The organism is Burkholderia sp. MR1-5-21, assembly GCF_053427715.1.
Genome location: NZ_JBSAXD010000025.1, coordinates 57,129 through 114,457, shown reverse-complemented (window position 1 = coordinate 114,457; position 57,329 = coordinate 57,129). Strand labels below are relative to the sequence as shown.

General features: G+C 66.6%; 53 protein-coding genes and 1 pseudogene (2 of these 54 cut by a window edge). 23 read left to right on the top strand and 31 right to left on the bottom strand.

Translation table 11 applies throughout. The annotated features are described in order from the left end of the window. From ACV229_RS29075 to ACV229_RS29045, 7 genes are all read right to left on the bottom strand, one after another. Positions 1–35, bottom strand: the 5' portion of a protein-coding gene (locus tag ACV229_RS29075; protein ID WP_448086526.1) for an ABC transporter substrate-binding protein. Its footprint begins 739 nt before the window's first position; the window shows 35 of its 774 coding nt (coding positions 1–35); the start codon lies at positions 33–35; its stop codon lies off the left edge, out of view. Between the two features lie 309 nt (positions 36–344). Further along, positions 345–1,118: a response regulator gene (locus ACV229_RS29070; protein WP_448086525.1), complete on the bottom strand. Its 774-nt coding sequence runs from the start codon at positions 1,116–1,118 to the stop codon at positions 345–347. Continuing rightward, the gene (locus tag ACV229_RS29065; protein ID WP_448086524.1) at positions 1,115–2,806 is read right to left on the bottom strand and encodes a DUF4118 domain-containing protein; all 1,692 of its coding nucleotides are present in this window, start codon (positions 2,804–2,806) and stop codon (positions 1,115–1,117) included. The genes ACV229_RS29070 and ACV229_RS29065 overlap by 4 nt, the downstream gene beginning before the upstream one ends. A gap of 79 nt (positions 2,807–2,885) precedes the next feature. Further along, positions 2,886–4,910, bottom strand: coding sequence for a potassium-transporting ATPase subunit KdpB (gene kdpB / locus ACV229_RS29060; RefSeq protein WP_448086543.1), 2,025 nt, complete (start codon positions 4,908–4,910; stop codon positions 2,886–2,888). A gap of 82 nt (positions 4,911–4,992) precedes the next feature. Next, on the bottom strand, positions 4,993–5,697 hold the full coding sequence (kdpC, locus tag ACV229_RS29055) for a potassium-transporting ATPase subunit KdpC (RefSeq protein WP_448086523.1): 705 nt from the start codon (positions 5,695–5,697) through the stop codon (positions 4,993–4,995). 10 nt (positions 5,698–5,707) lie between these two features. Next, positions 5,708–7,411, bottom strand: a complete 1,704-nt coding sequence (gene kdpA / locus ACV229_RS29050; RefSeq protein WP_448086522.1) for a potassium-transporting ATPase subunit KdpA — start codon at positions 7,409–7,411, stop codon at positions 5,708–5,710. Between the two features lie 137 nt (positions 7,412–7,548). Further along, positions 7,549–7,599, bottom strand: a complete 51-nt coding sequence (locus ACV229_RS29045) for a potassium-transporting ATPase subunit F (protein ID WP_448086542.1) — start codon at positions 7,597–7,599, stop codon at positions 7,549–7,551. Between ACV229_RS29045 and ACV229_RS29040 the strand changes: the two genes are divergently transcribed. The 4 genes from ACV229_RS29040 (at position 7,589) to hutC (ending at position 10,788) form a co-directional block, all read left to right on the top strand. Continuing rightward, positions 7,589–7,843, top strand: a complete 255-nt coding sequence (locus ACV229_RS29040) for a hypothetical protein (RefSeq protein ID WP_448086545.1) — start codon at positions 7,589–7,591, stop codon at positions 7,841–7,843. The genes ACV229_RS29045 and ACV229_RS29040 overlap by 11 nt on opposite strands. 342 nt (positions 7,844–8,185) lie before the next feature. Then, on the top strand, positions 8,186–8,536 hold the full coding sequence (locus ACV229_RS29035) for a hypothetical protein (protein ID WP_448086521.1): 351 nt from the start codon (positions 8,186–8,188) through the stop codon (positions 8,534–8,536). A gap of 221 nt (positions 8,537–8,757) precedes the next feature. Then, positions 8,758–9,882 (top strand): porin, encoded by a 1,125-nt coding sequence (locus tag ACV229_RS29030; RefSeq protein WP_448086520.1) that lies wholly within the window; start codon positions 8,758–8,760, stop codon positions 9,880–9,882. Positions 9,883–10,092: 210 nt separating this feature from the next. Then, positions 10,093–10,788 carry a histidine utilization repressor gene (gene hutC / locus ACV229_RS29025; protein WP_448086519.1) on the top strand — a complete coding sequence of 232 codons (696 nt, stop codon included), beginning with the start codon at positions 10,093–10,095 and terminating at the stop codon, positions 10,786–10,788. Positions 10,789–10,845: 57 nt separating this feature from the next. On the opposite strand, the gene ACV229_RS29020 is transcribed toward hutC, so the two are convergent. Beyond that, complete coding sequence (locus tag ACV229_RS29020) at positions 10,846–12,090, bottom strand: glycosyltransferase (RefSeq protein ID WP_448086518.1); 1,245 nt, start codon at positions 12,088–12,090, stop codon at positions 10,846–10,848. Between the two features lie 93 nt (positions 12,091–12,183). On the opposite strand from ACV229_RS29020, the gene ACV229_RS29015 reads away from it, so the two are divergent. Beyond that, positions 12,184–12,840 (top strand): TetR/AcrR family transcriptional regulator, encoded by a 657-nt coding sequence (locus ACV229_RS29015; RefSeq protein ID WP_448086517.1) that lies wholly within the window; start codon positions 12,184–12,186, stop codon positions 12,838–12,840. A 203-nt stretch (positions 12,841–13,043) separates the two neighbouring features. Next, positions 13,044–13,391: a hypothetical protein gene (locus ACV229_RS29010; RefSeq protein ID WP_448086516.1), complete on the top strand. Its 348-nt coding sequence runs from the start codon at positions 13,044–13,046 to the stop codon at positions 13,389–13,391. A gap of 30 nt (positions 13,392–13,421) precedes the next feature. Here ACV229_RS29010 and ACV229_RS29005 read toward each other — a convergent pair whose 3' ends face one another. Both ACV229_RS29005 and ACV229_RS29000 read right to left on the bottom strand, forming a co-directional pair. After that, the gene (locus ACV229_RS29005) at positions 13,422–14,222 is read right to left on the bottom strand and encodes an alpha/beta fold hydrolase (RefSeq protein WP_448086515.1); all 801 of its coding nucleotides are present in this window, start codon (positions 14,220–14,222) and stop codon (positions 13,422–13,424) included. A gap of 197 nt (positions 14,223–14,419) precedes the next feature. Then, complete coding sequence (locus ACV229_RS29000; RefSeq protein WP_448086514.1) at positions 14,420–15,337, bottom strand: LysR family transcriptional regulator; 918 nt, start codon at positions 15,335–15,337, stop codon at positions 14,420–14,422. A 202-nt stretch (positions 15,338–15,539) separates the two neighbouring features. Between ACV229_RS29000 and catA the strand changes: the two genes are divergently transcribed. From catA to ACV229_RS28975, 5 genes are all read left to right on the top strand, one after another. Next, a complete protein-coding gene (catA, locus tag ACV229_RS28995; protein ID WP_448086513.1) occupies positions 15,540–16,460 on the top strand; it encodes a catechol 1,2-dioxygenase in 921 nt (306 codons plus the stop codon). 215 nt (positions 16,461–16,675) lie between these two features. After that, entirely contained in the window at positions 16,676–18,043 is a 1,368-nt protein-coding gene (gene benA / locus ACV229_RS28990; protein WP_448086512.1) for a benzoate 1,2-dioxygenase large subunit, read from the top strand. Beyond that, positions 18,040–18,531, top strand: coding sequence for a benzoate 1,2-dioxygenase small subunit (gene benB, locus ACV229_RS28985; protein ID WP_448086511.1), 492 nt, complete (start codon positions 18,040–18,042; stop codon positions 18,529–18,531). Before benA ends, benB begins: the two co-directional genes overlap by 4 nt. Before the next feature lie 37 nt (positions 18,532–18,568). Further along, a complete protein-coding gene (gene benC, locus ACV229_RS28980) occupies positions 18,569–19,603 on the top strand; it encodes a benzoate 1,2-dioxygenase electron transfer component BenC (RefSeq protein ID WP_448086510.1) in 1,035 nt (344 codons plus the stop codon). Then, positions 19,600–20,391 carry a 1,6-dihydroxycyclohexa-2,4-diene-1-carboxylate dehydrogenase gene (locus tag ACV229_RS28975; protein WP_448086509.1) on the top strand — a complete coding sequence of 264 codons (792 nt, stop codon included), beginning with the start codon at positions 19,600–19,602 and terminating at the stop codon, positions 20,389–20,391. Before benC ends, ACV229_RS28975 begins: the two co-directional genes overlap by 4 nt. Before the next feature lie 125 nt (positions 20,392–20,516). Here ACV229_RS28975 and ACV229_RS28970 read toward each other — a convergent pair whose 3' ends face one another. The 4 genes from ACV229_RS28970 to ACV229_RS28955 form a co-directional block, all read right to left on the bottom strand. Then, positions 20,517–20,993 (bottom strand): DUF2846 domain-containing protein, encoded by a 477-nt coding sequence (locus ACV229_RS28970; RefSeq protein WP_448086508.1) that lies wholly within the window; start codon positions 20,991–20,993, stop codon positions 20,517–20,519. Continuing rightward, entirely contained in the window at positions 20,990–21,406 is a 417-nt protein-coding gene (locus ACV229_RS28965; RefSeq protein WP_448086507.1) for a hypothetical protein, read from the bottom strand. Before ACV229_RS28965 ends, ACV229_RS28970 begins: the two co-directional genes overlap by 4 nt. A gap of 144 nt (positions 21,407–21,550) precedes the next feature. Then, a complete protein-coding gene (locus ACV229_RS28960; protein WP_448086506.1) occupies positions 21,551–21,796 on the bottom strand; it encodes a DUF3717 domain-containing protein in 246 nt (81 codons plus the stop codon). A 276-nt stretch (positions 21,797–22,072) separates the two neighbouring features. Continuing rightward, positions 22,073–23,620 (bottom strand): amino acid permease, encoded by a 1,548-nt coding sequence (locus ACV229_RS28955; RefSeq protein WP_448086505.1) that lies wholly within the window; start codon positions 23,618–23,620, stop codon positions 22,073–22,075. A gap of 621 nt (positions 23,621–24,241) precedes the next feature. On the opposite strand from ACV229_RS28955, the gene ACV229_RS28950 reads away from it, so the two are divergent. The 3 genes from ACV229_RS28950 to argG all read left to right on the top strand — a co-directional run bounded on the left by ACV229_RS28950 (position 24,242) and on the right by argG (position 28,862). Next, positions 24,242–25,777 (top strand): sensor domain-containing diguanylate cyclase, encoded by a 1,536-nt coding sequence (locus ACV229_RS28950; RefSeq protein ID WP_448086504.1) that lies wholly within the window; start codon positions 24,242–24,244, stop codon positions 25,775–25,777. Positions 25,778–26,105: 328 nt separating this feature from the next. Further along, the gene (locus ACV229_RS28945) at positions 26,106–27,176 is read left to right on the top strand and encodes an FUSC family protein (protein WP_448086503.1); all 1,071 of its coding nucleotides are present in this window, start codon (positions 26,106–26,108) and stop codon (positions 27,174–27,176) included. Between the two features lie 348 nt (positions 27,177–27,524). Next, a complete protein-coding gene (gene argG / locus ACV229_RS28940) occupies positions 27,525–28,862 on the top strand; it encodes an argininosuccinate synthase (protein ID WP_448086502.1) in 1,338 nt (445 codons plus the stop codon). Between the two features lie 373 nt (positions 28,863–29,235). Here argG and ACV229_RS28935 read toward each other — a convergent pair whose 3' ends face one another. From ACV229_RS28935 to ACV229_RS28920, 4 genes are all read right to left on the bottom strand, one after another. Continuing rightward, positions 29,236–29,496: a PAAR domain-containing protein gene (locus ACV229_RS28935; protein WP_448086501.1), complete on the bottom strand. Its 261-nt coding sequence runs from the start codon at positions 29,494–29,496 to the stop codon at positions 29,236–29,238. Beyond that, the gene (locus ACV229_RS28930) at positions 29,493–30,413 is read right to left on the bottom strand and encodes a hypothetical protein (RefSeq protein ID WP_448086500.1); all 921 of its coding nucleotides are present in this window, start codon (positions 30,411–30,413) and stop codon (positions 29,493–29,495) included. Before ACV229_RS28930 ends, ACV229_RS28935 begins: the two co-directional genes overlap by 4 nt. Positions 30,414–30,456: 43 nt before the next feature. Next, positions 30,457–31,545, bottom strand: coding sequence for a DUF6708 domain-containing protein (locus tag ACV229_RS28925; protein WP_448086499.1), 1,089 nt, complete (start codon positions 31,543–31,545; stop codon positions 30,457–30,459). A 275-nt stretch (positions 31,546–31,820) separates the two neighbouring features. Continuing rightward, a complete protein-coding gene (locus ACV229_RS28920) occupies positions 31,821–32,186 on the bottom strand; it encodes a nuclear transport factor 2 family protein (RefSeq protein WP_448086498.1) in 366 nt (121 codons plus the stop codon). 213 nt (positions 32,187–32,399) lie between these two features. Between ACV229_RS28920 and ACV229_RS28915 the strand changes: the two genes are divergently transcribed. After that, positions 32,400–32,930, top strand: coding sequence for an N-acetyltransferase family protein (locus tag ACV229_RS28915; RefSeq protein WP_448086497.1), 531 nt, complete (start codon positions 32,400–32,402; stop codon positions 32,928–32,930). A 50-nt stretch (positions 32,931–32,980) separates the two neighbouring features. On the opposite strand, the gene ACV229_RS28910 is transcribed toward ACV229_RS28915, so the two are convergent. After that, entirely contained in the window at positions 32,981–33,607 is a 627-nt protein-coding gene (locus tag ACV229_RS28910) for a TetR/AcrR family transcriptional regulator (protein WP_448086496.1), read from the bottom strand. 127 nt (positions 33,608–33,734) lie between these two features. On the opposite strand from ACV229_RS28910, the gene ACV229_RS28905 reads away from it, so the two are divergent. Next, positions 33,735–34,127 carry a nuclear transport factor 2 family protein gene (locus tag ACV229_RS28905; protein WP_448086495.1) on the top strand — a complete coding sequence of 131 codons (393 nt, stop codon included), beginning with the start codon at positions 33,735–33,737 and terminating at the stop codon, positions 34,125–34,127. A gap of 103 nt (positions 34,128–34,230) precedes the next feature. On the opposite strand, the gene ACV229_RS28900 is transcribed toward ACV229_RS28905, so the two are convergent. Together ACV229_RS28900 and ACV229_RS28895 are read right to left on the bottom strand one after the other, a co-directional pair. Then, positions 34,231–35,541 (bottom strand): MFS transporter, encoded by a 1,311-nt coding sequence (locus tag ACV229_RS28900; RefSeq protein ID WP_448086494.1) that lies wholly within the window; start codon positions 35,539–35,541, stop codon positions 34,231–34,233. A gap of 188 nt (positions 35,542–35,729) precedes the next feature. Beyond that, positions 35,730–36,812: a tartrate dehydrogenase gene (locus ACV229_RS28895; protein ID WP_448086493.1), complete on the bottom strand. Its 1,083-nt coding sequence runs from the start codon at positions 36,810–36,812 to the stop codon at positions 35,730–35,732. 110 nt (positions 36,813–36,922) lie between these two features. Here ACV229_RS28895 and ACV229_RS28890 point away from each other — a divergent pair, with 110 nt between their 5' ends. From ACV229_RS28890 to ACV229_RS28875, 4 genes and pseudogenes are all read left to right on the top strand, one after another. Next, entirely contained in the window at positions 36,923–37,843 is a 921-nt protein-coding gene (locus ACV229_RS28890; RefSeq protein WP_448086492.1) for a LysR substrate-binding domain-containing protein, read from the top strand. Positions 37,844–38,002: 159 nt separating this feature from the next. Next, positions 38,003–38,629 (top strand): LysE family translocator, encoded by a 627-nt coding sequence (locus ACV229_RS28885; protein WP_448086491.1) that lies wholly within the window; start codon positions 38,003–38,005, stop codon positions 38,627–38,629. Between the two features lie 541 nt (positions 38,630–39,170). After that, positions 39,171–39,338, top strand: a pseudogene (locus tag ACV229_RS28880) (slipin family protein); the annotation flags it as partial. Positions 39,339–39,395: 57 nt separating this feature from the next. Continuing rightward, complete coding sequence (locus tag ACV229_RS28875) at positions 39,396–40,619, top strand: RtcB family protein (RefSeq protein WP_448086490.1); 1,224 nt, start codon at positions 39,396–39,398, stop codon at positions 40,617–40,619. 49 nt (positions 40,620–40,668) lie between these two features. Here the strand turns inward: ACV229_RS28875 and ACV229_RS28870 are convergent, their stop codons facing one another. Next, positions 40,669–41,337: an O-methyltransferase gene (locus tag ACV229_RS28870; protein ID WP_448086489.1), complete on the bottom strand. Its 669-nt coding sequence runs from the start codon at positions 41,335–41,337 to the stop codon at positions 40,669–40,671. 154 nt (positions 41,338–41,491) lie between these two features. Here ACV229_RS28870 and ACV229_RS28865 point away from each other — a divergent pair, with 154 nt between their 5' ends. Next, on the top strand, positions 41,492–42,787 hold the full coding sequence (locus tag ACV229_RS28865; protein WP_448086488.1) for an O-acetylhomoserine aminocarboxypropyltransferase/cysteine synthase family protein: 1,296 nt from the start codon (positions 41,492–41,494) through the stop codon (positions 42,785–42,787). 33 nt (positions 42,788–42,820) lie between these two features. On the opposite strand, the gene ACV229_RS28860 is transcribed toward ACV229_RS28865, so the two are convergent. From ACV229_RS28860 to peaA, 9 genes are all read right to left on the bottom strand, one after another. After that, positions 42,821–43,801, bottom strand: coding sequence for a sulfurtransferase (locus tag ACV229_RS28860; protein WP_448086487.1), 981 nt, complete (start codon positions 43,799–43,801; stop codon positions 42,821–42,823). Continuing rightward, positions 43,798–45,006 (bottom strand): phosphotransferase enzyme family protein, encoded by a 1,209-nt coding sequence (locus ACV229_RS28855; RefSeq protein WP_448086486.1) that lies wholly within the window; start codon positions 45,004–45,006, stop codon positions 43,798–43,800. The genes ACV229_RS28860 and ACV229_RS28855 overlap by 4 nt, the downstream gene beginning before the upstream one ends. A gap of 25 nt (positions 45,007–45,031) precedes the next feature. Further along, entirely contained in the window at positions 45,032–45,676 is a 645-nt protein-coding gene (pnuC, locus tag ACV229_RS28850; protein WP_448086485.1) for a nicotinamide riboside transporter PnuC, read from the bottom strand. A gap of 50 nt (positions 45,677–45,726) precedes the next feature. Next, the gene (locus tag ACV229_RS28845) at positions 45,727–47,973 is read right to left on the bottom strand and encodes a TonB-dependent siderophore receptor (protein ID WP_448086484.1); all 2,247 of its coding nucleotides are present in this window, start codon (positions 47,971–47,973) and stop codon (positions 45,727–45,729) included. A gap of 690 nt (positions 47,974–48,663) precedes the next feature. Next, positions 48,664–50,382 carry an AMP-binding protein gene (locus tag ACV229_RS28840; RefSeq protein ID WP_448086483.1) on the bottom strand — a complete coding sequence of 573 codons (1,719 nt, stop codon included), beginning with the start codon at positions 50,380–50,382 and terminating at the stop codon, positions 48,664–48,666. Between the two features lie 14 nt (positions 50,383–50,396). Continuing rightward, the gene (peaD, locus tag ACV229_RS28835; RefSeq protein WP_448086482.1) at positions 50,397–51,518 is read right to left on the bottom strand and encodes a quinohemoprotein amine dehydrogenase subunit beta; all 1,122 of its coding nucleotides are present in this window, start codon (positions 51,516–51,518) and stop codon (positions 50,397–50,399) included. Positions 51,519–51,546: 28 nt separating this feature from the next. Then, on the bottom strand, positions 51,547–51,870 hold the full coding sequence (qhpC, locus tag ACV229_RS28830) for a quinohemoprotein amine dehydrogenase subunit gamma (RefSeq protein ID WP_448086481.1): 324 nt from the start codon (positions 51,868–51,870) through the stop codon (positions 51,547–51,549). Position 51,871: 1 nt separating this feature from the next. Next, positions 51,872–53,302, bottom strand: coding sequence for a quinohemoprotein amine dehydrogenase maturation protein (gene peaB / locus ACV229_RS28825; protein ID WP_448086480.1), 1,431 nt, complete (start codon positions 53,300–53,302; stop codon positions 51,872–51,874). A gap of 73 nt (positions 53,303–53,375) precedes the next feature. Then, a complete protein-coding gene (peaA, locus tag ACV229_RS28820) occupies positions 53,376–54,986 on the bottom strand; it encodes a quinohemoprotein amine dehydrogenase subunit alpha (protein WP_448086479.1) in 1,611 nt (536 codons plus the stop codon). A 457-nt stretch (positions 54,987–55,443) separates the two neighbouring features. Between peaA and ACV229_RS28815 the strand changes: the two genes are divergently transcribed. Together ACV229_RS28815 and ACV229_RS28810 are read left to right on the top strand one after the other, a co-directional pair. After that, entirely contained in the window at positions 55,444–56,937 is a 1,494-nt protein-coding gene (locus ACV229_RS28815; protein ID WP_448086478.1) for an aldehyde dehydrogenase family protein, read from the top strand. Positions 56,938–57,255: 318 nt separating this feature from the next. Further along, positions 57,256–57,329, top strand: the 5' end (the start) of a protein-coding gene (locus ACV229_RS28810; RefSeq protein ID WP_448086477.1) for a sigma-54-dependent Fis family transcriptional regulator. Its footprint extends 1,864 nt past the window's final position; only the first 74 of its 1,938 coding nucleotides appear in the window; it begins with the start codon at positions 57,256–57,258; its stop codon lies beyond the right edge, outside the window.

Below are 57,329 nucleotides of genomic sequence, written 5' to 3'. Positions count from 1 at the left end.
CATGCGAGGGCAATACCGAGCGCGAGTTTCTTCATGGCGTTCCTGTCAATGGCAATCTGGGCGCCGGGTTCGCCGCCGGGCGGGCGACGCCCGCGTGGCCGGAGCGGCGTCATGCCGCCGCGAACCCGTCCAACCGGCGTACCTTCATATGAAATGGACGCCTAAGTTGTACATACAACTTTGCCGTTTACCAGGCTGCGCCAGCAATCCGTGTTTATCTCTATGTCACCGAATTGTTTTCCTGAACGAAATTTCCTTATCTTTCAATTAACTAAGATTACATTCGGCTGAAAACGGACGTTCCGGCGCCGCGCCATCCCCGGCGGCGGCGGCATCGAAGTTGTCTAGACGTTATGAACCGACCCCGATTCCGCCAGGGTTTCAGTGCCCCCTCCGTCGTCGCCGCGCGCCGCGCCGACCGCCTCCAGCCCGACCAGCCGATAGCCGAACTGCAATTCGGTGAGCAGGTACCGGGGCGTTGTCGGCACCTGCTCGAGCTTCTGCCGCAGGTTCGTCATGTACACGCGGACGTAGTGCGCGCGGTCCGCGTCGTGGATGCCCCATACCTCGGCCAGCAACTGCCGCGCAGCGATCACGCCGCCGCGTCCGCGAATCAGCGCCGCGAGCAGGCGGAATTCGAGCCGGGTCAGGTGCACCGGCGCGCCGTCCCGGAAGACTTCGTGCTTGCCCATATCGACCACCACGCCGCCGAACCGGACGAGCGACGACGCCTGCCCGTCGGTCGACACGAACGCCGCGCGCCGCAATTGCGCGCGCGCGCGCGCGAGCAGCTCGGGCACGCCGAACGGCTTCGCGAGGTAATCGTCCGCGCCCGCATCGAGCGCCGCGACCTTTTCCACTTCCTGCTGCCGGGCGGACAGCACGATCACGGGCACGGTCGACCATTCGCGCAGTTCGCGGATGAACGCCTTGCCGTCGTCGTCGGGCAAGCCCAGATCGACGATCACGAGATCGGGCTTGCTGCTCGCCGCGTACATCCGGGCCTCCTTCGCCGTCGACGCCTCGCACGCATCCATCCCCTCCTGTTCCAGCGCCATCCTGACGAAACGCCGGATGTCCGATTCGTCCTCGACGATAAGCACGCGCGACCTGATCATGATTGACTCTCGTGTTCGATGTCGGGCGGCGCGCCCGACGGTAGGCGAATTTCGAACCGCGCGCCGTGCGGTTCGAGCGGCACCGCGCGGATCGAGCCGCCGTGCGCATTGACGATGCTGCGGCACAGCGCGAGCCCGAGCCCGACGCCGGTGATCGACGATTCCTTGCGTCCGCGCTCGAACGGCTCGAACAGCGGCTCGGTATCGCGCGCGACGAAGCCGGGCCCGTCGTCCTCGACGAACACGTAGACCGTCTCGCCGAACACGCGTGCACGCACCGACACCGACGCGTCCGCGCCCGCATACTTCGCGGCGTTGTCGAGCAGGTTGATCAGCACGCGCTCGATCAGCAGCGCATCGACGTCGATCAGCGGCAGGTCGGCCGGCAGGTCGGCCTTCACGTCGCGGCCGGCGAGCACGCCGGCGGAATGCGCGAGCGCGCTGCCGACGATCTCGTCGAGCACATGCCACTCGCGGTTCAGCCGCACGCCTTCGCTCTGCATCCGCGCCAGATCGAGCAGGTTCACGACGAGCCGATGCAGTTCCTCGGCCTGGTTGCGGATCCCGCGCGCCAGCCCGGCCGGTTGCCCGGGCGCGAGCCGCTCAGGCCGCTCGAGCGTCTCCGCCAAGCCGCGGATCGCGGTCAGCGGCGTCTTCAGGTCGTGCGACACCGCGGCCAGCAGCGCGTTTCTCAGCCGCTCGCCTTCCATCCTGACGTGCGTCTCCTGTGCGACGCCGACGTAATGCACGCGCTCCAGCGCCATCGCGACCGACGAGCACAGCGCATCGAGCAAACGCCGGTCGTCCGGATCGGTCGGCACCGGCTGCGTATCGGGGAGCAGCACGAGCACGCCGCGCACGCGCATCGGCGCCTTCAGCGGCAGGTACTGCGCGACCGAGCGGTCGAACGCCGGCGTGCTGCGGCCGGCCGGCTGCGCGTGGTCGAATGCCCATTGCGCCGCCGCCGGATCGACGAACCACGCGTCGCGTGTGGCGCGCAGCCGGTCGCGCGCATCGGGCAGCAGGAGCGCGACGTGCACGCCCAGCAACTGCGCGATCGTGCCGGTGCAGATCAGCGCGATCTGCTCGGTCTCGATCGCGGCCGACAGATCGTGCGCGACCCGCGCGAGCGCCGCCGAGCGCCTCTCGTTCGCGCGCGCGGCGCGCGCCTCCGCGCGCAGGCGCGCCGCGAGCTGGCCGATCGCGAGCGCCACCGCGAGCATCAGCGCGAACGTGAACACGTACTGCGTGTCGGACACCGCGAACGACCATCTCGGCTCGACGAAGAAGAAGTCGAAGCAGCCGACGCACACGAACGCCGCCCACGCGCCCGCGAGACGGCCGAGCCGCAGCGCAATGAGCACGACCGTCATCAGGAACAGCATCACGACGTTCGACAGGTCGAACACGCGCAGCAGCGCGCTCGCGGCAATCGTCGCCACCGCGCAGATGAACGTGGCCCACATGAGCGGCACGACGTAGTCCGACAGCCATACGCGCGGTCGCAAGCGGGCGTCGCCGGCAAGCGGGACCGGCCGGATGTCCGGATCCGTCCCGGCGATGCGCGTGGCGATGCCGGCGCACGTACGGAGGATTCTCTTCAATCGTCCGCGTCCGTCGCGGGCCGCATGTTGGACGACGACCTCACGCAGGTCGTCGAGGCGTTGCCGCACTTCGTGTTCGTTCATGGCAATCCCGGCAGGTCAAACGCGTGCGGCCCCGCGCACGCCGGGAAAGGCGTGGCGCGGGGCCGGGGACGCGCGTTGGTCAGACTAATGGCGTCAGCAGCATGTCGATGAGCTTGATCCCGATGAAGGGCGCGACGATGCCCCCCACGCCGTAGATCATCAGGTTGCGCCACAGCAGCTTCTCCGCAGGCTCGGCCCGGTACTTCACGCCCTTCAGCGCGAGCGGGATCAGCGCGACGATGATCAGCGCGTTGAAGATCACGGCCGACAGGATCGCCGACGTCGGGCTGTGCAGCCGCATCACGTTCAGCGCGCCGAGCGCGGGGTACGTCGCGACGAACGCCGCGGGAATGATCGCGAAATACTTCGCGAGATCATTCGCCACGCTGAACGTCGTCAATGCGCCGCGCGTCATGATCATCTGCTTGCCGACCTCGACGACCTGCATCAGCTTCGTCGGGCTGCTGTCCAGGTCGACCATGTTGGCCGCTTCCTTGGCCGCCTGCGTGCCGCTGTGCATCGCGACCGCCACGTCGGCCTGCGCGAGCGCCGGCGCATCGTTGGTCCCGTCGCCCGTCATCGCGACCAGATGGCCCTTCGCCTGATGCTCGCGGATGAGGCGCAGCTTGTCTTCCGGCGTCGCCTCTGCGAGATAGTCGTCGACGCCCGCCTCCGCCGCGATCGCCGCCGCGGTCAGCCGGTTGTCGCCGGTGATCATCACGGTCTTCACGCCGACCTTGCGCAGCTCCGCGAAGCGCGCCTTGATCCCGTGCTTGACGATGTCCTTCAGTTCGATCGTGCCGAGCACCTTGCCGTTGTCGGCGACCACGAGCGGCGTGCCGCCGCGGCGCGCGATGTCGTTGACGGCCGATTCGACGTCACCCGGAAACGTGCCGCCGAGCGCCGCGACGTGCGCGCGAATCGCGGACGCCGCGCCCTTGCGCACCAGACGCTCGCCGATATCGAGCCCGCTCATCCGGGTCCGCGCGCTGAACGGCACGGCGACGCGCCCTTCGGCATCCGGCAGCTGCAGCGCGAAACGCTGCTTCGCGAGCGCGACGATCGAGCGCCCTTCGGGCGTCTCGTCCGCCAGCGACGACAGCAGCGCGGCTTCCGCGAGCGTGCGCTCGTCGACGCCGGGCGCCGGCCGGAACTGCACCGCTTCGCGGTTGCCGAGCGTGATCGTGCCGGTCTTGTCGAGCAGCAGCACGTCGACGTCGCCTGCCGCCTCGATCGCGCGGCCCGACGTCGCGAGCACGTTCGCGCGCATCATGCGGCTCATCCCCGCGATGCCGATCGCCGACAGCAGCGCGCCGATCGTCGTCGGGATCAGGCACACGAGCAGCGCGATCAGCACGGTCAGGCTCACGGCCGAGCCGGACGCATTGAGCAGCACGCTGAAACTGGAGAACGGCAGCAGCGTCACGCACACGAGCAGGAAAATGATCGTCAGCGCGACCAGCAGGATCGACAGCGCGATTTCGTTCGGCGTCTTGCCGCGCTTCGCGCCCTCCACCATCGCGATCATCCGGTCGAGGAACGCCTCGCCGGGGTTCGCGGTGACCTTCACGACGATCCAGTCGGACAGCACGCGCGTGCCGCCCGTCACCGACGAGAAGTCGCCGCCGGACTCGCGAATCACCGGCGCGGATTCGCCGGTCACCGCCGATTCGTCGACCGACGCGACGCCGTCGATCACTTCGCCGTCGGCCGGAATCGTGTCGCCGGCCTCGACGAGCACGATGCTGCCCGCGGCCAGCTCGTCGCTCGGCACGCGATGGCTCGTGCTGTCATGGCGCTTCGGTTCGTCGAGCACTTTCGCGTACACGCGCTTGCGTGCCGCGCGCAAGGCTTCGGCCTGCGCCTTGCCGCGTCCTTCGGCGAGCGCCTCCGCCGCATTCGCGAACAGCACCGTGAACCACAGCCAGCATGCAACGGCGAAGATGAAGCCGGCCGGCGCATCGCCGGCGCCCGTCAGCGCCTGCAGCCAGAGCACCGTCGTGACGATGCTGCCGAGGTAGACCACGAACATCACCGGGTTCTTCAGCTGGACCTGCGGCGCGAGTTTCCTGAATGCTTCGCGCAGGACCGCCGTCCAGCGCATGCGCGGCACGCCGCCGATCGGGGCGACGGCCGGGTTGATCGAGGTTTCGATATGGGACATGAAAGGACTCCTTTGCGTTCTCTTACCGCGCGCCAGCCGCCTTGCCCAGCGCGCGGTCGAGCGCGAGGTTCAGCGCGAGCACGGGCACGCGGGGCTCGCCGAGCACCGCGAGCTGGCGCGGCGCCGCGACCTGGTCGACGAGCGCCAGCACCTGATCGACCGTCGCGCCGCGCGCGTGCGCGATTCGCGCCGCCTGTAGCCGCGCGTTCGCGAGCGAGATGTCCGGATCCAGCCCGGACGCGGACGCCGTCACCGCATCGACGGGAACGGGCGCGCCTTGGGCGAGCCCGTTCCGCTGCCGATAGACGCGCACGCGTTCCGCGATATCCGCGAGCAGCTTCTTGCTGGTCGCGCCCTGGTTGCTTGCGCCGCTGCCGGCCGCGTTGTACGGCTGGTCGACGGTCTTCGCGGGATCGGCGGGATCGGTGCCGACCGTCGCACTCGGACGCGGATGGAAATACTCGGGGCGGGCGAAGTGCTGCCCGATCACCGCCGAGCCGACCGTGACGCCGTCGCGCACGACGAGACTGCCGCGTGCCTGCGACGGGAACAGCACGTTCGCGACGCCCGTCGTGAGCAGCGGGTACGCGAGGCCCGTGACGAGCATGAACAACACCGACGAGGCGACCACGGGGCGCACGAGGCCGCGCGTCGCGTCGACGAACGACGAACCGGATGCCGGCGTGGCGGCCACTGCCGCCGCCACGTGGCGATTGATTTGAGCCATGGTGGTTTCCTCAGAACAGTTGGCCGCTCGTCATCATCAGATGCTCGACGACCGGGCCCAGCGCGAGCGCGGGCAGGAACGTGAGGCCGCCGACGACGAGGATCACGAAGATCAGCAGGCCGGCGAACAGGCCCGTCGACGTGGACAGCGTGCCGGCGCTTTCCGGAATGCTCTTTTTCGCGGCAAGGCAGCCGGCGACGGCGAGCATCGGCAGCAGCGTCAGATAGCGGCCGATCAGCATCGCGAATCCGATCGTCGTATTGAAGAACGGCGTGTTCGCGTTCAGGCCCGCGAATGCGGAGCCGTTGTTGGCGGTGCCCGACGTGTACGCGTACAGCACCTCGCTGAAGCCGTGCGGCCCGAGGTTTGCGAGACTGTCCATCGTCGAGTGCGTCATCGCGGCGAGTGCCGTGAAGCCGAGAATGCTGAACGGATGCGCGAGCACCGCGAGCATCACCAGTTTCATCTCCCGCGCCTCGATCTTCTTGCCGAGAAACTCCGGCGTGCGCCCGATCATCATCCCGACGAGAAACACCGTCAGGATCGCGAACGTGAACAGGTTGATCAGCCCGACGCCGTCGCCGCCGAACACGTTGTTGAGCATCATCTGCGCGATCGGCACGAGGCCGCCGAGCGGCGTCAGCGAGTCGTGCATCGCATCGACCGAACCCGTGGTCGCGGCCGTCGTGACGGTCGTGAACAGGCTCGTCTGCGCGATGCCGAAGCGCATTTCCTTGCCTTCCATGTTGCCGCCCGGCTGTCCGGCGCGCATCTGCTGGTCGACGCCGAGCCCCGCGAGCAGCGGATTGCCGTGCTGCTCGGCCTGGTAGATCACCGCGAGGAAGCCGACGAACATCACGACGAACGCGCCGAGGATCACCCAGCCCTGACGGCGGCGCCCGATCATGGTGCCGAGCGCGTAGGTCAGCGCCGACGGAATCAGCAGCATGCCCAGCATGTGCAGCGTGTTGGTGAGCGGCGTCGGGTTCTCGAACGGATGCGCGGCGTTCATGCCGAAGAAACCGCCGCCGTTGGTGCCGATGTGCTTGATCGACTCGAGGCTCGCGACCGGACCCATCACGATCTGCTGACGCGCGCCTTCGAGCGTGGTCGCCCATGCGTCCGACGCGAGCGTCTGCGGCATGCCCTGCCACACGTAGACGAGCGCCATCGCGAAGCAGAGCGGCAGCAGCACGCGGTAGGTCACGCGCGTGAAATCCACCCAGTAATTGCCGATGTCCGCCGCGCTCTTGCGGCTCAGGCCGCGGATGAATCCGCCCGCGGCGGCGACGCCGGTGGCCGCGCTGACCGTCATCAGGAACGTGATGACCGCCATCTGCGAGAAGTTCGACAGGCTGCTTTCGCCGGAATAGGCCTGCCAGTTCGTGTTCGTGATGAACGACGCGGCCGTGTTGAACGCGAGGTCGGGGCTTTGCGCCGCGCGCTGCAGCGAATCGAACGGCAGCACGTCCTGCACGCGCAGCAGCAGATACCCGAGCAGCATCATGCCTGCGTTGCTGAGCAGCAGCACCATCCCGTAGCGCTTCCACGACATCGTTTCGGCGGGATCGACGCCCAGCAGCGCGTAGGTCCGGCGTTCGACCCACGCATGGCGCGGGCTCGTGAATGCATGCGCGAGCCATTTCCCGACGACGGGAACCAGCGCGAGCATGATCGCGAGAACGATCGCGAATTGAATGTAGTTAATGAACATGTCGACGCTCGCTCACATCCTGTCCAGGCCGTTGATGAAACCGGCTGTCAACGCGAAGAACGCCAGCGTGACCAGCACGAAAACCAGATCGCTCATAAGGTTCACCGATATGCTTTATTCCTTTTGGATCGTGCGAATCAATACCGCTCGGGCTTGATCAACGCGTGGAAGAGATAGATGAACAGCACGGCCGAAATGACCCCCGAAATCCACAGCATCGTTTTCCCTCTTTTATTTCGTTTGCACGGACAATCCGCGGCATCGTCAACGTCTCCGGCAGGCGCGGCTGCGGCGCTCGAGACCGGACGACGACCACCCCGCGTTCGGCTGGAACACGGGATGCGACAGTGTAGAAAGCCGCGCATCAAAGCGGTGTTCAATTTCTTCGCGCAGAATAAAAAACGTATAAACGCGCGTTCGAAGAATTTCTGATTTTTCCGGCGCGAATCAAATCAATCGATTATTTCGACCCTTGCGTGCGAATGCGGCGCGACCCGGTGGCGGAATTTCGCTTTGAATGGTGACGGCAATACGGTGGCTTCGCGACATGATCGACGTGTTGCCGAAATGCATCGCGGATCGTCTGCGATGTGTGCGTCGGCATGAAACGCGCGCACGTTGCCGCACGCAGCGCGCGTTTATGTGATTTTTTCAAACAGCCCGGAAGTCTATACACCGTATCGTCACGGCGATTCCTAGAATGCTCGCCATGTTCAAGACGGAATCCCCGCGACGCAACGTGTCCCACGTGTGATGCGGCGCGGGGATCAATGCATGAAATCGCTGAGAATCGAATCGACCTCGATCCACCTGCCGCCCGTTCGCCGATCGCGTGCGGCGGTTTCCGGAAAGTGCGCATCGCTGCGGCCGCGCACGCGCGACACGAACCATCTGGTGCTGCTGTCGATCGAGGTCGAGTCGCGCAATCTGGCCGCGGCACGCCGCGCGCTGCATCAGGCCGCCGGCCCCGTGCTGGGCATCTATACGGCCGAGATCGACAACCGGACCGGGCGCGCATGTCTGCAGCTCGAGCTCGCGCGGTCGCACCTGTCGCGGGCCATGTCGTCGATCATGCAATTGCTGCCCACAGCCGAGTTCGGCGCGATTCGCCGCTCGCGGCGCTAGACGACACCCGAACGCCCACATCGCGCACGCCGATCGCCGGCCGCTGCGCGTTCGCGCCGACCACGCGCGACACGTCTGGCGCAGGCGCTTCATCGACCCATTCAGACGCACGACGTCCGCGTGACGCGGAGCGATCCGGCATCGACCGGCGCTCCGCCGCCGATCGTGTGCGTCATTTGCCGCTTTTCCCGTAGAAACGGGTATCACCAGGAAGTCCAACAATGAAAAAAGAAGTCGTCGGCACGCTTTGCGTTGCCATGTTCAGCGTCGCCGCACACGCGCAAAGCAGTGTCACGCTCTACGGCCTGCTGGATGCCGGTATCGCGTATACGAACAACCAGTCGGGCGGGCACGTCTGGCAGCAAGGCAGCGGCTTGCTGTCGAACACGGTCTTCGGCCTGAACGGCGCGGAGGATCTCGGTGGCGGCCTGCATGCGATCTTCCGGCTCGAAAGCGGTTTCAACCTGAACAACGGCACGCAGTCGTACCGGAACACGATGTTCGGTCGCCGCGCGTACGTCGGCCTGCAGAGCGACCCGTACGGCACGCTGACGCTCGGCCGGCAATACGATGCCGTCGTCGATTACCTCGGCCCGCTCGCGATGGCCGGCAACGGCGACGGCAACAACCTCGCCGCGCATCCGTTCGACAACGACAACATCGACGATTCGTTCTACATCAACAACGCGGTGAAGTACACGAGCCCGACGATCGCCGGTTTCCAGTTCGGCGGCGTGTACGGTTTCAGCAACCAGCCCGGCTTCTCGGACAACCGCGCATACAGCGCCGGCGTGTCGTACGCGAACGGCCCGATCAGTCTCGGTGCCGCGTACCTGCAGCTCAATGGCGGCGGCTTGACGGGCGGCGGCGCGCTGTCGACCAACGACAATGCGAACTTTCCGGCGGCGCGCCAGCGCGTGATGGGCGCAGGCGGCAGCTACGCGTTCGATCGGCTGACGGTCGGCGCACTGTGGACCCACTCGATGTTCGACGACACGGCCGCGTCGTCGCTGCCGGGCGCACTGAATTCGCTGCGCTTCGACAACTACGAGATCAACGCCCGCTACGCGCTCGATTCGGCGGTGTCGTTCGCCGGCGCCTATACGTTCACCGACGGCCGCTTTGACGACGCGGCCGGCAGCCATCGGCCGAAGTGGCATCAGGTCTCGCTGATGGCCGATTACGCGCTGAGCAAGCGCACCGACGTGTACGCGGAGGCCGTGTACCAGCACCAGACCGGCGTGTCGTCGGGCGAGACGCTCGGGTTCGCGAACGTCAACGGGCTCGCGGCCTCGTCGACGAACACGCAGGTCGTTGGGACGGTCGGCATGCGGCATCGGTTCTGACCGCCCCGCCCGGATGCCGCTCGCGCATCCGGGGACCCCGCCTGGCCGGCGCGCGGCTCTGTGCAATCCCGCATGGACGCGCGCCGCATGAAAAGGGATCATTCAGGGAATCCGGGCCGGCGCGTCCGGGAAACCGGTACACTCGGCGCCGGGCACGCGCCGGACCGGTATTCGGCGGCAAGCGGCCGCCGACTCAGGAACAGCGATCCCATGACCACACCGATCTATCAGGAAATCAAGGATTTCATCCTGGCGCGCATCCACGCCGGCGAATGGGCGGAAGGCGACCAGGTGCCGTCGGAGAACGAACTCGCGCGCGAATTCAACGTCGCGCGCATGACCGTCAACCGTGCGCTGCGCGAGCTGACGGCCGAACAGGTGCTGACGCGCACGCGCGGCTCGGGCACCTACGTCGCATCGCCGAAATACGAGTCGACGCTGGTCGCGATCCGCAGCATCTCGGACGAAGTCGCCGCGCGCGGCCACGGCTATCGCGCGCAGGTACTGCAGGTGGGCGCGGCGGTCGCGGACACGAAGCTCGCCGACGAGCTGCAGCTCGACACCGGCAGCCCGATCTTCCATTCGCGCGTGCTGCACTTCGAGAACGCGACGCCGGTGCAGCTCGAGGAGCGCTGGGTCAATCCGGCCTGCGCGCCCGAATACGCGCTGCAGGACTTCACGACGACGACGCCGAACCAGTACCTGACGCGCGTCGCGCCGCTGCAGCGCGTCGAATACCGGATCGAAGCCGCGATGCCCGACGCGGAAACGCGCCGCCTGCTGACGATGGACGAACGCGAGCCGTGCCTGATGCTGCACCGGCGCACGTGGTCGCAAGGCCTGGTCGCGTCGGCGGTCAATCTGTGGCACCCGGGCAGCCGCTACCGGTTCACCGGGCATTTCTGACGCGGGCGGCCACGCGCGGCGTGATCGCCACGCGTCGTCCCGATGCGCTCGAACGCCTCAACACGTGCGCCTGCCTGCCCCCCACCGCTCGATCCCGGCGACCGCCCGCCGCACACCGTTCTCTGCCGCGATGCGCCCGCCCAGTTCGGCCGCGCGCGCCGTCACGTCGTCGCGCGCCGCGAACGCGATGCCGCGCGCAAGGTCGGCGGCGCGCATCCGCTTGCCGGCCACCGGCGCACCGGCGACACCGAGCCGCTGAAGCCGGTTCGCCCAGAAGAACTGGTCGCCCGCGAACGGCATGACGACCGACGGCACGCCCGCGCGCGCCGCCGAGTGCGTGGTGCCCGATCCGCCGTGATGAATCACCATCGACGTTCGCGGGAACAGCCAGCGATGCGGCGTTTCGCCGACGACGAACACGTGGGCCGGTAGCATCGTCGCGTTGATCCCGCTCCATCCCGGATAGAACAGCGCGCGGCGGCCGTCGAGCGCCGTCGTCAGCGCATCGACCAGCGACGGGCGATCGAATCCCGCCATGCTGCCGAATCCGACATAGACCGGCGGCTCGCCTGCATCGAGAAACGCGGCGAGCGCGGGCGGCGGCGTCCATGCGGGATCGTCGGCGCTCCATTGACCGCACGCGCACGCATTGTCCGGCCAGTCGACGGGACCGGACAGCAGCGCCGGCGACACGCCGTACAGCATCGGATGGTCGGTCCACACGCGCTTGCGCGGCGGCAATCCGCACACGCTCGCGCGCGCCGCGTTCGTCGCACGCCGGAATGCCTGCCACAACAGCGCGTTCACGAATTTGTGGCTCGCACGGTTGAGCCAGCGCGGCACCTTGTCGGGCTGAAGGAACGGCGACGCGAACTCAGCCGTCGGCGTGATCGGAATAAGGCCCGCACCGATCGCGGGAATGCCGCGATACTCGGCGACCGACAGGCCGACGAACGCCGCGAGCCCCGACACGACGATCGCATCGCATCCGGCCGACGCATCGGCGACTTCGCGCATCCACGCGGCAGTGTTCGCGTTCGCGATCGCCGCGAGCGCCTTCGACGTGTCGTTGAAACCACCGCGCCCCTTTACAGCGACCGACAGTGCTTCGCCCGGCGCGAGCGCGCGGCGGATGTCGCCCGACAACGCGGCCGACGGCACGCCGAGCGCGGCGGCCGAGCCGAGCGTCGCGGCGTCGGCCAGCAGCCGCACGTCGTGGCCGGCGTCGATCAGCGCGCGGCCCAGCGCCGCGAGCGGACGCGTATCGCCTTCGGTGCCGTACGTGACGAGGACGAGCTTCATGCTTGACTCCCTGCGCAGCGTTGCGGATTGGCATCACAAAAATGCACGTCGTATACTAATGCAATTCGTACACTTTCTGTAAAGACCCTCGCCATGGAACCCACCGCCGACGATCCGGGCCGCCGCGCGCGCAAGCGCATCCAGATGCTGTCTCATCTCGCCGAAACCGCCGCGCGCCTGTTCGACGCGCATGGCTACGACTCGGTCACGATGGAGCAGATCGCCGCGGAAGCGGACGTCGCGAAGCGCACGCTGTACAACCACTTTCCGACGAAGGAAGCGGTGCTCGCGCACTGGCTCGAAGGCGAACTGGCCCGCGATCTCGCGCACCTGCAACGCGATGTCGCGAGGCGCAAGACTTTCGCATCGAGGATCGCGTGCGTGCTCGACGCGTCGGCCGCGTGGTGCGAGCAGCATCCGGTGTATCTGCTCGCTTATCTGCGGCATCGGTTCCTGAGCATCGGCGTGACGGAGCCGGCGGGCGGAAGCGCGAATAGAAGCGCGAATGGAAGCGACATCGCGCTCGTATGGCAGCAGTTGATCGCCGCCGGACAGCAGTCAGGGGAACTGAACCGCTCATTGCCGGCCGACCAGCTCGCGACATGGTTCCATCACCTGTATCTCGCGGCGATGCTGCGCTGGCTGAACGTGCCGGGGCTGTCGCTCAAGCGCGAATTTCACGCGGTCGCCAGGCTGTTCGTCGAAGGAGCGGAAGCGAAAGCGTCGCCGGGAAGCGCACGACGCACGTAGTCGACGGGCGACATGCGGCACCGCCGATGTACGCCAACCGTAAGCAACCGTATCCGCTTCGACACAGCGCTCATGCGAAATTGTCCGCGCAGCAGTATGCTGGTGACGTACGGCTGCGCACCATGCTCAGGGCAAACCCTCGGATGCGCACGTTGTCGCGCCGCCGTTGCAATCGCAACCCTGCTTGCAAGGAGGAATTCGTGATGGCTACCACGCATCATTTCCACCTCGAACTGCGGCACGCCAGCGCGCCCACGTATTTCATCAGCTACCTGTTTCCCGCATTGCTGTTCGTCTACGAACTGCTGCGCGTCGGCCAGTGGATCCGCGATCACGGGATGCACTTCGCCGGCTTCAAGGAGATGGGCTACGAGTATCTGTTGATGCTGCTGTTCGTCGGCGTGCAGATCATCGTCGAAGCGCTCTTCCTTCTAGGCGCGGCGATGCGCAAGGATCGCGACTTCGAGCATCGGCTGCCGAACGTGATCCTCGGCATCGGCTGCTCGATCGCGTTGCTCGCGATCGATCTCGCGATTCAGCTCGCGTTCTGATCGCGCGTCCCTCGCCGCCGCGACGGACGCTCAAGCGCCCGAGCGGTGCAGGAATTCGCTGACTGTCGCGAGCACATCGGCCGTCCGCTCGCGGTGCGGCACGTGCCCGCATTCCTTCATCATCACGACCGACGACGGCCCGGCGACCCGCGACGCGATGCGGTCCGGGTGCGCAGACGAGCCGTATTCGTCCTGCGATCCGTGGATCGACAGCGTCGGACAGCGCACGTTCGACAGCATGTCGTCCAGGCTCCAGTCGCGAAACGCGTCCGACAGCCACGTACCGACCCACGCGCGCAGCACCCATTCCGCCTTGTCGCCGTGATACCGCGCGAGACGCTCGAGCTGGCCGGGCTCGGCGAACTGCCGTTCGGCCTCGCGAATGCCTGCCAGCGTGCGATCCTCGACGAACGCCTGCGCCGCGATCGTCACGACCGCGCGGCATCGATCGGGATGCGCGGCCGCGCACCCCACCGCCATCCCGCCGCCGATGCTGTGGCCGAACGCGACAAACGTCTCGATGCCGAGTTGCTCGCGCAGCGCGTTGAACGCATGGTCCGCCTCGTCGCGCACGAACGACGGCGAGAGCTGCCCCGGATGCGGATCCGACTGGCCGAAGCCGAGCCGGTCGTAGGCAAACACGTCGCGGCGCGTCGCGCGCGCCAGCTGCTCCGGAAAATCGCGCCACAGCGCGACACTGCCGAGCGAATCGTGCAGCAGCACGATCGGGCACGCGGCCGCATCGGGTGCAGGCGCACCGCGCCAGCGTTTCGCGAACAGACGCCCTTGCGGCGTCTCGATCCAGGTCTCCTCGGTCACGATATCGGTCATGTCGGTGTGTCGGATGTTTGAAAGCGGCCGGACACACGCGGTCCGGCAAGTTGGCGGCCATGTTGGCGCGGCGACGCGCAACCCGTCAAGCATGCGCGCTGACGCTTACCCGCGCCTGACGCATGTCGGGTCTCGCCGGAACCGTCGCCTTCGTGCACGGCCCGCTACGATGTCGCGCTAAGTCGCCGCGCCGCGGCTCACTCCTGCTGCGGCGGCAGATACTCCATCTTCGCTTCGTCGTAAAGCCGGTAGATCAGCGCCTGCATCGCGCGAATGTCTTCCGATTCGTCAAGCATGCGCATGCTCATGATGATCGGCGACACGAGGTTCGGATCGTCGAGCGCCTTGTAGCTGATGTCGTCGCGTTTCAGTCCGTACACGCTGTGCGGCACGACCGCGATACCCTCGCCCATCGCCACGAGGCCGAGCGCGATCTGCAGCTCGCGGGTCTCGTAGATGCGCCGCGGTTTCAGCGCGCGATCATGGAACACGGCCAGCACCTGGTCCGCGTAGCTCGGCCGGGGCGCCTTCGGAAAGATGATCAGCGTATCGTTGACGAGGTCGTGCAGCGACAGCACCTCCTTCGCGCTATCGAGCGGATGGCCGAGCGGCAGCGCGACGATCATGCGCTCCTCGCGCAGCACGACGCGCCGCACACTCGGATCCTCGTGACGGATGCGGCCGAACCCGACATCGATCCGCCCCTCCTTCAGCGCCTTGATCTGGTCCATCGTCGACATCTCGTGCAGGCTCAGCTCGACGGCCGGGTATTCGTCGCGAAAGCGCCGGATGATCTTCGGCAGCATCCCGTACAGCGTCGAGCCGACAAATCCGATCGACATGCTCCGTTCGATCTTGCCGATCCGTTTTGTCATCGACTCCAGCTCGGCCGTCTGCGCGAGCAGCTGCACCGCGTGCGAATAGAAAAATCGCCCCGCATCGGTCAGCTTCAGCGGCCGCGCGTTGCGCTCGAACAGCTGCACGCCGAGCGTCTCCTCGAGCTGCTGGATCTGGCGGCTCAGCGGCGGCTGCGCGATATGCAGCCGCTCCGCGGCGCGCGTGAAGTTGCGCTCCTCGGCGACCGCGACGAAGTAACGAAGGTGCCGCAACTCCATTTCAATACCTCGTGGATATGAAACTGATACTAAATCAGTGTTGGACGGTGCATTTCACGCACATCTATCCTTCAACTGCCAGCTCGGAACCCCACAACTATACCCCCAGGGCATCAATGTCCCAAACGGTCCGAACCGGCGCAGGTCAGAGGAAACGCGCGAATCCCGCCGGATCGCAGCCCACCAGAGCCAGGAGAAGACAATGACCCACAGTGACATCGAAGCCCTCGTCGAAGGGTTCATCGTCGGCGCCGCGCAAGGCGAAGCCGATCCCCGCATCCGGCAGGTCGTCGTGCGCCTGACCGCCGACCTGTTCAAGGCGATCGAGGATCTCGACCTGACGCCGTCCGAGGTCTGGAAGGGCATCGAATACCTGTCCGAAGCGGGCGCGACGCACGAGCTCGGCCTGCTCGCCGCGGGCCTCGGTCTCGAACGCTTCCTCGATATCCGGATGGACGAAGCCGAAGCGAACGCAGGTCTGACGGGCGGCACGCCGCGCACGATCGAAGGCCCGCTGTACGTGGCCGGCGCGCCGGCATCGATCGGCTTCGCGCGCCTCGACGACGGCAAGGACGAAGCCGACGGCGACGTGCTGTTCATGCAGGGCACCGTGTACGGCGACAACGGCGCGCCGCTCGCGGGCGCGAAGGTCGAGGTCTGGCACGCGAACCTGCAGGGCAACTACTCGTTCTTCGACAAGACACAAAGCGCGTTCAACCTGCGCCGCACGATCGTCACCGACGCGCACGGCCGCTACCAGTTCCGCAGCATCGTGCCGGTCGGCTACGGCTGCCCGCCCGACGGCACCACGCAGCGCCTGCTCGACAAGCTCGGCCGCCACGGCCGCCGCCCCGCGCACATCCACTTCTTCGTGTCCGCGCCGGGCCATCGCAAGCTGACCACGCAGATCAACATCGACGGCGACGCGTACCTGTGGGACGACTTCGCGTTCGCGAGCCGCGAAGGGCTCGTGCCGGCGATCGAGCGCGTGAGCGCCCCCGCGGATCTCGAACGCCACAGCGTCGACCGGCCGTTCGCGTCGATCGATTTCGATTTCCGGCTGCACGGCGAGCAAGCGGCCGCACCGGACGCCGAAGTGACGCGTATCCGCGCGGCCGCCTGATTCGATTCAACGGCGCATGACGGACTGCACGGGACTGCACGCGCCACCCCCGCCACTTTGCATGAGACCCCGAGCACGCGCCGAAACGCCGGCTTGGGTTGGCCGCTGAACACGCGACCGGAGCACGTGCCGGAGCACGAGCACCGGCCGGCCGCGAAGCATGGGATCGGCGTTGGCGCCAACGCGCTGATTCCGATCGACCAAGGAGACACCCGATGATCCCGATCTACCCCGACCGCGCACCCGCCGTGCGCTCGCTCGACGACTTCCTCATCGAGGACAAGGCCAGCGGCGACTACCGCCTGCACCGCAGCGCGTTCACCGACGAAGCGCTGTTCGAGCTGGAGATGAAGCACATCTTCGAAGGCAACTGGATCTACCTCGCGCACGAGAGCCAGATTCCGAACGTCAACGATTACTACACGACGTACATGGGCCGCCAGCCCGTGTTCATCGCGCGCAACCGCCAGGGCGAGCTGAACGCGTTCGTCAATGCGTGCACGCACCGCGGCGCGATGCTGTGCCGCCACAAGCGCGGCAACAAGGCGACCTACACGTGCCCGTTCCACGGCTGGACCTTCAACAACAGCGGCAAGCTGCTGAAGGTGAAGGACCCGGAAGGTGCCGGCTATCCGGAATGCTTCAACAAGGAAGGCTCGCACGACCTGAAGAAGGTCGCGCGCTTCGAGAGCTATCGCGGCTTCCTGTTCGGCAGCCTGAATCCCGACGTGCCGCCGTTGAAGGAGCACCTCGGCGAAGCGGCGCGCATCATCGACATGATCGTCGATCAGTCATCCGAAGGACTCGAAGTGCTGCGCGGCGCATCGACGTACACGTATGAAGGCAACTGGAAGCTGACCGCCGAGAACGGCGCGGACGGCTATCACGTGTCGGCCGTGCACTGGAACTACGCGGCGACGACGAACCACCGCAAGGAGCAGAACGCGCGCGAGGACAAGATCCGCGCGATGGACGCCGGCAGCTGGGGCCGCCAGGGCGGCGGCTTCTACGCGTTCGAACGCGGCCACATGCTGCTTTGGACGCGCTGGTCGAACCCGGAGGACCGCCCGAACTTCAGCCGCCGCGACGAATTCGCGGAACGCTGCGGCAGCGCGAATGCGGACTGGATGATCCAGAACTCGCGGAACCTGTGCCTGTATCCGAACGTGTACCTGATGGACCAGTTCGGCTCGCAGATCCGCGTGCTGCGTCCGCTGTCGGTGAACCGCACCGAAGTGACGATCTACTGCATCGCGCCGAAGGGCGAGGACGCCGACGCGCGCGCACGCCGCATCCGCCAGTACGAAGACTTCTTCAACGTGAGCGGGATGGCGACGCCCGACGATCTCGAGGAATTCCGCGCGTGCCAGCAGGGCTATGCGGGGATCTCGGTCGCATGGAACGACATGTGCCGCGGCTCGACGCACTGGATCGACGGCCCGGACGACGCCGCGCGCACGATCGGCCTGAACCCGGTGATGAGCGGCGTGAAGACGGAAGACGAAGGGCTCTATACGGTGCAGCACCGCTACTGGGCCGACACGATGAAAAAGGCCATCGAAGCCGAACGGAGCCAAGCATGAACACGATTTCGATCGCCGACATCCAGGCGTTCCTGTACCGCGAAAGCCGCCTGCTCGACGACGAGCATTGGGACGAATGGCTCGCCTGCTACCACCCGGACGCGCAGTTCTGGATGCCGTCGTGGGACGACGACGACACGCTCGTCAGCGATCCGCAGCGCGAGATCTCGCTGATCTTCTATCCGAACCGGCAAGGCCTCGAGGATCGCGTGTTCCGCATCAAGACCGAGCGCTCGAGCGCGACGATGCCGGACACGCGCACGAGCCACAACATCGCGAACGTCGAGCTGGAGAAGCACGAGGACGGCGTGTGCACGGTGCGCTTCAACTGGCACACGCTGAGCTTCCGCTACAAGACCGTGTCGACCTATTTCGGCATGTCGCGTTACGTGATCGATTTCAACGGCGATGCGCCGCAGATCCTGAACAAGTACGTCGTACTGAAGAACGACTACATCAATCAGGTGATCGACGTCTATCACATCTAGTTTCGACAGGTTCCGTCCAGAGGTTGAGGAGACGATCATGGAACACACCATCGCACTGCAATTCGAAGACGGCGTCACGCGCTTCATCGCGTGCCGGGACGGCGAGAAGCTGTCCGACGCCGCCTACCGCCAGCAGATCAACATCCCGCTCGACTGCCGCGACGGCGCATGCGGCACCTGCCGCTGCCATTGCGAGTCGGGCGACTACGAGCTGCCCGAATCGAGCTACATCGAGGACGCGCTGACCGCCGATGAAGCCGCACAGGGCATGGTGCTCGCGTGCCAGACGCGCCCGCGCGGCGACTGCGTGATCCGCGTGCCGGCGTCGTCGACCGCGTGCAAGACCGGCGCCGCGCGCCATGAAGGCACGCTCGCGGCGGTCGAGAAGCTGTCGGATTCGACGATCCATTTCTCGATCGACCTCGACACGCCCGACCAGCTCGGCTTCCTCGCCGGGCAGTACGTGAACGTCGAGATCCCCGGCACGGCGTCGACGCGCTCGTATTCGTTCAGCTCGCAGCCGGGCACGCCGCGCGTGTCGTTCATCGTGCGCAACGTGCCGGGCGGCAAGATGAGCGGCTATCTCGCGCAGGATGCCGCGCCCGGCCAGCGGATCGCGTTTTCGGGGCCGCACGGCAGCTTCTACCTGCGCGACGCCGCGCGGCCCGCGCTGTTCCTCGCGGGCGGAACCGGCATTGCGCCGTTCCTGTCGATGCTCGACGTGTGCGCGGTGCGCACGAACGGCCATCGCGATGGCGCACCACCCGTGCGCATGGTGTACGGCGTGACGAACGACGCCGATCTCGTCGCGCTCCCGCAGCTCGACGACGTCACGCGCCGCCTGCCGGGCTTCGAATACCGGACCTGCGTCGCCGATGCCGGCAGCGCGCATCCGCGCAAGGGCTATGTGACCGCGCACGTCGATCCGGCCTGGCTCAACGATGGCGACGTCGACATCTACCTGTGCGGCCCCGTGCCGATGGTCGATGCGGTGCAGGCGTGGCTGCGCGAATGCGGCGTCACGCCGGCCAACCTGTACTTCGAAAAATTCTCGTCGAGCAACGCCGCATGAACACGCCCCATCCGAACCGCTTCGCGGACAAGGTCGTCGTCGTCACTGGCGCCGGACAAGGGATCGGCCGCGGCGTCGCGCTGCGCGCCGCGCAGGAAGGCGCGACGCTCGTGCTCGTCGACCGCGCGCCGACGGTGGGCGACGTCGTCGCCGACATCGAACAGGAAGGTGGCCGTGCGATCGCGGTGCTCACCGACCTGGAAACGGCCGACGGCGCCGCGCAGATGGCGCAGGCCGCGCACGACGCATTCGGCCGGATCGACGTGCTGATCAACAACGTCGGCGGCACGATCTGGGCGAAGCCGTTCGACGCGTACGAGCCCCGCCAGATCGAGGCCGAGATCCGCCGCTCGCTGTTCCCGACGCTGTGGTGCTGCCACGCGGTGCTGCCGGGGATGATCGAACGCCGGCGCGGCGCGATCGTCAACGTGTCGTCGATCGCGACGCGCAGCATCCACCGGATTCCGTACGCGGCCGCGAAAGGCGGCGTCAATGCGCTGACCGCGAGCCTCGCGTTCGAGCAGGCGCATCACGGGATCCGCGTGAACGCGGTCGCGACGGGCGGCACCGAAGCGCCGCCGCGCATCGTGCCGCGCAACAGCGAGCCCCAGAGCGAGCAGGAAGCGCACTGGTATCAGGCGATCGTCGACCAGACGGTCGCGTCGAGCCCGATGCAGCGCTACGGCACGATCGACGAGCAGGTCGGTGCGATCCTGTTCCTCGCGTCGGACGAGGCGTCGTATGTCACGGGGTCGGTGCTGCCGGTCGGCGGCGGGGATCAGGGCTGATCCGAACACCGTGCAGGCCGAGCATGCCGCGCCGGGCGGGCGGCATCGACCGGCGGCGGGCATCGCTGCCCGCCCGCCGATCCGGGGGCGGTGCGGCCGCGCGGCGGGCGCGCGGCCATCCGGCATCACTTCAGGCGGCTGCCCTGCTGCTGCGCATCCTGCGTATCGCCGGCCGAATACTTCAGGCCGCTGATCGCTTCCATCGCCACGCCCGAATCCTCGAGCGACGGCACGACGCGGCCGACGATCACGCCGAGCGACACCGACGTGCGCACGTACTTCGTCTCGCCGGCATCCAGCGCGAACGAGACCGTCTTTTCCGTTTCGGTCGCGGTCGACACCGTGTACTGGCCGGCCGGCTCATCCACGTAGAAGAAACCGCCCGGCTTCGACTGGCCGACGACGTTGCCGTTCAGCTTGATCTGCGGCTGCAGCCCCGCACCGAACACGGAACCGGAACGGAAGAAGTAGATCCGGCCGTGGTCCGACGCCAGCGTCGGAATCGACGAAGCCATTTCCTTGTATTGCGGCCCCGACGCGCAACCGCTCGCGAGCAACGCGACGCTGCCGGCCAGCAGCAACGAACGGCACATTTTGATCATTGAAGGTCTCCCAGTTGAAGTGGCATGGGTGGATCGAGCGGGGAGAAATGCGTCTCTCCGGGCAGGTAGAAGCCAACGAGCGCGTCGCCGCTCAGCACCAGATAGGCCTCGTGCACCTGGCGCCCCTCGATGGCGAACACCGTGTTTACGGCGCGATACACGCGACCTTGACGGACCGACCCGACGTCACGCCACTGCGAGCCCGCCGCGATCCGGCGTGTGTAGCCGGACGACAGCCGCACCGTCGCTTCCTGCTTCACGACCCTGATCGCCGGGGCGGTTGCCGATGCAACGAGATGCGCGTCCTGCACCGGTATCGCCGGTGCGCATCCCGCGAGCGCAAGTCCGAGCGCGCCGCCTGCCGCGATCCCGAGCCACGCGCGTCGCGCCGCCCGCCGCTTGTTGTTGTTCATTTCGATTCTCCGCTGTCGTGATTCGCGGGATGTCGGCAGAATCGGCGCGGACTTGAACGTCGGCCGCTGCTGCCGGCCGCCCACGAAAAAAAAACGGGAAGCGGCCGGCTTCCCGTTTCGTCGCCCGCGAGCGTCGCCGCGGCCTTACGCCTCGGTCGCGAACAGCGCGTCGCGCTGGTCGGCGCGCAGCGTGTCGAGCGGCACGCTCGACTGCTGATAGCAGATCATCGCGCCGTAGAGTTCGGCGAGACAGTCGCTGCCGGCATCGAGCGCGTAGCCGTCCTCGCCGTTTGGCGCCGGCGGGTACACTTCGCGCCACGCGTTGATCGCGGCTTCGATTCGCACGATGGAGACGGGCTCGGCCGTCCGCTCGGCTGGTGATGCGCTCATGAATTCCTCTCGGTTGCGCGCCCCGCGCGCCGTGCCGGTCCCGACGGGGCGATTGAAACACCGGGCGCCGGCCGGCCGATGCGCCGCGCGCGTCGGTGGCCGGTCCGGCCGGTGCCGGCGCCGTCGGCGCCGACCGGCGCGCAGCCCGGATGGGTCGGGAAATATAACCGGCTTTGACCCCGTGCCGAAAGGGTCCCGCGAAAAAAAACGGGAAGCGCGACGCTTCCCGTTTCATCGTTCGTGTGCGGCGCGCGTCGCGCCGCGCGCCGAGCCGCGCTATGCGACGGTTTCCGGCGTCTGCACGGACTGCGGCTGCCGGCCGCGCTGCGCGTCCCGGCTCGCGGCCAGCCACGGCGCGATCTCCATCTCGTCGTAGCGGACGAAGCGGCACTTCTTCACGAGCCGGTAGCCGGCCCACACCACGAGGAACAGCGGAATGCCGACGTAGGTCGCGAGCACGCCGATCCAGTCGATCTTGTTCGCGAGGAACGCCTGATAGTCCTGGCCGAGCGCGATCACGACGCACAGCACGAACGCGAACAGCGGACCGAACGGGAACCACTTCGACTGGTACGGCAGCTGATCGAGCGAATAGCCCTGCGCGACGTAGCCCTTGCGGAACCGGTAATGGCTGACCGCGATGCCGAGCCATGCGATGAAACCCGTCATCCCGGACGTGTTCAGCAGCCACAGGTAGACCGTCTTGTCGCCGTACAGCGAGCTCAGGAAGCACAGCGCGCCGACGGCCGTCGTTGCGTACAGCGCATTGCGCGGCACGCCGCCCGGTGACAGCTTCGCGAACAGCTTCGGCGCGCGGCCTTCGGTCGCGAGGTTGTACAGCATCCGCGTCGACGCGTACATGCCCGAGTTGCCGGCCGACAGCACGGCGGTCAGGATCACCGCGTTCATCACGCCGGCTGCGAACGCGAGGCCCGCGTGGCGGAACACGAGCGTGAACGGGCTCACGCCGATGTCGGTCACGTCGCTCTTCAGCAGGTTCGGGTCGGTATACGGAATCAGCACGCCGATCACGAAGATCGCGAGCACGTAGAACAGCAGGATCCGCCAGAACACCTGGCGCACCGCGCGCGGGATCGTCGTGCGCGGGTTTTCCGATTCGCCGGCCGCGACGCCGATCAGCTCGGTGCCCTGGAACGAGAAACCCGCGATCATCGCGACGCCCATCAGCGCCGGCAGGCCGCCCGCGAACGGCGCGTCGCCGATCGTCAGGTTGCCCCAGCCGTGATTCGGTGCGCCCTTCAGAATGCCGAAGATCATCAGCAGGCCGACGCCGATGAACGCGACCACGGTGACGACCTTGATCAGCGCGAACCAGTACTCGGCTTCGCCGAACCCGCGCACGGTGAGCGCGTTGAGCAGGAACATCACGCCGAGGAACGCGGCGCTCCACCAGACCCCCGGCACGTCCGGGAACCAGTAGTGCATCACGAGCTGCGCGGCGACCAGCTCGACCGCGATCGTCACCGCCCAGTTGTACCAGTAGTTCCAGCCGAGCGCGAAGCCGAAGCCCTCGTCCACGTATTTCGCGCCGTAGGTCGCGAACGAGCCGGACACCGGCATGAACGCGGCCATCTCGCCGAGGCTCGTCATCAGGAAATAAACCATCAGGCCGATCAGCATGTAGGCGACCATCGCGCCGCCGGGGCCGGCCTGCGAGATCGACGCGCCGGACGCGACGAACAGGCCGGTGCCGATCGAGCCGCCGATCGCGATCATCGTCAGGTGGCGCGCCTTCAGCGCGCGGTGGAGCTTGGGTGGGTTGGCGGACGAACCGGGCCGGTCGGAATTCGGAAGTGCGGACATAAAACGAGACGAACGTTGAGCAGGCAGGCGGCACAGGGAGCCGGCGGCCGCGCGAAATCGGGGCGCGATGCAAGCCCCGACCTGCATTCGAGGCGGCTCCGGGCACGTTGCGCGCCGGGCGCCTGCGGCGAAGCGCGGATTCTACCTGATTCGACCGGATGACAGGGCGCGCAAAACCATCCGGCGCGGCACGCAGGCTGTGCAGAATCAATGGGTTGGATGGGCCGGTGCGCGCTTCGGGCGGTTTCGGCCCGATTGCGGTAGGCGCGGCGGCGCGCGCGTTAAATCGCGGTTTTCAACATGCTGCGCCATTCACCGGACCCCGGCCATCCTGTCGGGAACCGCCGAAAGCCGCCCCAAAGCCGCTAAATCGGTAAAATCGACCAAACTCCCCGCTATTAATCAGACAAAATGAAACGACTCACAAGATTGATTCAAATCAAATCGCACCCACACGACTTGTAACGATACGTAACAAACCGAATCCGGTTTAAATCCGCAACGTCTTTGGCAAAACAGTCAGACGGTTAAAATTCGCGAGATAATACGTATTATCTTGAAATAATTGCCGGGCGGAACCGTCAACAGGCACGTATTTCCGCCATTCCCCACCCCATCAGGATGAAGCAATTCCCGCTGCTGGATGCGTTGCGCCGCTCTATTTCGTCGACGGTCGTGCGGATTCTGTCGCCGAGCGGCGTCATCGTCACGGGCTTTCTGCTGGTGCTGTTCAGCTGGAGTATGTGCGCGTCGGTTTTAATCGAGGCCCGTCGCGACGCTTACAGCCGCGCCGTCGAAAATGCCCGCAACCTGATGCTGCTGATCGAGCGCGACATCGCCCGGAATATCGAGCTGTACGATTTGTCGCTGCAAAACGTCGTCGATGGCGTCAACGATCCGGACATCATGGGCCTGCCGCGGCGCCTGCAGCACCGGATGCTGTTCGACCGCGCGGCGAGCGGCGCCTATCTCGGTTCGATATTCGTGATGGACGCCCACGGCAATATCGTGATCGATTCCCGCGCCGAGCCCGCGCGGCGCGGCAATTTCGCCGACCGCGACTATTTCGCCGCGCAACGCGACGGTCATGCGCACGGCCTCTTCATCAGCCGGCCGTATGCGTCCCGGCTGCGCAACGGCGCGCTGACGATCGCGCTCAGCCGCCGGATCAACCGGCCGGACGGCTCGTTCGGCGGCATCGTCGTCGGCACGCTGAGCATCGACTACTTCCGCGCGCTGCTCGACGGCATCGCGGTCGGCAAGCACGGCACGGCGTCGATCGTCGAGGACAACGGCGCGCTCGTGTGCCGCCAGCCGTACAACCCGGCCCTCGTCGGCCTCGACCTCCACAACGCGCCGATGTTCATCCAGGCGATGACGCAGCACGAAGGCGTGCTGACAGGCGCGGCCTCGATCGACGGCGTGCGCCGCATCTTCGTCTTCCGGCACCTCACCGGCATGCCGCTGATCGTCAACGTCGCGCCCGCCGAAAGCGACGTCTATGCGTCGTGGCGCGACCGCGCGATCTGGGTGGCCGTGCTGGGCGGCGTGTTCAGCGTGTTCATCGCCAGCGGCTCGCTGCTGCTGTCGCGCGAACTGAGGCGCCGGCAGGTCGCCGAATCGAAGCTGTACCGTCTCGCGCACACCGATGCGCTGACGGGCCTCGACAACCGCGGCACGTTCGACGCGGTGCTCGCGAAGGAGGCCCGGCGCGCGAGCCGCGGCGGCCGGCCGCTGTCGGTGCTGTTCGTCGACGTCGATCACTTCAAGGCCTTCAACGACTACTACGGCCACCAGGCAGGCGACGACGTGCTGCGCGAAGTCGCGCAATGCGCATCGCGCTGCCTGCGCCGCCAGGCCGATCACGTCGCGCGCTACGGCGGCGAGGAATTTGTCGTCACGCTGCCCGACACCGACGCGCGCGGCGCGGCGATCGTGGCCGAGGCGATCCGGCGGGCGATCGCCGGGCTTGGCGTCGAGCACGTGAAGAGCCCGTACGGGTGCGTGACGGCCAGCATCGGCGTCGCGACCACCGCGGACGATCGCACGATCAGCGCCGAAACACTGCTGAAGCTCGCCGACGAGGCGCTTTATCGCGCGAAATCCGGCGGGCGCAACCGCGTGTGCGAGGCCGGGCAGTGCCGCGAGGAAGCGTGAGCGCGCAACGGGATGACGGCCGGGGCCCTTCCCGCATCTCCCGCATCTCCCGCATCTCCCGCACCTTCCGCACCTTCCGCACCCTCCGCACCCTCCGCACCTCCCGCACCTCCCGCACCTCCCGCACCTCCCGCACCTCCCGCATCTCCCGCATCTCCCGCATCTCCCGCACCTTCACGCACCTTCCCGCCCCCTGCCGGTCGCTGAATACCGCCGCGCCAACGTGGACAGCCCGTGCACGTTCGGCTAGCGTTACGTCTGATCGCAGCCGCGATGCGCCGCCGGCCGAACCGCCGCCGACACGTTTCCCCGTCACTCGCTTTCCGTCATGACCGCCTCGCTCCACACCCGGCTGCCGACCGTCGTCCGTAGCGCGCTGCGCCCGCTGCTCGACCCTTATCGCCGCTACCGTCACGCGAAACTGATCCACGCGGCGCGCGTCGCGCTCGCGATCCTCGTGTCGATCGGCCTGTCGACCGGCCTGCGGATGCCGCACGGCGAATGGTCGACGATCACCGTGCTGATCGTCGTCGGCGGTCTCCAGCACCACGGCAATATCCGCAAGAAGGCGGCCGAGCGCGCGCTCGGCACGTCGATCGGCGCGCTCGCCGGCCTGCTGCTGATCCTGCTGTACTCGGCCGTGCATGCGCCGCTCGCGATCTACGTCGTGATGGCGGTCGCCTGCGGCGTGTGCGCCTATCACGCGATCGGCAAGGCCGGCTACATCGCGCTGCTGTCGGCGATCACGATGGTGATCGTCGCCGGGCACGGCGACAACGAGATCGTCGACGGCCTGTGGCGCGCGGTGAACGTGCTGACCGGCATCGCGATCGCGCTGGCGTTCTCGTTCGCGCTGCCGCTCTACGCGACCTATTCGTGGCGCTACAGGCTCGCCGACGCGCTGCGCGCGTGCGCCGGCGTGCATGCGCGGATCGCGGGCGACCGGCATGTCAGCGACGAGACGCACCTGAAGGACATGGCCGCGCTGAGCGCGCTGCTCGTGCAATTGCGTTCGCTGATGCCGTCCGTCTCGAAGGAATGCGAGATCTCGATGCCGCAGCTCGAGGCGATCCAGCGCAACCTGCGCCTGTGCATCAGCTACCTCGAGATTCTCGCGAGCGTGCTGCCGGCGCGCGACGACACGGCTGCCCGCGAGTACCTGCGCGTCGCGATGAAGGCGACGAACCGGAACATCCGCGACACGCTCGTCGGCGCGAGCCGCGCACTCAAGTTCGGCACGCCGGGCCGGCTCGGCGGGGCGCGGCGTCGCCCGGCGGCGCCGCTGGACGCGCCGCCGCCGCAGTTGTCGGGCTATGTGTCGATTTCGGTGAAGCTGGCCGGCGAGGTGGATCAACTGCGCGAGCGGCTGCTTGATACCGCGCGGTCGTGGAATATCTGAGTGTCGGGGTGGCCGGGCGCACTCGTTTGGTGCAGATAACGTCGACGGCATCGCGCTTCGCGCAAACGGCGACTGTCCGGGCCTGCGCGGGCATGCACGGGCTTGTTCGAGCCTGTCCGGGCCGTGATCCCGCCCCGTCGCCGCCCGGCAACCGGCCGCCAGCCGCGGTTCCGTCCCCTGAAGATCGGCCGCTGCGCGGCGTCTCGGGCAGGCCTGCCAACCCGCCCGAGCGGCCCGGCTGACGGCCTCGCGCCCGAAATCAACCCTTGCCCCAAGCCCTCGGACAGCCGATACTCGCATATTCCGCGAAATACAACCCCTCCCGGACTTCAATCCACGGTAATTCCTATGAGCACGATTCTCGAAAGCCTCCCGACCGGCCAGAAGGTTGGTATCGCCTTCTCCGGCGGCCTGGACACCAGCGCCGCGCTGCACTGGATGAAACTCAAGGGCGCCGTCCCGTACGCATACACGGCGAACCTCGGCCAGCCCGACGAAGACGACTACGATGCGATCCCGAAGCGCGCGATGGAATACGGCGCAGCCGGTGCGCGCCTGATCGACTGTCGTGCTCAGCTCGTGGCCGAAGGCATCGCGGCGCTGCAGAGCGGCGCGTTCCACATCACGACGGCCGGCGTCACGTACTTCAATACCACGCCGATCGGCCGCGCCGTCACGGGCACGATGCTCGTCGCCGCGATGAAGGAAGACGGCGTCAACATCTGGGGCGACGGCAGCACGTACAAGGGCAACGACATCGAGCGCTTCTACCGCTACGGCCTGCTCGTGAACCCGGACCTGAAGATCTACAAGCCGTGGCTCGACCAGACGTTCATCGACGAACTCGGCGGCCGCGCCGAAATGTCCGAATTCATGCGCCAGGCGGGCTTCGCGTACAAGATGTCGGCCGAGAAGGCGTATTCGACCGACTCGAACCTGCTCGGCGCGACGCACGAGGCGAAGGACCTGGAAAGCCTCGAAAGCGGCATCAAGATCGTGAACCCGATCATGGGTGTCGCGTTCTGGCGCGACGACGTGAAGATCGCCGCGGAAGAAGTGACGGTGCGCTTCGAAGCCGGCCAGCCGGTCGCGCTGAACGGCGTCGAGTTCAAGGACCCGGTCGAGCTGCTGCTCGAGGCGAACCGCATCGGCGGCCGCCACGGCCTCGGCATGAGCGACCAGATCGAGAACCGGATCATTGAGGCGAAGAGCCGCGGCATCTACGAAGCCCCGGGCCTCGCGCTGCTGTACATCGCCTACGAGCGTCTCGTCACCGGCATCCATAACGAAGACACGATCGAGCAGTACCGCGAGAACGGCCGCCGTCTCGGCCGCCTGCTGTACCAGGGCCGCTGGTTCGACCCGCAGGCGATCATGCTGCGCGAAACGGCACAGCGCTGGGTCGCGCGCGCGATCACCGGCGAAGTGAAGATCGAACTGCGCCGCGGCAACGACTACTCGATCCTGAGCACGAAGTCGCCGAACCTCACGTACCAGCCGGAGCGCCTGTCGATGGAGAAGGTTGCGTCGACGTTCTCGCCGCGCGACCGGATCGGCCAGCTCACGATGCGCAACCTCGACATCACCGATACCCGCGACAAGCTGCGCGTGTACACGCAGGTCGGGCTGCTGACGCCGGGCGAATCGTCGGCGCTGCCGCAAATCAAGGACGACAGCGACAAGTAACGCGCTGTCGTTCGCGGCCGGGCGGCGCGGGTGATGCGTCGTCCGGTCGGGCAGGCAGTGCGCGCTTTCGTTGTGCGCGCTGCCTGCCGGCCCCCCCTTCTTCCCGCCTCTCGTTCCTTCCGTGGCCGCGCATGCGTGCGTTGCCGCAGTTGTTCCACACGATCCTTGCGTTCCATCGTCACGCATCGTCGCGCGCTTGCTGCCGTCGATCTGCGTTGCGCCACGCTCGAACCGCGCTGCAACGCCGACGCAATCATGGCAAGCTGCGTGTCGTCCACCGCCTGCCCCACTCCCATGTCACCCCTGACGGTCATTCACGTGAACGGCCCGATCAACAGCGGCTAGACCACGAATACCGTACGTGCACGGTGCACTAGTCAAGCGATGAAATCAATCGCGCTCCACACTCCGTCGGATCGTTGTGAAACGCAACCGGTGTACCGTGGTGCTGGCGCGTGCTGTTTTCCGGGAGAATCTTGAACTGCCCGCCGCACTTCGGACACTCCGTCAGATGCCCCTCCAGCGCGACGGGAATGCCCTGCGCCTTCAGATCGTCGCTTGCGGTGATCACGTGGCCACCGTGGGTTGTCATGTCATGCAGGCGAATTACGCCACGGCCGCGTTCATCTTTCATGACGATTGCATTCCTTGAGACGTTTCAGCGGTCGGTCGGCTCACCGCAGCATAGAACACGCGGAACCACATCCGATAAGCCAGGCCAGTGCCGGCGAGAACAGTAACCGTCAGCATCCCGGACATTAAATTAGCGGTGCCAAGCACGTTGCCTAATATGCTCAGTGCCACATAAACCAACAGCGAAACAGACGCCATCGCCGCGAGCGACGCCCCCAGTAGACGCCAGCCGTGCAGGCGACTGAGATCACGAGGCAACCCGAGCATCGCTCCCGCGAAGACTAGCGCTGTAGGAATGGCAGCCGTACCAATGTAGTTGAGCATAACGAGCTTGAGATCGTCGTCAAAGTAGTCGAGCAACATCTGCATCGCTTGTGTCATGAAAGACAGTAATACGCTGGCAAACAGCCATGCCGCGAGACCGGCAATGCGCCGCCTTGCATTGCCAGGCAGCGTCAGGGGTAATGCATCTTTGCGCAACATGTGTGTAATGAACCACCATGTCAGCCAAGCCACGAGCGTATAAAGTACGGCATTCAGCGGGGTGATTATCGTCACGATGAGACTAAGATTGGCTGCGTCGTCGCTCAAACTTCGTATCAGCGCTTGAAATATCCATATCTGCGCGATCTGCCAACCTAGCAGGCATGATGCATAGACCGTCAGCAGCAATGCGGGGCGACGGAACGCAAGTTGACCTCGCTGTTCCCCATGCCATAGGACAATCAGAAAAACCAGACCGGCTCGAAACACCAGGCTACCGATAAGATTGGCCAGCTGCACGGCCAGCACATCAGCGGATAGTGAAGACGCCTTCGACAGAAAGTAGAGGCTGCTTAGAAATGGCGCAGCGGTGACGGCCGCTGCGATGACGGCGGCCGTGCAGGGTAACGAGACGGGTCGGGCTTGTGAATTCATGTCGATTCCGGGGTAAATGAGGTATCGCGACCACACTCATTTTTCATGATGCATTTTGTTGAACGACATATGCCGTGGCCGGATTCTTGAGCCACGCAACAGCGCAGCGTTTGCCATCCGGTTCGCCGGTCCAGCCTTCGATCTTGGCTTTCGCTTCGTTTGGGTAATCTCCGCGCCGCTGGGCCAGTACGGTATCCCCCCAACCGACGGGCGTACCTGGGCGCGGCTGTGCATAGGGATCATTCGGATCCACCTCGCTGATCTCCTCGATCTCCGCAGGCCAGACCGGATCGCGACTGGTCGAATTGGCGAGGATGCGCATCGCGGTAAAAACGACGATAAACGGCATCATGATGAGGCGCCAGAACACGGGGGCCTGCATGCCGACGCCGTACAGCGAGAACAGGAATGACTCGCGCGGTGTCTCGTCCTCCGTATGAAACAGCATCGGCTTGGGCAGACCGTTCGGTCCGTCGTTCATGTACTTGCACCAGTAGTTCCACTGCGCCAGCGCCATTTCGACCTCGGCGGCCGGCATCCATTCGCGGCCGATAGAAAAGACTCGCGTGACGTTGCCTCGGTCGTCGACCGTGTAATGACGGATGTGGAACAACTCACCGAATGTCGACATTTCGCGATGCAGGCAGAAGATTGAGTCATTCGACCACGGCACGTCCCACACGACGTCACCCTCGCCGGGCTTGGCGAAGTAGCGACGCTTGCGGATCGCGTACAGCTTGCGCTTGTCGCGGTGAAAGCGGATCGGGCGGCGGCGAAAACCAAAGAACAAGTCTTGCCCGAATTTCCATACAATAAAGGCGAAAATCAGTGAGATCAGCAAGGCAAAGAGGTCACCTATCGTACTGCCAGCATATGGATAACGAATTTCCGTGAGCCAATACAGGTACGGGCCGATACAAACTCCAGCGATACCAATCGGAATTGCAGCAGCGAACCATTGCTTCTCCAGAAAAGACGGCTCGATCACGTCCATGTATATGCCATTAATTTTGAATACCGTTCCAGAATCTTGTGCATCCGGGCCGACATGTTGATCAATGCGCAATCGGTGCGCCATGTCCCATTCCGGGACTGGCTTACCTACGCACTTTTTCATCAATCTCTCGTCCACGCTCAACCTCCAATTGCCGAATTAAATGCTTTCAGTTCATCGTCAAGTGTCTGATACCGTTCTCCGGTACTAAACTTGCATCGCTTGACCCAATCGCTTGGTTCCGAAGCTTTCAGCAGCGCAATTCCGATGGCGACGAGGATAGACACAATGAAAACCGGCCAAAATAGAGGACATGAGGTGGCGTGACGGCCCAATAGCCGGGCGATGCCAACGGCAGGTCATTACGCGCAAGCGGCACGCAGTGACTCACCACGCCGCATCGAGGCCGCCCCTCAGGCTGCGTAGTGCGCAAACGCCTTCTGCACGCGATGATCGGGGCCGAAGTGGAAAACCTCCACGGCATTCCGTCCGTTCGCGCCGCGATAATGAATGGCGACGCTATTCACGCCCGCCAGCACGGAGACGAGCTCGAAACGCAGATCCGGAATCAGCTGAAGCGCCTTCGACCAGTACGCGCCGACCGCCTCCTTGCCGCGCAGGCACCCGTCAGGCTCCCCCGCAATCCGGACGATCATCGGGGAATGCATGTCGAACGCGTCGTCGTAGTGCGAAAGAATGCGGTCGAGATCATGCGCGTTCCACGCATCGATCCACTCCTGCGCAAAGCGTTGCGCGAACTCGTCCGTGATCTGTTCCATGTGGCTTGCCGTCTCCGTATCGCGCGTTGCTTGAATATCGTTACGCGAGCCCGAGTCTAGCAGCACCCTCGATGCTCCTGCGATGCCCGCGGTCGGTCACATTCGGCCAATCACCCGGACGGGTCGCAGGCGTCGCCCACGTTGACAAGTCCGGCCGCGAACTCTAATTTACTGGATACTCAATCCACTAAACTGGAATTCGCGGAGAACCCGATGACCGACAACATCACGATCCGCCGCATCGGCCCGAACGAGGCGATGGCCAGCGTCGACGCATTGGCCGATGTGCTGATCGACTGCGTCGAGGGCGGCGCGTCCGTCAGCTTCATGCTGCCGATATCGCGGAGCACCGCGCTGCAGTTCTGGCGGCAGGTCGCGGATGGCGTCGTGCGTGACGAGCGCATCCTGCTCGTTGCCGAAAATGCGGACGGCCAGGTCGTCGGCACCGTGCAATTGATCACCGCGATGCCGGACAACCAGCCTCATCGTGCCGACGTTGCAAAGATGCTGGTCCGCCGCGACGCGCGACGACTCGGCATCGGCGCACGCCTGATGGCCGCGGTGGACGACGCGGCCCGGGCGGCGGGCAAGTCCGTGCTCGTCCTCGACACCGTGACGGGCAGCGATGCCGCGCGACTGTACGAGCGATCAGGCTGGCAACGTGTCGGCGACGTGCCCAACTACGCGCTGATGCCTGATGGCCGGTTCTGCGGGACGACGTTCTTTCACAAGCAACTGGGTTGAGACGGTATCGGTGTCGGCCCGAAACAGTGTCCTAGGGGACCTGTTCCGCGTCAGTTCGCCGGATCGTGGCTGGACTTCGACCCAATCTGGCCGTCGATCAACTGTCGCCCGATTTCGGCCATATTGCTTTTCAGGTCGGTCGCGTCAAGCGTCATTGCATAGCTGTACGCCCCCTCCATCAGAAGCGACAGTTGATCGCCAAGGCGATGCGGATCGCGTGCGCCCAACGCCTGACCCAGGACGCGCAAGCGCCTGCGCACTTCCTCCTTGTTGGCACAGGCAACCACGGTGCCAGGGTGTCGGCGATCGGGGAATTCAATGGAGAGATTGACGAAAGGGCAGCCCCGGAACGTGGGACTCGAGGCCAGGTCGGCAACACCGGCAAGGAGTGCTTCAACTTGCTGACGCGGGTTATTGGCATGCGGACCGACGACGATGTCCCACCATAGCCAGAATCGTCGATTCTGTTCCTCGGCAAACGCCGCGATCAACTCGTCCTTCGATGAAAAGGTGCGATACAGCGAAGACTTCGATACACCGGAACGCGCGATCACCTCATCGATACCGATTGCGCGAACCCCGTGCTGATAAAAGAGCTCGATCGCAGTCTCGACCAGGCGTTCACGCGCTGTAGGCTCCCCGCGCTTCGGTGCGCCGCGCCTTGTCGTCTTCGTCATCATCCCGTCCAGCGTAAACAAGGTTGACAACGGTACATCAAATGTTCATCCTAGACAAAGGTACAGATCTGTTCCTTTACCCCGGATGCAGACCTGTGACGGATCAACCCTCTATTGGAGCGAAGCAATGACGACATCTGGAAACGCGGACGCAAACAAGGCCCTGGTTCTGGAAGCAATCACCGGGGTTTTTGTCAGCCGAGACCCCGGCGTGCTTGACCGGTTGTTCAGCGACGATTATCGGCAGCACAATCCGCTGATCCCCAATGGCCCGTCCGCCATCAAGGCCTTGCTCGCCAACCTGAAACCCGATTTCAGGTACGAACCCGGCCTTATCGTTGCGGAAGGTGACTACGTGATGGTTCACGGCCGGTATACCGGATGGGGTCCAAAGCCGATGGTGGCGGTCGATATTTTTCGCGTCGACAACGGCAAGATTGCAGAGCACTGGGACGTGATGCAGGAAGAGGTTCCTCAGGCACTCAGCGTCAACGGCAACGGCATGTTCACCGGGGCGTGAGCTTCGAGTGCCTTCGGATGCCGCCCTGCGGCGGACAGGCATCGCCGCAGGCGTGCCGAGCGTGCTGATCATCCAGATGCGCGCTCGCACTGACCGGCAGACGTCAATGATGATGCCGCACCCCCGATACGATCTGCTGCTGCGACGCCTTCCGGCTCAGCAGCAGCGTCACGACCGCTGACACCGCGAGCGTCCCCGCGACGACATAGAGCCCGGCCGCGTACCCGCCCGTCACGTTCTTCAGCCAGCCGATCGCGAACGGCCCGACGAATCCGCCGAGATTGCCGATCGAGTTGATCATCGCGATCCCTGCGGCCGCGCCGGCGCCCGACAGGAACATGCTCGGCATCGCCCACAGCGGCGCCTTCGCGGCGCTGATGCCGATGTTGACGACGACGAGCGCGAGCACGGTCAACAGCGCGGTGCTCGCCTGCCCCGCAAAGATGAAGCCGACGCACGCCAGCACGCACGGGATCACGACGTGCCACGTGCGCTCGTCGGTGCGATCCGAGTGCCGCGCCCAGACGATCATCGCGACGACGGCCGCGATGCTCGGAATCCCGGTGAGCAGGCCCGTCTGCAGCGCGCTGAAGCCGAACTGCCTGACCATCAACGGCGCCCACAGGCCGAGCGTATACAGCCCCGCCGACGTGCCGAAGTAGATCAGCGCGAGCGCCAGCACGCGCGGATCGCGCAGCGCCTGCCACGCGCCCGCCGTGTGTCCCGCATGCGTATGGCGCGCATCGGCTTCGGCCTTCAGCTTCGCGATCAGCCAGTCGCGCTCGTCCGGTTCCAGCCACGCCGCCTTCGACGGCGCATCGGTCATGTGCTTCAGCACGACAAAACCAAGCAGCACGGCCGGCAGCGCTTCGATGATGTACAGCATCTGCCAGTCCGCCAGCCCGAACATCGGCGGCAGCTGCATGATCGCGCCCGACAGCGGCGAGCCGATCGCGGTCGAGATCGGCGCGGCCGCCATGAACCACGCGGCGGCGACCGCGCGCTGCTTCGCGGGGAACCACAGGCTCAGGTACAGGATGATGCCGGGAAAGAAGCCCGCCTCGGCGACGCCGAGCAGGAAGCGCAGCACGTAGAAGCTCGTCGGGCCGGCCGCGAACGCGGACACCGCCGACACGATCCCCCACGTGATCATCACGCGGGCGATCCAGATCCGCGCGCCGACGCGATGCAGGATCAGGTTGGACGGCACTTCGAACAGGAAGTAGCCGATGAAGAACAATCCGCCGCCGAGCCCGAACGCGGTCGGCGACAGGCCGATCGCCTTGTTCATCGTCATCGCGGCGAAGCCGACGTTGACCCGGTCGAGAAAGCTGACGAAGTACAGCAGCATCACGAACGGAATGATGCGCCACATCAGTTTCCGCGCGACGCGGGATTCCAGATTGGCTTGCATGTGTCTCCTCCTTCGAGGTCGAGCTGCGCTCTGTCTGTGGAAGCGGTCCGACGCCTGCATCGCCGGTGGCGAAGACGTCGTTGCCCGGCTCGCGTCGGATGCGCGAGTCGCGGGCGGAACATTCGATGTGTCGCGAGCCGGCGGGCCTTCCTGCTGTTGCCTGCCGTCGCCTGCGTGGCTGGCGTCGCTTACGCCGCCACCTCGGCCTTCCCGACAAGTTCGCAGACAGCCGCCGTCACCTGCGCGGTGGTCGCGTGGCCGCCGAGATCGCCGGTGTGCAGCGACGGGTCCGCGGTCACGGTTTCGATCGCGTGCATCACGCGCGCGGCCGCTTCCGCTTCCCCGAGATGCTCGAGCAGCATCACGACCGACCAGAACGTGCCGATCGGATTCGCGAGCCCCTTGCCCATGATGTCGAACGCGGAACCGTGGATCGGCTCGAACATCGACGGATAGCGGCGCTCCGGATCGATGTTGCCGGTCGGCGCGATGCCGAGGCTGCCCGCGAGCGCGGCGGCGAGATCGCTCAGGATGTCCGCATGCAGGTTCGTCGCGACGATCGTGTCGAGCGTCGCCGGACGGTTGACCATCCGCGCGGTGGCCGCGTCGACGAGCTCCTTGTCCCACTTCACGTCGGGGAATTCCTGCGCGACCTCTTTCGCGATCTCATCCCACATCACCATCGCGTGACGCTGCGCGTTGCTCTTCGTGATCACCGTCAGCAGCTTGCGCGGCCGCGATTGCGCGAGCCGGAACGCGAAGCGCATGATGCGTTCGACGCCGGCGCGCGTGAGGATCGACACGTCGGTCGCGGCCTCGATCGGATGCCCCTGGTGCACGCGGCCGCCGACGCCCGAATACTCGCCCTCCGAGTTCTCGCGGACGATCACCCAGTCGAGGTCGGCCGGCTTGCAGCGCTTCAGCGGCGCGTCGATGCCGGGCAGGATGCGCGTCGGACGCACGTTCGCGTACTGGTCGAGGCCCTGGCAGATCTTCAGGCGCAGGCCCCACAGCGTCACGTGGTCGGGCACGTCGGGATCGCCGGCCGAGCCGAACAGGATCGCGTCCTTGTCGCGCAGCGCGTCGAGGCCGTCGGCGGGCATCATCACGCCGTGCTGGCGGTAGTAGTCGGCGCCCCAGTCGAAATCCTCGAACTCGAACGCGAAACGGCGGCTGCCGCGGGCGAGCGCTTCCAGCACCTGCCGGCCGGCCGGCACGACCTCCTTGCCGATGCCGTCGCCGGGAATCGTTGCGATACGGTACGTCTTCATGTGTCTCCACCTTTGAATCATCGTGATCGTGAGCGCACTGTACTCAACTTGAAGCGCAGCAACCGGTGCTAAACTCAAAGCATCTTTAACCTGAATTCACAAGTGCAACGATGGCGGAAGCGGTCCAGCCTGCCGATCTCGGCTTCTTCTCGACGCTCGCGGCATCGGGCAGCCTGAGCGCCGCCGCGCGCGAGCTCGGGCTCACCGCGGCGGCGGTCAGCAAGCGGCTCACGTTGATGGAGCAGCGCGCGGGCGTGACGCTCGTGAACCGCACGACGCGGCGGATGATGCTGACGCCCGAGGGCGAGGTCTACCTGGAATACGCGCGCCGGATCCTCGACCAGATGGACGAGCTCGGCGAACTGCTCGGCAGCGCGAAGAAAAACCCGAAAGGGCTGCTGCGCGTGAACGCGACGCTCGGCTTCGGGCGCAGCCACGTCGGCCCCGCGATCTCCCGCTTCGTCGCACGCTACCCGCAGGTCGCCGTGCAATTGCAGCTGTCGGTGATGCCGCCGCCGCTCACCGATGACGCGTTCGACGTCTGCATCCGCTTCGGCGAGCCGCCCGACACGCGGGTCGTCGCGCGGCGGCTCGCGCCGAACCGCCGGCTGCTGTGCGCGGCGCCCGCGTATCTCGCGAAGCACGGCACGCCCGCCACGCCGCACGACCTGGCGAAGCACAACTGCATCGGCATTCGCCAGGGCGACGAAGGGTATGGCGTGTGGCGCCTGACGAGTGGCCGCGGCACGGCGCGCAAGACCGAAGCCGTACGCATCAACGGCAACCTGACCACCAACGACGGCGAGATCGCGGTCAAATGGGCGCTCGACGGGCACGGCATCCTGATGCGCGCGGAATGGGACATCAACGAGTATCTGGCCGACGGCCGCCTCGTCGTCGTGCTGCCCGACCACGACACGCCGAGCGCGGACATCTATGCGGTCTATGCGCAGCGGCACCAGATGTCCGCGCGGATTCGCGCGTTCGTCGATTTTCTTGCGGGCGAGCTGGGGCGCTCGCGTACGGAGTAGGTGCCGGACGCCGGTTCGCTTCAGGTCGTGCCGGCCAATTCCGTCGAACGCTCGCCGTCCGCGATCTGCGGTGTCGCGCACCGCCCCGTCAGCACCATCGCGCGCGACCGACTACAATGCCCCGATCGATCGCCGCCGCGCGTTCACCCGGGAGACATCATGTTCGACCTGACCACGCTGACCACCTTCATCGCCGTCGTGCTGGGCCTGTTCCTGATCCCCGGCCCCGCCGTGCTGCTCGTGCTGAGCCGCACCGTGCAGGCCGGCCGCAAGACCGGCATCCTGACCGGCCTCGGCGTCGCGAGCGGCGATTTCATCCACACGCTGTTCGCGGCCGTCGGGCTGTCCGCGCTGCTGATGACGTCGGCGCTCGCGTTCACCGTCGTCAAGCTGGCCGGCGCCGCGTACCTGATCTACCTCGGCGTGCGCGCGCTCATCGAGAAGCCGTCCGATCCGTCGCTGCCGAAGGTACCGCCCGTCACGCCGCTGAAGGCCTACCTGCAGGCCGTGCCGGCCGAAGTGCTGAACCCGAAGACGGCGCTGTTCTTCCTCGCGTTCATGCCGCAGTTCGTGCACCCGGAACGCGGCTCGACGTTCGTGCAGTTCGCGGTGCTCGGGCTGATCTTCGTCGTGCTCAGCTCGCTCTACACGACGCTGATCGCGCTGTCGGTCCGCCCGCTCGGCCGCATCGTGAAGCGCCTGTCGTGGCTCACGCGCTGGCAGGGCAAGATCATCGGCACGATCTTCATCTCGCTCGGGCTGAAGGTCGCCGCGCAGCAGCGGTAAGGACGATCGTCACGTACGCCGCCCGGTGAGAGCGGGCGGGCACGACGTGGTCGCAATCGATCCCGCTCGTCCGATGCTCGACTACGCGCGGCGATAACCGGGCGCCGATGCGATTTGCTGGATCGCAGGCGACGCAAGCTGCGCCGTGTCGCTGCCGCCGTTCGTTGCAACGCAAAGCGCGGAGATCATCACGATCTGCAGCGCATGACGCACGCGCGGTGCCGACGTGTGCCGCGGTATTCGGCGCTCGGCGCCGCATGCTGCAAATCGACGCGGGGCGCGAGGCCCGCCGCTCGTCGGGCCAGTCGCGGCGCCGCGCGAACGCTCACAACGACGCCCTGCAGCGCGCGTCGGTGCGGCGCCTCCGCGCCACCCTGCGGCCATTGAAGAAAAGGACAAGAATATGTGGAAGCAGTGAAAAAGGACGAACACACTCTGCTGATGAGCGACAGCGATTTCGTGAAGGCGCTCGAACCGGGCGCGTCCCGGGCCTTCGATCCGTTCTATCGTCTGACGGTAGAGTCCGTGCGCCAAGACGCGCCGCTCGCTGCTGAACACCGCGAAGGTGATGGAAGAGAACCCGACCGCGCTGCGGCTGAAGGAGCTGGAGACGCTGGAGCGCGTCGCGGAACGGATCGACCGCATCTCGGTGTTCGGCGGTCTCGACCAGGTGTTGAACGGGCTTGTCACGATCAAAGCCGCGCAGTGAACGCGGCGGCGCGGCGCACGAGCGCCGCGCCACACATGACTGAAGCAGGTGAAAGGAATGACTGAACTGGACTACCAAGTAATGGAACTGGCGCACGGCAAGCCGGTGAAGATGTGGACGAACGGCGTCGCCGTCGAAGAGGATGCGCGCGCGCAGCTGCGCAACACCGCGCAGATGCCGTTCATCTTCAGGCACGTCGCCGTGATGCCGGACGTGCACCTCGGCAAGGGCTCGACGATCGGCAGCGTGATCCCGACGAAAGGCGCGATCATTCCGGCCGCGGTCGGCGTCGACATCGGCTGCGGGATGATGGCCGCGCGCACGACGCTGAGCGCGTTGGACCTGCCGGACTCGCTTGCCGGGCTGCGCAGCGCGATCGAACGCGCGGTGCCGCACGGCCGCGCGCCGGGCCGCCGCGATCCGGGCGCGTGGGGCAACCGCGCGCCGCAGCAGGTCGACGAGATGTGGAAGGCGCTGCTGCCGGGGTTCCAGCGGATCGTCGACAAGTATCCGAAGCTGGAGAAGACGAACCACTACGTGCACCTCGGCACGCTCGGCACCGGCAACCACTTCATCGAAGTGTGTGTCGACGAGAACGACAGCGTGTGGTTCATGCTGCACAGCGGTTCGCGCGGCGTCGGCAACGCGATCGGCAGCCTGTTCATCGAACTCGCGCAGGCCGACATGCGGCAGCACATCGCGAACCTGCCGGACCGCAACCTCGCGTATTTCAAGGAAGGCAGCCGGCATTTCGACGACTACGTCGACGCGGTCGGCTGGGCCCAGGACTACGCGCGACGCAACCGGCAGGTGATGATGGACGCGGTGATCCGCGCGGCGCGCGACGCGATCGGCAAGCCGTTCGACGTCGACGAGCACGCGGTGAACTGCCACCACAACTACGTGCAGAAGGAACGCCACTTCGGCGAGGACGTGCTCGTGACCCGCAAGGGCGCGGTGTCCGCGCAGAAGGGGCAGCTCGGGATCATTCCGGGCTCGATGGGTGCGAAGAGCTTCATCGTGCGCGGGCTCGGTAATCCGGAAAGCTTCTGCTCGTGCAGCCACGGCGCGGGACGCGCAATGAGCCGCACCGAAGCGAAGCGCCGCTACACGGTCGCGGACCAGGTGAAGGCAACGCAAGGCGTCGAATGCCGGAAGGACGCGGGCGTCGTCGACGAAATCCCGATGGCCTACAAGGACATCGACGCGGTGATGGCGGCCCAGAGCAGCCTCGTCGAAGTCGTGCACACGCTGCGTCAGGTGGTGTGCGTGAAGGGTTAGTGTGGCGGGTCGCCTCGCGCGGCCCGCTGGTCCTGGCGCGCCGCCCTGCTCACGCCCCCACAACCGAAATCGAGAACCCGTCCCATCCTTTCAAGCCGACAGTCTGCACGGCCGTCGTCGTGAGTCGCGGTTCATCGGCGATGAACCTGAACCCCTCGCGCACCCCAACGACATCCGGATCGTGGTTGTCCGGATCCGCCACCGCGCCCCGCCGCACGACGTTGTCGACGACGATCACGGTGCCCGGCCGCGACAGCTTCAGCGCCGCGCGCAGGTAGGCCGGATTGTTCTCCTTGTCCGCATCGATGAAGATGAAGTCGAACGGCTCGGCGCCCGCGTCGATGAGCTGCGCGAGGCTGTCCTTCGCGCTCCCGACGACGACCGACACGGCCTCCGCGAAGCCGGCCCGCGCGAGGTTCTGCGTCGCGACCTTCGCATGCTCGGGGCTCAGCTCGAGCGTCACCAGCTTGCCGCCGGGCGGCAATGCGCGCGCGAGCCAGATCGTGCTGTAGCCGCCGAGCGTGCCGACTTCGAGAATGCGGCGCGCACCCTGGATCGTCGCGAGCAGCTGCAGCAGCTTGCCCTGGTTCGGCGCGACGTTGATCGCGCGCATGCCCGCCGCGTCGCTCGCCCCGAGCGCGGCATCGAGGACTTCGTCGGACGGCACGAGCGTCCCGGCGAAATACTCGTCCACCCGCGTCCATTGCTCCTGATCCATGTCGCCCCCTTCGCCTGTGGAAAACGGCATTCTATGCCCCGCGCGTCCATAAGCAACCAACCAATCGATCTAAGGTCTTCACGCGGCCGCTTCTATAATCGCCCGACGGCCGCATGCCCAGCCCGGAACACCACAACAACAGACGGAGCACATCATGACCGAGCAGACCTCTTCCACCTGGCGACTCGAAACCGTCGCCGTCCACGGCGGCTATCGTCCCGACCCGACGACGCGCGCGGTCGCGGTGCCGATCTACCAGACCGTCGCGTATGCGTTCGACGACACGCAGCACGGCGCCGACCTGTTCGACCTGAAGGTGCAAGGCAACATCTACACGCGGATCATGAACCCGACGACCGACGTGCTCGAGCAGCGCATTGCCGCGCTCGAAGGCGGCATCGGCGCATTGGCGCTCGCGTCGGGCCAGGCGGCCGTCACCTACGCGATCCAGACGATCGCCGAAGCCGGCGACAACATCATCTCGGCCAGCACGCTGTACGGGGGCACCTACAACCTGTTCGCGCACACGCTGCCGCAATACGGGATCACCACGCGTTTCGCCGATCCGCGCGATCCGGCGTCGTTCGAGCCGCTGATCGACGCACGCACGAAGGCGATCTTCGCGGAATCGGTCGGCAACCCGCTCGGCAACATCACCGACATCGCGGCGCTTGCCGAGGTCGCGCATCGCCACGGGATCCCGCTGATCGTCGACAACACGGTGCCGTCGCCGTACCTGCAGCGCCCGTTCGAGCATGGCGCCGACATCGTCGTGCACTCGCTGACCAAGTACCTCGGCGGGCACGGCACGAGCCTCGGCGGCGCGATCGTCGATTCGGGCAAGTTCCCGTGGACCGAGCACGCGGACCGCTTCAAGCGGCTCAACGAGCCGGACGTCAGCTATCACGGCGTCGTCTACACCGAAGCGTTCGGCCCGGCCGCGTACATCGGCCGCGCGCGCGTCGTGCCGCTGCGCAACATGGGCGCGGCGATCTCGCCGTTCAACGCATTCCAGATCCTGCAGGGCATCGAGACGCTCGCGCTGCGCATCGAGCGCATCAGCGACAACGCGCTGAAGATCGCGCAGCATCTCGCGCGACATGAGAAGGTCGAGTGGGTGAATTACGCGGGGCTGCCCGATCATCCGGACCATCCGCTCGTCGCGCGCTATCTGTCCGGCCGCGCGCCGGGCCTGCTGACGTTCGGCGTCCACGGCGGCCGTGCGGGCGGCGCGAAGTTCCAGGACGGGCTGAAGCTGTTCACGCGGCTCGTCAACATCGGCGACACGAAGTCGCTCGCGACGCATCCGGCGTCGACGACGCATCGCCAGCTGTCGCCGGCGGAACTCGCGAAAGCGGGCGTGAAGGAAGAGACGGTGCGGCTGTCGATCGGGATCGAGCATATCGACGACCTGATCGCCGATCTCGACCAGGCGCTGGCGCAGCTCTGACGCGGCGGCATCCCGCCGATGGCGGGCGGCCGCTCAGCCGTCCGTCGCCATCGGCAACGCGAGATCGGCCGCCCATTCCTGCAACGACCCGTCGTAGATCGCGACGTCGTCGCGGCCGATCAGCGTCAGCGCGAGCGCATCGACCGCCGCCGAAATGCCGCCGCCGCAATAGAGCAGCACAGGCTGCGCGGAATCCAGCGATGCGAGCGCGGCACGCAACTGCGCGGTCGGCAAATACCGGCCTTCCGCGTCGAACAGCGTGCGTGCGGGCACGTTGACGCTGCCGGGGATGTGCCCGCGCCGCGCATAGCGGCTCGGCACCCGCCCCGAAAACACCGCGTCCGACAACGCGCACACGAGCGTGCCGCGCATGCTGCCGGCCACCGCGGCCTCGACCGCATCGCGATCGATCCACATGCCATTGCGCACACGCACCGGCAACGTCTGTCCGGCAAATGGCGGCGCATCGCCCGAATCGCCCGAATCGCCTGATACACCCGATACGCCCGATACGCCTGATTCGCCCGCCTCATCCGCCCCGCCCGCCTCGACCGGCAGTCCCGCCGCGCGCCATGCGCGCCAGCCGCCATCGAGCACCTGCGCATCGATGCCGATCCACCGACGCATCCACCAGAGGCGTGCTGCCCAGAACCCGTCCGCGCGATCGTAGACCACGACTTGCGAATCGCCGCCGACGCCAAGCTCGTCAATCGCGCGCGCCAGCACCTGCGGATCCGGCCGCATGAAATTCAGTTGGGGATGCGATGCGGACAACGCTTCCACGAGATCCGCATGACGCGCGCCGGGGATGCGCTCGGCGCGCCACGCGTCGCGACCGCTCACGACCCGGTAGTCGCCGTCGAAACGCGGCGGCGCCAGATCGACATGCGCGTCGAGCACGACCAGCGACGGGTCGCCGAGTCGCGCGGCAAGCGCTGCCGGTTCGATCAGCCAACGGGCGCGCCGCGCGCCATCGTCGTCGGATTCACCCGCGGGATTGAATACGTCGCTCATGCCTGCGTCCTCCGTGTGTGCCGCGGACGTTCCAGCCAGTCGAGCAGTTGCCGTCCGTCCGGCTCGCCGAACCAGCGCGCATGCCCGACCAGATAGCCGTCATACGCGGCGCCGACGCTGTCGCGCGAACCGACGATCCCGTCGAAGTATGCGACCTCGGACAGCGCGAACTCCGTATGCACGATCGGCAGCAGCGCGACCAGCGCCGCATGCGCCTCATCGCTCAACGGTTCGAGCGACTCGTAGCCGTCGAGCAGCGCGGCGATCTGTTCGTATTCGACGCGGCGCGCGTCGGCCGGCGCCATCCAGTCGACCGTATTGCGCTCGATCGCGAGCGCGAGGTCCATCACCGCACACGTACGGTCCGACAGACCGAAGTCGAGCACGGTCTGCACCTGTGCACCGGGCCCGGCATCGGTCCACAACAGGTTCGACGCATGCCAGTCGCCATGGGTCCACAGCGGCGGCAACGCAGGCAGCAGCGGCGCGAGGCGCGCGTGGTACGGGCCGATCGCGTCCGCGACGTCGTCGCGCCACGCATGCGTCGCGAGCGCGCGCACGAGCAGCGGTTGCGCGTCGACCCAGCGTTCGAGCGCGCCGGCCAGATCGTCCGACGACAGCACCCTGAAACTCGACAGCAGCAGCCGCAAGGGCCGCGCCGGCGCCTCGAAGCCCGCCGACGCGCGATGCAGGCCGGCCAGCGCACGGCCGGCCGCATACGCATGCGACGGATGCGTGAACGGCTTCCACGACATCACCCCGCGATACGCGTCGACGCCCGGCGCGACCGCACTCACTTCGTAAGTCCATTCGCCGCGCGTGACGGCGGTCGCGCCGTCGCGATCCGCGAGCACGTCGGGCACCGGGCATCCGTGCTCGCGCAGATGCGTGATGAAGCGATGCTCTTCCGCGAGGCCCGCGACGTCGCGGATGCTGACGTGATGGCGCTTGACGAACAGCGAGCGATCATTCGCCGTGCGCACCAGCACGGCCGCCGAGAACGGCCGCGGGCTGTGCCACACCAGTTGCGCGGGCGGTCCCGCGCCGTCGATGCCCGCGAGCACCGTCGCGACTTCGTCGCGCGTCATCAGCGGCCAGTCGCGTTCGGCCTGTTCGCCGTCGACGCCGAACTGCGGCGGCGCGACGTCGCGCAGGTCGGCGTCGTCATCAGGCAGTTGCACGGCCGGTTCGAGGGGAAAGGACATGAACGCTCCTTCTGCGAAAAGCGAATCAGCGCCCGCCGTCGCGCGGCACGAGCGCGGGGGCGCGTGCGGCGTCGCCCGCCGCGCGCAGCGCATCGGCCGTCCTGCGCCAGTCGCGCCAGCCGACAACGGCGAGCCCGATGAAGAGCGCATAGAGGCCGGCCGTCAGGTACAGTTCCTTGATCACGAACATGCCGACATACACGACGTTGACGACGATCCACAGCCCCCACGATGCGATGTAGCGGCGTGCGGTCCAGTATTGCGCGACGAGGCTGAACGCGGTCAGCGACGCGTCGACGAACGGCAGCGCGGCATCGGTCCAGCGCGCCATCATGCCGCCGAGCAGCGCGCTGCCGACGACGGCCGCGATCAGGTCGGGCAGCACAGCCGCCGGCTTGAGCCCCGTGACGGGCACGACCGCGCCGTGCGACGCGTCGCCGCCTTGCGCATCGACCGTGCGCTGCGCGAGCCAGCGCCGCCAGCCGTACACCTGCAGCACCGCGAACGCGCCCTGCAGCAGCATGTCGGAATAGAGCTTCGCGTCGAAGAAAATCCAGCCGTACAGCGCGACCGACGCGAGCCCGACGGGCCAGCACAGCATGCGGCGTTTCGCGGTCAGCCAGATCGCGAGTGCGCTGACGATCACGCCGGCGATTTCAAGTGCGGACATCATCCTCTCCAGTGTAGCCAACGCAGCGGTGCGTCGCCACGCGCAGCCGGTCAGAAGTCATACGTCAACGAAATGCGCGCGGTGCGCGGCGCGCCCGGGAACAGGTACGCGTCGCCCTGCTGCTCGCCCGCATCGCGCCAGTAGAACTTGTCGAACAGGTTGTCGACGGACACGCGCAGCACCGTGCGGTGCCCGCCGATCTTCGTCGTATAGCGCGCGCCGAGATTGAACACGAACCACGACGGCACGCGCGCGGTGCCCTCCTCGTTCGCATTCCGGCTCGCGCTGTAATCGACGCCGCCGAGCAGGTCGAGACCCGCGACGCCCGGCACCGCATAGTCGGCATACAGCGACGCGCGCAGCGCGGGCACGTTGATGATCTGGTGCCCCTCGTACGCGGGCGACCCCGAATCGTACGCGCGCGCGCGGATCGCCGCGACCGTCGCGGTCAGCGACAGGCGCTGCGTGACCCGCCCCGCCGCGCCGAGCTCGATCCCCTGGTGCCGCTGCGTGCCGCGCTGCACGAACGTATAGCTGGTGCCCGCCGCGTCCGGCTCCGCAAACTGGAACGGCTTGCTGATCGAGAATACCGCGGCCGTGAGGCTCAGCCGGTCGAGCCAGTCGACCTTCGCGCCGACTTCGACCTGATGCGATTCGACGGGCGGCAGGAACGCGTACGCGTTCGTCGCGCGCACCGGTGCCTGGTCGCCGAGCGACAGTGCCTTGCTGTACGACGCATAGAGCGACAGCGCCGTCACCGGCTTGTAGACCAGCGCGACCTGCGGCAGGAACACCGAGCGGTCGGTGCGGGTCTGCGGGCCGTCGAGGCTGTCCCAGCTCCGCTGGCGCAGCAGCACCTCCTTGCCGCCCGCGAGCACCTGCCAGTGATCGCCGATGCTGATCCGGTCGAGGCCGAACACCGAATACTGCCACGCGTCGAGCCGCGGATACGACGGCCCCGGCTGGTTCGGCGACGGCGCGAACGTAAGGTCCGGCCCGTAGATGTTCTCGCTGCCGACGTAGTCGTACACGGCATCGGCCATGTGCACGACGCGCCGCTGCACGCTCGTGCCGAACGTCAGCTCGTGCCGGATCGGCCCGGTCGCAAACTTGCCTGTCGCGACCGCGCGCACGTCGTCGTTGCGGCGATACTCGCCGGGGCTCCGGAAGTCGTACACGTCGAAATCGCCGTTCGCGCCGAAGAAGAATGGCGCGATCGCACCACCCGCACCGGCCGCGCAGCTCGGCGCATACGCGCATCCGTACGCGAACGCGCTGTTGTCGTCGATCATCGTGCGGCTGCGGCCCGCGGCCACATACGCGCGCCAGTCGTCGTTGAACTGGTAGTCGAAGCGCGCGTTGAGGTTCAGCGCATCGGTCGTCACGGGTTTCGCCCACGGCTGCGTGCCGAGCGCCTTCGACGTCGTCTTGACCGACGGCACGACGGTGCCGCCGAGCAGCTGGTACCCCGGCGCGGAACGCTGGATCCATTGCTGGAATTCCGCATTCAGCTGCAGGCTCGCGCGCGGGCTGATGTCCCAGTCGGCGGCGATCGAGCCGAACGAGCGGCGGCCGTTCGTCCCGTCGACGTAGGAATACATGTTTTCCTTCGCGGCGTTGATCCGGATGCCGAACTGGTTGTCGACGCCGAACCGCCGGCCCAGATCGACGGCCGCCGACGTCGAGCCGCGGCTGTCGACGCCCGTCGTTACGCTCGCGACGTTCGCGGAGCGCTTGGTCACGAAGTTGATCACGCCACCCGGCGCGACGACGCCGCTGTCGATGCCCGCGAGCCCTTTCAGGATCTCGACGCGTTCCTTGTTCTCCAGCGGCACGTTCTGCTCGCCGGACACGGTCAGCCCGTCGATCTGGATCGCGCTCGCGAGATCGACCGGAAAGCCGCGGATCGAGAAGCCTTCGAAATAGCCGACCGGCGCATACGCGTTGCTGACCGACGCGTCGTTCTTCACGACATCGCTCAACCGCTTTGCCTGCTGGTCGTCGAGCAGCGCACGGGTCACGACGGTGACCGACACGGGCGTATCCTGCAGCGGTGCGTCGTCGAAGCCTGCCACCGACGCGGTGCGCGCGCGCAGCGCACTGCCGCGCTCGCCGCTGACGGTAATGGCCGGCAGCGTGCTGCCGCCGGACGCCGACGCGGCATCCGATGTCGCGCCCGGCGTGTCGCCCGATGCCGCGCTCGCATGCGCGGCGAAAAGCGTGATGCCGAGGCCGAGGCCAACGCGCACACGCGCGCGCCGCCTGACGGGCGACACAGTTGTTCTTTTCACAGTCATCTTGATGGATCTGAAACTCGCCGCTCGACGTGTCGATGCCGCTGGCCAATGCCTGATGCAATCGGCGAACACGACACGCGCTTCGGCAGATGGATCGCCCCCGCTTGCCCGGCGGACACCTGGATCACGCGCGCCGGCGCATTGCGCTCGCGCGGCGGCCACCGGTCACTTGCCGACCGATCGATCGTGACGACGCGGGATGGAAGATCAGGTGCGCGTGGCGCAGCCGCGAACACGCGCCGGCCCGCCCCGCGGGCGGCGGAGGCTGCGCCGCGGTCCGGGCTCGACGCCCGGGCACGCAACGCATTGCGGCGCGCATTTTACCGCGCGGCGGCAACCGGGCAGCGGAATTGGGCGGAAACGGGAGAGATGGAGAGAAAGGAAGATTGAATGGCGCGATCTGGCGGCGCTGCGCATGCGATAGTCCGCTCGATCGCGCGGGGCACCGGACGCGATGCCGACGGCGGCATCCACTCGACCCGCCTGTCAGGGCCTGCTTTCAAGGGTCGTCCGAGCGGTAGCGGCGACCTCATCCACGCCGCCGCCGTCACGGGCTGCTTACGCAGTATCGGCCCCCTTCAGCCCGAGCACATCGATCGTCGTCTCGCGCATCACGAACTTCTACACCTTGCTCAAGGCCCGTCCGAGCGGTAGCGGCGACCTCATCCACGCCGCCGCCGCAGGACCTACCTACGCGGTATCGGCGACCTTCAGCCCGAGCGCGTCGATCATCTGCTCGCGCATCACGAACTTCTGCACCTTGCCCGTCACCGTCATCGGCAACGCGTCGACGAAGCGGATATAGCGCGGAATCTTGTAGTGCGCGATCTGCCCCTGGCAGAACGCACGCACGTCGTCCTCGGTCAATGCGTCACCGGCACGCGGCACGATCCACGCGCAAAGCTCCTCGCCATACTTCGCGTCGGGCACGCCGAACACCTGCACGGACTGCACCTTCGGATGGCGGAACAGGAACTCCTCGATCTCGCGCGGATAGATGTTCTCGCCGCCGCGGATCACCATGTCCTTCAGCCGGCCGACGATGTTGCAGTAGCCGTCCGCGTCGAGCGTCGCGAGGTCACCCGTGTGCATCCAGCCATCGACGATCGTTTCGCGCGTCTTCGCGTCGTCGTCCCAGTAGCCGAGCATCACCGAGTAACCCTTCGTGCACAGCTCGCCCGTCTCGCCCACCCGCACGATGCGGCCGTCCGGATCGACGATCTTCACTTCCAGATGCGGCTGGATGCGGCCGACCGTCGTCGTGCGTTTCTCGAGCGGATCGTCGGTCGAGCTCTGGAACGACACGGGGCTCGTCTCCGTCATCCCGTACGCGATCGTGATCTCCGACAAGTGCATCTGGGACACGACGCGCTTCATCGTCTCGATCGGGCACGGCGAGCCGGCCATGATGCCGGTGCGCAGCGTCGACAGGTCGTATTTCGCGAAGTCCGGATGATCGAGCTCCGCGATGAACATCGTCGGCACGCCGTGCAGCGCGGTACAGCGTTCTTCGGATACCGCTGCGAGCGTCGCCACGGGATCGAATGCCTCCCCGGGAAACACCATCGCGGAGCCCTTCGATACGCACGCGAGCACCGCGAGCACCATCCCGAAGCAGTGATACAGCGGCACCGGAATGCACAGCGCGTCCTGCTCGCTGAAGCGCATCGCCATCGCGATGAAGCGCGCGTTGTTGACGACGTTGCGATGCGTAAGCGTCGCCCCCTTCGGGTTGCCGGTCGTGCCGCTCGTGAACTGGATGTTGATCGGCTCGTCCGCGTGCAGCGTCTGCGCGATCGCATCGAGCCGCGCGACATCGAGCACGCGCCGGCCGTTGTCGACGACGTCCGGATAGCGCAGCATGCCCGGCGTGTCGCCGTCGCCCATCCGGATCACGGTCCGCAGATGCGGCAGCCGCGCGGCGCGCAGCTCGCCGGGCGCGCAGTGCGCGAGTTCCGGCGCGAGCGCCTGCAGCATCTCCAGGTACTTCGACGACTTGAACTGCTCGGCCGCGATCAGCGCGCGGCAGCCGACCTTGTTCAGCGCATAGTCGAGTTCCGCGAGCCGGTACGCGGGATTGATGTTGACGAGGATCGCGCCGAGCCGCGCGGTCGCGAACTGCGCAAGCAGCCATTCGCTGCGGTTCGGCGACCAGATGCCGACACGGTCGCCCTTGACGATGCCGAGCGCATCGAGGCCGGCCGCGAGCACGTCGACTTCGTGCGCGAACGTGCGCCAGTCCCAGCGGATGCCCTGCTCGCGAAACACGACGGCCGGCCGGTCCGCAAAGCGCTGCGCGGTGTCGCGCAGCAGCGCGCCGACGGTTGCGTCCGATAGCGGCACGTCGGTGCGGCCCCGCACGATCGACAGGCCGTCACGCGGCGCGCCGTTCGCGATGGCGGTGGTCATGAAGTGCCTCCTGTTCAGCGCGTAAACATCTGCGCGGTCGTGATCGCCATGTCGCCGCCCGGCACGCGAATGTCCTTCAGCTTCTTCAGCGTGTCGGCGTCATACACGGCGACGGTGTTGAACGTGCCCGCGAGATAGATCTTGCTGCCCGCCTTGTTCAGCGACAGGCAGTAGTACGAGTGATCGAGCGGCGCCGCTTCGAGCAGCTTCTCGTTCTTCACGTCGTATTTCGTCAGGCGGTTCAGCACGCCGTACATCACGTTCGGATCCTTCGGCGACAGCCCGCCCGTGAAATACACCTCGGTCACCGGCGCGAAATCCTTCAGCGTCGCGTTGCCCGTCTTCAGGTCGATGTCGATGTAGCCGTACATCGTCTGCGCGGACGCCGGATCCTTCTTGTCGTCCTTGAAGCGGTCGGCCGTATAGAGCAGGTTGAGCGTGTGCTGCGGGCGCTGCTGCGGCCACACGTACAGCACGTCGGGCTGGCCGTACAGCGGGCGCGTCCAGTGACGCAGCGGCACCGCGACGTCGTACTTGCCGGTCTGCACGTTCATCCGGTAGATGTCCGCGCCGACGATGAACAGCGAGCCGTCGTCGGCCGCCTGCAGCATCGTCGTCTGGCGCGGCGCGGCAAACGTGCGCACCGGTTTCGCGTCGAGCCCGCCGTCGGTCCGGTAGACCTGCATCCGCGGCGTCTGCACTTCGTAGCTGTCACGCTTCATCTTCGTCGGGTTGACGACGCTGTAGATCTCCTTGCCGTCCGGGCTCAGCGCGATCGAGAACATCGCGCGCGCGCGTTCGTCGCCGGCTTCCGCGAGTTCCGCATGGAACACGGTCTTGCACGAATCGAGGTCGACGCCGTACAGGTCGCCGTAGTGATTGTTCAGCACGTACGCGCGCGTCTTGTCGGGGCTGATCTGCATCGTGCCGGGGCCGAACGCGTCGGGCAGCGTGCAGGTCTTCACGACGCTGTCGCTGCCGGCGTCGATCACGCTCAGGTTGTTCGGATAGTTCGTGACGGCGAGGTATTCGCGCCCGGCCGCAAGCGGGCTGTCGGCCGCCGCGACCGACAGCGTTGCGGCGGATGCAAGCGCCGCGGCGAGCAGCGCGTGGCTCAAAGGCTTCGAGAATCGCATGGGGGATCCTTGGTCTGTGCCGCGTGGGTCACTTGTCTTTCGGGAAAACGCTGCCGAGCTGGCGCCAGTCGGCGCCGGAATCGGCCGCCTGCTTGTTCCAGTCCTGGTAGGTGCTCATCATGTCGGGCACCTGCGCGGGCCACCAGCACGGATCCGAGCAGCCGTACAGGTCAGCCTCCATCGGCTGGCACAGCGACGCGACCCCGCCGAACACGTCGGTTTCCCAACCCGGGTCGGTCGTCGACGTGCAGCCCGCGACGGAGGTCATCGCGACCACGTCCTCGAGACGGTCTTCCTGCGCGGCCTGCTCGAGTTGTCTGGCCTTGTTGTTGAGCGGTTTCAGATGTTTCATGTCAGTGGGCCTTCCGCGGAGTAATGTGGTTGCCGATGAACGCCGGATTGCCGGCGATGATGCGGCTGTAGACTTCGATGCCGAAATCGATCCAGTCGCGCATCAGCTCGCAGTAGTGATAGGTCGGATGCGCGGGGTCGCCGTAGCGCGCGTAGCTCTCGTGATAGCAGCCGCCCGAGCACAGGTTGCGGATCCGGCAGTTGTCGCAGCCGGTGCCGCTGCGGTCGAGACGCTGCGACAGGAAGTCGTTGAGCTGCGCCTGCGCGACGCCGTGGTGCACGTTGCCGAAGGTCGGCAGCGTCGAGCCCGTGAAGCGGTGGCACAGGTTCAGGTCGCCCTTGTGGTCGACCGCGAGCATCTTGAGCCCCGCGCCGCACGGCAGCGACTTCTTGTGCCCTTCGTGCAGGTCGGTGATCAGCTGGTGCAGGTTCGAGAAGCCGATATTGCGGTTCTCGAGCGCGGCCGCCAGGTAGCGCCGGCCGAGCGCCTTCATGTTCGCGAACACCTGCGCGAGCTCGTCGGGCTGCAGGTTGAACGTGTCGAGCTGGCCCGACGTGACGGGCGCGAAGCCCACTTCGGCGAAGCCGAGCTCGTTGAACAGGTGATCCCAGATCCCTTCGATGTCGGTCACGCCGCTCGTGAGCGTCACGCGCGCGCCGACCGGGCGGCTGCGGTAGCGCTTCAGCAGCATGTCGACCTTGCGGCGCACGACGTCGTAGGTGCCCGCGCCGCCGACCGTGCGGCGGTTCAGGTCGTGGATCGAGCGCGGCCCGTCGATGCTGACCGACAGCCCGAAGCGGTGCGCGTCGAGCCAGTCGACGATCTCCTCGGTCAGCAGCGTCGCATTGGTCGTCATCACGAACTCGACCTGCTTGCCGAGCGCGCCGAAGCGCAGCTCGCAATACTCGACCATGCACTCGATCAGCTTGCGGTTGCTGAGCGGCTCGCCGCCGAAGAACACGACCGTGTAGCGCGGCTCGTCGGGCGATTCCTTCAGCAGCATCTCGACCGACGCCTTCGCGGTCTCGATGTCCATCCGCCGCCCGGCGGACGGCGTATCGAGGTCTTCCTTGTAGCAGTATGTGCAGCTCAGGTTGCAGCCGGTGTTCACGTTCAGCACGACGGTGTTGATCGCGGTGCGCTCGACGCGCTTCACCGCGATTTCCGGCGTCAGCGGCGAGCCGTCGCTGACCACTTCGAGGGCCATCAGCTCGCCGAGCGTCTCGGCGAGCTCGCCGCGCGGCGAGCTGCCCGCGAGCCGCGCGAACAGCTCGTCGGCCGTGCAGCTGCTCGCGCGCAGGGCGTCGATGATGTCGGCCGTCAGCCGGTCCGCCGCGAACAGCGAGCTGCTCGGCACATGAAACATCAGGCGCTCGTCGTCGACCCGCACTTCATGCACGTTGCGTTCGACCACGTTCAGCAGGGCGCTCATCGGATTCTCCTTGCATTCATCGGATTCGGGCCGGGCCGCGCTGCGGCCCGGCTACGGGAGCGTGACGTGAGGATCAAGGCAGCGGCGGGTTGTTCCAGCGCTGCACCGCGACGATCATGTGCCCGGTGCCCGTCACCGTGCGGCCGCCGTCCGTCACCGTCGCGACGACATTCAGGTTGCCGGTGTTGTTGGTGCCCATCCGGCGCGCCGGGTTCGGGCCCGCGTCGCCCGGCGTGAAGATGCCGGTCGACGCCTGCATGACGCCCGCGAACTGCGTGTCGCGATCGCTCTTCGACTGGTCGTCGAACGGCGCGACCGACCATTGCGCGGGCACGACGCCGATGCGGAACGGCTTGCCGGCCGCGTCGACGCCCCACGCTTCCGCATCGAAGCGCCCTTCGACCTTCGGCGTCGATCCGCCGTTGCCGCCGATGCGCGCGACCGCGAAGTCGGGCTGCACCTTCACTTCCTTGATCTCGCGATAGACCGCGAAGCCGTCCGCATGCGTCGCACCGACGCTCACGTTGCGCGCGCCGGCCGCACTGTCATCGGCCGCCTTCACGCGCACCCGCACGTACTGCGGCGTGCGCTCGAGCACCGACGTCACCGCGACGCCCGGCCCGAACGCGGGCGCGCCCTGCAGGTTCGCGCCGACGATCGTCACGTCGGTCTCGCCGCCGGCCTTCACGTACGCGGGCTGCACCGCGAGGATGCGCGACTTGCCGAGCTTCGCCGCGGTGAAGTCGAGGCCGCGTTCGTCATGCGCGTCGTCGAACATCCGCCCGCGCATCTCGCCGTTCGTCGCCATCAGCACCTGGCGCATCGTCACGCCATCGACCTGCACGCTCGCGCGCCATTCGTAGCCCGTATAGAGCGTCGCGGTGCCGGTGCCCGCGAGCGGGCTGCCGTCCGCGAAGCGGCCCTTCAGCTCGACGTCGAAGCTGTCGTGCGCGCCGCCCTTGACCGTCATCACGCCGTACGCGTCGCCCTTGCCCGGCATGTGGCCGCTGAAGCTCCACGTGCCCGCAAGCGCGGTTGCCGGCGGGTGGCGCTTCTTCCAGTCGTTCCAGGCCTTGCTGTCGTACGGGTATTGCTTCGCGAGCAGCGGCGCCATTTCCGTCAGCGCGATCTTCAGCCAGTCGCGGTCGCGGCCCATCGCCGAATACTCGATCGACGGCCATTGCCCGAGGTGGAAGTTCACGAGCTTGTCCCATTCGGCGACAGGCCGGCGCTGCAGCAGCGGACGCGCAGCCGAGTGGCAACGCGCGCACATCTGCTTGAACTCCTCGGAGCCGACGGTCTCCTGCGTGTTCAGGCGGCGCTCGGGCGCGTAGCGGAAATCCTTCGTCTCCGACGGCGCGAGGCCCTGCGTGTCCGACAGGTACTTGACGAGGATGCGCCGCTCGTCGTCGCTGATCGTGAGGCCGTGCATCGTCTGCATCCGCGCGATCGTCATCAGCCAGCCTTCGGGCGTCTTGCGCTGGTGGCTGATGCGGCTCCACGAATCCTTCGATTCCGCCGCGTGGCATGCCGCGCATGTCTGGCTCAGGATCGTGTGGCCGTCGCGCGGCGCCTGGGCCTGGGTCTGGGCCTGCACGTGCGCGGCGCCTGACGCGAGCGCCAGCGTCGCCGCGGCACTCGCCGCGCGCATCAACCTGCTGCGTGGAATGAAAGTCTTGAACAAGGCTCTGCTCCTTTACGAGGGGTCTCGAATCGCCCGGCATACGGCTTCGCGGCGCGTGTCGCGCAGTCATCAAGCACAGGCCGTGCCAATCGACGGAATCGCGATTGCGACTAGGAAAACATGCGATTGCACGGCCGAATGCCCGGGAAAATCCCGATTCAAAGTCGCGCCGCAAATCGCTTTGCACGGCACTTTTACGGGGTACGTCGAAATCGGCTGCATCGGTGTCGCGTCTCACGTTGCATGAGAATTCTCAAAATGAGACGCCGCGTGGCGGCAATGGCGCGGCGCGGCGTGCGTGTGACGACCGCCGCGCATCCCCGCGATGCATGCGCATCATGGCCGCCACCGGGCCGACAGCAGGGCCAACATCGCGCCGCACGCTGCCTGCACGCCCCATTGGTATGGAAGCTGCTTCGCGCATCGTCACCTGAACCCCGATGAGCGAGGAGCTCCCATGCAGGCAACGTTGTCGTTACTTCCGCAAACCCAGGCGTTCATCGCACGCACGCCGTCGATGCCGATCGGCGACGCCTGGCTCGGCGCCGCGAGCGGCGCGACCATGGCCGTGCACAATCCGGCGACCGGCGACGCGCTATGCCGTGTGCCGTCGTCCGGCGCGGTCGACGTCGATCGCGCGGTGCGCGCCGCGCGCCACGCGTTCGACGATTCCGCGTGGAGCCGCATGCGGCCGCGCGAACGGCAGAACCTGCTGTGGCGTCTTGCCGATCTCGTCGAGCGCGACGCGCAACAGCTCGCCGAGCTCGAATGCGTGAACAACGGCAAGAGCGTGCAGGTCGCGCGCGTGATGGACGTGCAGCTGTCGATCGATTTCCTGCGCTACATGGCCGGCTGGGCGACGAAGATCGAGGGCTCGACCGTCGACGTGTCGATGCCGCTGATCCCCGACGGCCAGTTCCACGGCTTCATCCGGCGCGAAGCGGTCGGTGTCGTCGGCGCGATCGTCGCGTGGAATTTCCCGCTGTTGCTTGCGTGCTGGAAGCTCGGCCCCGCGCTCGCGACCGGCTGCACGATGGTGCTGAAGCCCGCCGACGAGACGCCGCTGTCGGCGCTGCGCCTCGCGGAACTCGTGCAGGAAGCCGGCTACCCGGCCGGCGTGTTCAACGTCGTCACGGGCACCGGCGCCGAAGCGGGCGCGGCGCTCGCGAACCATCCGGACGTCGACAAGCTGACCTTCACCGGCTCGACCGAGGTCGGCAAGCTGATCGGCAAGGCCGCGATGGAATCGATGACGCGCGTGACGCTCGAGCTCGGCGGCAAGTCGCCGACGATCGTGCTCGACGACGCCGATCCGGCCGTCGCGGCGGCGGGCGCGGCGACCGCGATCTTCTTCAACCATGGCCAGGTGTGCTGCGCGGGCTCGCGGCTGTACGTGCAGCGCAAGCACTTCGACCGCGTGGTCGGCGACATCGCCGGCATCGCGAGCCGGATGAAGCTCGGCAACGGGCTCGACCCGGCCGTCGAAATGGGGCCGCTGATTTCGCTGAAGCAGCAGAAACGCGTCCATGGCTACATCGAGCGCGGCCGCGAACTCGGCGCGCAGCTCGCGTGCGGTGGCGAGCAGTTCGGCCCCGGCTACTTCGTGAAGCCGACCGTGCTCGTCGACGTCGACCAGAAAGGCCCGCTCGTGCAGGAGGAAATCTTCGGGCCGGTGCTCGTCGCGATCCCGTTCGACACCGTCGACGACGCGATCCGCCTCGCGAACGACACGCGCTACGGCCTCGGCGCGAGCATCTGGACGAACAACCTGTCAGCCGCGCACCGGATGATCCCGAAGATCCGCTCGGGCTCGGTCTGGGTGAACTGCCACAGCGCGCTCGATCCGGCGCTGCCGTTCGGCGGCTACCGGATGTCCGGCTTCGGCCGCGAGATGGGCGCGGCCGCGATCGAGCACTACACGGAGCTGAAGTCCGTGCTGATGAACGTCTGACCGTAACATACGCGCCGCGCGCACCTTGCACGCGGCGCGTTGCGCTCGTTGGCGATTGTCCTGTATTCGCAGCGTCGCGCGCCTCGCGAGCGGCCGCTCTCGTGACAACTGATGCGCGTTCCATATGTAAGCAGACCCTAAATGCACGTCGCCCCTCTTCACGCCCCGCATGTCCACGTCCGCGCTGCCGCGTCCCGCGCGGGTCTTAGGTTTTTGTCCGGATGGATTTGCGTCCGGCCTTATGCCAGACTCGCCGGGCGTTTTTGCGTGCGGCCGCCCGGCTTCCGGCGGCCCGACATTCTCCTGAGGAGGGATCACGTGCATGACTCTTTCCCTTCCGGCCAACGGCTTCCGGACCGGCTCCAGACCGCCTCTCTGATCCGCGAACGGCT

Coding starts and splice junctions, on each gene's coding strand:
- ACV229_RS29070 (WP_448086525.1), bottom strand. CDS start 1,118: ATGATCAGGTCGCGCGTGCTTATCGTCGAGGACGAATCGGACATCCGG.
- ACV229_RS29065 (WP_448086524.1), bottom strand. CDS start 2,806: ATGAACGAACACGAAGTGCGGCAACGCCTCGACGACCTGCGTGAGGTC.
- kdpB (WP_448086543.1), bottom strand. CDS start 4,910: ATGCGCTGGACGGCGGTCCTGCGCGAAGCATTCAGGAAACTCGCGCCG.
- kdpC (WP_448086523.1), bottom strand. CDS start 5,697: ATGGCTCAAATCAATCGCCACGTGGCGGCGGCAGTGGCCGCCACGCCG.
- kdpA (WP_448086522.1), bottom strand. CDS start 7,411: ATGTTCATTAACTACATTCAATTCGCGATCGTTCTCGCGATCATGCTC.
- ACV229_RS29040 (WP_448086545.1), top strand. CDS start 7,589: ATGAACAGCACGGCCGAAATGACCCCCGAAATCCACAGCATCGTTTTC.
- ACV229_RS29035 (WP_448086521.1), top strand. CDS start 8,186: ATGAAATCGCTGAGAATCGAATCGACCTCGATCCACCTGCCGCCCGTT.
- ACV229_RS29030 (WP_448086520.1), top strand. CDS start 8,758: ATGAAAAAAGAAGTCGTCGGCACGCTTTGCGTTGCCATGTTCAGCGTC.
- hutC (WP_448086519.1), top strand. CDS start 10,093: ATGACCACACCGATCTATCAGGAAATCAAGGATTTCATCCTGGCGCGC.
- ACV229_RS29020 (WP_448086518.1), bottom strand. CDS start 12,090: ATGAAGCTCGTCCTCGTCACGTACGGCACCGAAGGCGATACGCGTCCG.
- ACV229_RS29015 (WP_448086517.1), top strand. CDS start 12,184: ATGGAACCCACCGCCGACGATCCGGGCCGCCGCGCGCGCAAGCGCATC.
- ACV229_RS29010 (WP_448086516.1), top strand. CDS start 13,044: ATGGCTACCACGCATCATTTCCACCTCGAACTGCGGCACGCCAGCGCG.
- ACV229_RS29005 (WP_448086515.1), bottom strand. CDS start 14,222: ATGACCGATATCGTGACCGAGGAGACCTGGATCGAGACGCCGCAAGGG.
- ACV229_RS29000 (WP_448086514.1), bottom strand. CDS start 15,337: ATGGAGTTGCGGCACCTTCGTTACTTCGTCGCGGTCGCCGAGGAGCGC.
- catA (WP_448086513.1), top strand. CDS start 15,540: ATGACCCACAGTGACATCGAAGCCCTCGTCGAAGGGTTCATCGTCGGC.
- benA (WP_448086512.1), top strand. CDS start 16,676: ATGATCCCGATCTACCCCGACCGCGCACCCGCCGTGCGCTCGCTCGAC.
- benB (WP_448086511.1), top strand. CDS start 18,040: ATGAACACGATTTCGATCGCCGACATCCAGGCGTTCCTGTACCGCGAA.
- benC (WP_448086510.1), top strand. CDS start 18,569: ATGGAACACACCATCGCACTGCAATTCGAAGACGGCGTCACGCGCTTC.
- ACV229_RS28975 (WP_448086509.1), top strand. CDS start 19,600: ATGAACACGCCCCATCCGAACCGCTTCGCGGACAAGGTCGTCGTCGTC.
- ACV229_RS28970 (WP_448086508.1), bottom strand. CDS start 20,993: ATGATCAAAATGTGCCGTTCGTTGCTGCTGGCCGGCAGCGTCGCGTTG.
- ACV229_RS28965 (WP_448086507.1), bottom strand. CDS start 21,406: ATGAACAACAACAAGCGGCGGGCGGCGCGACGCGCGTGGCTCGGGATC.
- ACV229_RS28960 (WP_448086506.1), bottom strand. CDS start 21,796: ATGAGCGCATCACCAGCCGAGCGGACGGCCGAGCCCGTCTCCATCGTG.
- ACV229_RS28955 (WP_448086505.1), bottom strand. CDS start 23,620: ATGTCCGCACTTCCGAATTCCGACCGGCCCGGTTCGTCCGCCAACCCA.
- ACV229_RS28950 (WP_448086504.1), top strand. CDS start 24,242: ATGAAGCAATTCCCGCTGCTGGATGCGTTGCGCCGCTCTATTTCGTCG.
- ACV229_RS28945 (WP_448086503.1), top strand. CDS start 26,106: ATGACCGCCTCGCTCCACACCCGGCTGCCGACCGTCGTCCGTAGCGCG.
- argG (WP_448086502.1), top strand. CDS start 27,525: ATGAGCACGATTCTCGAAAGCCTCCCGACCGGCCAGAAGGTTGGTATC.
- ACV229_RS28935 (WP_448086501.1), bottom strand. CDS start 29,496: ATGAAAGATGAACGCGGCCGTGGCGTAATTCGCCTGCATGACATGACA.
- ACV229_RS28930 (WP_448086500.1), bottom strand. CDS start 30,413: ATGAATTCACAAGCCCGACCCGTCTCGTTACCCTGCACGGCCGCCGTC.
- ACV229_RS28920 (WP_448086498.1), bottom strand. CDS start 32,186: ATGGAACAGATCACGGACGAGTTCGCGCAACGCTTTGCGCAGGAGTGG.
- ACV229_RS28915 (WP_448086497.1), top strand. CDS start 32,400: ATGACCGACAACATCACGATCCGCCGCATCGGCCCGAACGAGGCGATG.
- ACV229_RS28910 (WP_448086496.1), bottom strand. CDS start 33,607: ATGACGAAGACGACAAGGCGCGGCGCACCGAAGCGCGGGGAGCCTACA.
- ACV229_RS28905 (WP_448086495.1), top strand. CDS start 33,735: ATGACGACATCTGGAAACGCGGACGCAAACAAGGCCCTGGTTCTGGAA.
- ACV229_RS28900 (WP_448086494.1), bottom strand. CDS start 35,541: ATGCAAGCCAATCTGGAATCCCGCGTCGCGCGGAAACTGATGTGGCGC.
- ACV229_RS28895 (WP_448086493.1), bottom strand. CDS start 36,812: ATGAAGACGTACCGTATCGCAACGATTCCCGGCGACGGCATCGGCAAG.
- ACV229_RS28890 (WP_448086492.1), top strand. CDS start 36,923: ATGGCGGAAGCGGTCCAGCCTGCCGATCTCGGCTTCTTCTCGACGCTC.
- ACV229_RS28885 (WP_448086491.1), top strand. CDS start 38,003: ATGTTCGACCTGACCACGCTGACCACCTTCATCGCCGTCGTGCTGGGC.
- ACV229_RS28875 (WP_448086490.1), top strand. CDS start 39,396: ATGACTGAACTGGACTACCAAGTAATGGAACTGGCGCACGGCAAGCCG.
- ACV229_RS28870 (WP_448086489.1), bottom strand. CDS start 41,337: ATGGATCAGGAGCAATGGACGCGGGTGGACGAGTATTTCGCCGGGACG.
- ACV229_RS28865 (WP_448086488.1), top strand. CDS start 41,492: ATGACCGAGCAGACCTCTTCCACCTGGCGACTCGAAACCGTCGCCGTC.
- ACV229_RS28860 (WP_448086487.1), bottom strand. CDS start 43,801: ATGAGCGACGTATTCAATCCCGCGGGTGAATCCGACGACGATGGCGCG.
- ACV229_RS28855 (WP_448086486.1), bottom strand. CDS start 45,006: ATGTCCTTTCCCCTCGAACCGGCCGTGCAACTGCCTGATGACGACGCC.
- pnuC (WP_448086485.1), bottom strand. CDS start 45,676: ATGTCCGCACTTGAAATCGCCGGCGTGATCGTCAGCGCACTCGCGATC.
- ACV229_RS28845 (WP_448086484.1), bottom strand. CDS start 47,973: ATGACTGTGAAAAGAACAACTGTGTCGCCCGTCAGGCGGCGCGCGCGT.
- ACV229_RS28840 (WP_448086483.1), bottom strand. CDS start 50,382: ATGACCACCGCCATCGCGAACGGCGCGCCGCGTGACGGCCTGTCGATC.
- peaD (WP_448086482.1), bottom strand. CDS start 51,518: ATGCGATTCTCGAAGCCTTTGAGCCACGCGCTGCTCGCCGCGGCGCTT.
- qhpC (WP_448086481.1), bottom strand. CDS start 51,870: ATGAAACATCTGAAACCGCTCAACAACAAGGCCAGACAACTCGAGCAG.
- peaB (WP_448086480.1), bottom strand. CDS start 53,302: ATGAGCGCCCTGCTGAACGTGGTCGAACGCAACGTGCATGAAGTGCGG.
- ACV229_RS28815 (WP_448086478.1), top strand. CDS start 55,444: ATGCAGGCAACGTTGTCGTTACTTCCGCAAACCCAGGCGTTCATCGCA.